The organism is Desulfitobacterium sp., from assembly GCF_034927245.1.
Lineage (GTDB): Bacteria > Bacillota > Desulfitobacteriia > Desulfitobacteriales > Desulfitobacteriaceae > Desulfitobacterium_A.
This window is the reverse complement of the sequence record NZ_JAYFQK010000025.1, coordinates 1-57,671: the sequence shown is the minus strand read 5'-3', so window position 1 is coordinate 57,671 and position 57,671 is coordinate 1. Positions and strand designations below refer to the sequence as shown.

The 57,671-nt window shown below is 45.5% G+C and carries 50 protein-coding genes; 43 read left to right on the top strand and 7 right to left on the bottom strand.

All coding sequences use genetic code 11. The annotated features are described in order from the left end of the window. The first annotated feature begins 166 nt into the window (after positions 1 to 166). The 3 genes from VB077_RS07600 to VB077_RS07590 all read left to right on the top strand — a co-directional run bounded on the left by VB077_RS07600 (position 167) and on the right by VB077_RS07590 (position 3,809). Positions 167 to 892, top strand: coding sequence for a FadR/GntR family transcriptional regulator (locus VB077_RS07600; protein WP_323414622.1), 726 nt, complete (start codon positions 167 to 169; stop codon positions 890 to 892). Positions 893 to 1,111: 219 nt separating this feature from the next. Then, a complete protein-coding gene (locus VB077_RS07595; protein ID WP_323414621.1) occupies positions 1,112 to 2,500 on the top strand; it encodes an FAD-binding oxidoreductase in 1,389 nt (462 codons plus the stop codon). A 1-nt stretch (position 2,501) separates the two neighbouring features. Further along, entirely contained in the window at positions 2,502 to 3,809 is a 1,308-nt protein-coding gene (locus tag VB077_RS07590; RefSeq protein ID WP_323414620.1) for a (Fe-S)-binding protein, read from the top strand. 133 nt (positions 3,810 to 3,942) lie between these two features. Here the strand turns inward: VB077_RS07590 and VB077_RS07585 are convergent, their stop codons facing one another. Continuing rightward, positions 3,943 to 5,022: an HD-GYP domain-containing protein gene (locus VB077_RS07585; RefSeq protein WP_323414619.1), complete on the bottom strand. Its 1,080-nt coding sequence runs from the start codon at positions 5,020 to 5,022 to the stop codon at positions 3,943 to 3,945. A gap of 239 nt (positions 5,023 to 5,261) precedes the next feature. Between VB077_RS07585 and clpP the strand changes: the two genes are divergently transcribed. Further along, entirely contained in the window at positions 5,262 to 5,876 is a 615-nt protein-coding gene (gene clpP, locus VB077_RS07580; RefSeq protein WP_323414618.1) for an ATP-dependent Clp endopeptidase proteolytic subunit ClpP, read from the top strand. A 198-nt stretch (positions 5,877 to 6,074) separates the two neighbouring features. Here clpP and VB077_RS07575 read toward each other — a convergent pair whose 3' ends face one another. After that, positions 6,075 to 6,494, bottom strand: coding sequence for a putative ABC transporter permease (locus tag VB077_RS07575; protein ID WP_323414617.1), 420 nt, complete (start codon positions 6,492 to 6,494; stop codon positions 6,075 to 6,077). 140 nt (positions 6,495 to 6,634) lie between these two features. On the opposite strand from VB077_RS07575, the gene galU reads away from it, so the two are divergent. Beyond that, positions 6,635 to 7,510, top strand: a complete 876-nt coding sequence (galU, locus tag VB077_RS07570) for a UTP--glucose-1-phosphate uridylyltransferase GalU (protein WP_323414616.1) — start codon at positions 6,635 to 6,637, stop codon at positions 7,508 to 7,510. Between the two features lie 138 nt (positions 7,511 to 7,648). Here the strand turns inward: galU and VB077_RS07565 are convergent, their stop codons facing one another. Beyond that, complete coding sequence (locus VB077_RS07565; RefSeq protein WP_323414615.1) at positions 7,649 to 7,906, bottom strand: hypothetical protein; 258 nt, start codon at positions 7,904 to 7,906, stop codon at positions 7,649 to 7,651. A 539-nt stretch (positions 7,907 to 8,445) separates the two neighbouring features. Between VB077_RS07565 and VB077_RS07560 the strand changes: the two genes are divergently transcribed. The 29 genes from VB077_RS07560 (at position 8,446) to dltD (VB077_RS07430) (ending at position 40,105) form a co-directional block, all read left to right on the top strand. Continuing rightward, a complete protein-coding gene (locus VB077_RS07560; protein WP_323414614.1) occupies positions 8,446 to 9,186 on the top strand; it encodes a hypothetical protein in 741 nt (246 codons plus the stop codon). Positions 9,187 to 9,831: 645 nt separating this feature from the next. Continuing rightward, positions 9,832 to 10,089 (top strand): DUF2281 domain-containing protein, encoded by a 258-nt coding sequence (locus tag VB077_RS07555; RefSeq protein WP_323414613.1) that lies wholly within the window; start codon positions 9,832 to 9,834, stop codon positions 10,087 to 10,089. After that, positions 10,058 to 10,321 (top strand): type II toxin-antitoxin system RelE/ParE family toxin, encoded by a 264-nt coding sequence (locus VB077_RS07550; protein WP_323414612.1) that lies wholly within the window; start codon positions 10,058 to 10,060, stop codon positions 10,319 to 10,321. The genes VB077_RS07555 and VB077_RS07550 overlap by 32 nt, the downstream gene beginning before the upstream one ends. Positions 10,322 to 10,516: 195 nt before the next feature. After that, positions 10,517 to 10,810, top strand: a complete 294-nt coding sequence (locus VB077_RS07545) for an autorepressor SdpR family transcription factor (protein ID WP_323414611.1) — start codon at positions 10,517 to 10,519, stop codon at positions 10,808 to 10,810. Between the two features lie 2 nt (positions 10,811 to 10,812). Next, the gene (locus VB077_RS07540) at positions 10,813 to 11,475 is read left to right on the top strand and encodes an SdpI family protein (RefSeq protein ID WP_323414610.1); all 663 of its coding nucleotides are present in this window, start codon (positions 10,813 to 10,815) and stop codon (positions 11,473 to 11,475) included. Between the two features lie 132 nt (positions 11,476 to 11,607). Further along, entirely contained in the window at positions 11,608 to 12,276 is a 669-nt protein-coding gene (locus tag VB077_RS07535) for a hypothetical protein (protein ID WP_323414609.1), read from the top strand. A 330-nt stretch (positions 12,277 to 12,606) separates the two neighbouring features. Then, entirely contained in the window at positions 12,607 to 14,526 is a 1,920-nt protein-coding gene (locus tag VB077_RS07530) for a cell wall-binding repeat-containing protein (protein WP_323414608.1), read from the top strand. Positions 14,527 to 14,651: 125 nt separating this feature from the next. After that, complete coding sequence (locus VB077_RS07525; RefSeq protein WP_323414607.1) at positions 14,652 to 16,502, top strand: nucleoside-diphosphate sugar epimerase/dehydratase; 1,851 nt, start codon at positions 14,652 to 14,654, stop codon at positions 16,500 to 16,502. Positions 16,503 to 16,517: 15 nt separating this feature from the next. Beyond that, complete coding sequence (locus tag VB077_RS07520) at positions 16,518 to 17,873, top strand: nucleotide sugar dehydrogenase (protein ID WP_323414606.1); 1,356 nt, start codon at positions 16,518 to 16,520, stop codon at positions 17,871 to 17,873. A gap of 112 nt (positions 17,874 to 17,985) precedes the next feature. Next, entirely contained in the window at positions 17,986 to 19,026 is a 1,041-nt protein-coding gene (locus VB077_RS07515) for a Gfo/Idh/MocA family oxidoreductase (protein WP_323414605.1), read from the top strand. A gap of 661 nt (positions 19,027 to 19,687) precedes the next feature. Then, positions 19,688 to 20,602 carry a DapH/DapD/GlmU-related protein gene (locus VB077_RS07510; RefSeq protein ID WP_416337044.1) on the top strand — a complete coding sequence of 305 codons (915 nt, stop codon included), beginning with the start codon at positions 19,688 to 19,690 and terminating at the stop codon, positions 20,600 to 20,602. Positions 20,603 to 21,191: 589 nt separating this feature from the next. After that, the gene (locus VB077_RS07505) at positions 21,192 to 21,314 is read left to right on the top strand and encodes a hypothetical protein (RefSeq protein ID WP_323414604.1); all 123 of its coding nucleotides are present in this window, start codon (positions 21,192 to 21,194) and stop codon (positions 21,312 to 21,314) included. 453 nt (positions 21,315 to 21,767) lie between these two features. Then, a complete protein-coding gene (locus VB077_RS07500; RefSeq protein WP_323414603.1) occupies positions 21,768 to 22,865 on the top strand; it encodes a DegT/DnrJ/EryC1/StrS family aminotransferase in 1,098 nt (365 codons plus the stop codon). 2 nt (positions 22,866 to 22,867) lie between these two features. Then, positions 22,868 to 24,301 (top strand): oligosaccharide flippase family protein, encoded by a 1,434-nt coding sequence (locus tag VB077_RS07495; RefSeq protein WP_323414602.1) that lies wholly within the window; start codon positions 22,868 to 22,870, stop codon positions 24,299 to 24,301. Positions 24,302 to 24,424: 123 nt separating this feature from the next. Further along, positions 24,425 to 25,708 (top strand): O-antigen ligase family protein, encoded by a 1,284-nt coding sequence (locus tag VB077_RS07490; protein WP_323414601.1) that lies wholly within the window; start codon positions 24,425 to 24,427, stop codon positions 25,706 to 25,708. Further along, entirely contained in the window at positions 25,705 to 27,060 is a 1,356-nt protein-coding gene (locus tag VB077_RS07485; protein ID WP_323414600.1) for a glycosyltransferase family 4 protein, read from the top strand. The genes VB077_RS07490 and VB077_RS07485 overlap by 4 nt, the downstream gene beginning before the upstream one ends. 166 nt (positions 27,061 to 27,226) lie before the next feature. Beyond that, positions 27,227 to 28,588 carry an O-antigen ligase family protein gene (locus VB077_RS07480; protein ID WP_323414599.1) on the top strand — a complete coding sequence of 454 codons (1,362 nt, stop codon included), beginning with the start codon at positions 27,227 to 27,229 and terminating at the stop codon, positions 28,586 to 28,588. Between the two features lie 3 nt (positions 28,589 to 28,591). Then, positions 28,592 to 29,653: a glycosyltransferase gene (locus tag VB077_RS07475; RefSeq protein WP_323414598.1), complete on the top strand. Its 1,062-nt coding sequence runs from the start codon at positions 28,592 to 28,594 to the stop codon at positions 29,651 to 29,653. 18 nt (positions 29,654 to 29,671) lie between these two features. Then, entirely contained in the window at positions 29,672 to 30,886 is a 1,215-nt protein-coding gene (locus VB077_RS07470) for a glycosyltransferase family 4 protein (RefSeq protein WP_323414597.1), read from the top strand. Between the two features lie 69 nt (positions 30,887 to 30,955). Next, the gene (locus VB077_RS07465; RefSeq protein ID WP_323414596.1) at positions 30,956 to 32,047 is read left to right on the top strand and encodes a glycosyltransferase; all 1,092 of its coding nucleotides are present in this window, start codon (positions 30,956 to 30,958) and stop codon (positions 32,045 to 32,047) included. Between the two features lie 121 nt (positions 32,048 to 32,168). Next, positions 32,169 to 32,411, top strand: coding sequence for a D-alanine--poly(phosphoribitol) ligase subunit DltC (dltC, locus tag VB077_RS07460; RefSeq protein ID WP_416337043.1), 243 nt, complete (start codon positions 32,169 to 32,171; stop codon positions 32,409 to 32,411). Then, on the top strand, positions 32,408 to 33,619 hold the full coding sequence (gene dltD, locus VB077_RS07455; RefSeq protein WP_323414595.1) for a D-alanyl-lipoteichoic acid biosynthesis protein DltD: 1,212 nt from the start codon (positions 32,408 to 32,410) through the stop codon (positions 33,617 to 33,619). Before dltC ends, dltD (VB077_RS07455) begins: the two co-directional genes overlap by 4 nt. Then, complete coding sequence (locus VB077_RS16590; RefSeq protein ID WP_416337042.1) at positions 33,516 to 33,749, top strand: teichoic acid D-Ala incorporation-associated protein DltX; 234 nt, start codon at positions 33,516 to 33,518, stop codon at positions 33,747 to 33,749. Before dltD (VB077_RS07455) ends, VB077_RS16590 begins: the two co-directional genes overlap by 104 nt. Positions 33,750 to 33,767: 18 nt before the next feature. Then, complete coding sequence (gene dltA, locus VB077_RS07450; protein WP_323414594.1) at positions 33,768 to 35,354, top strand: D-alanine--poly(phosphoribitol) ligase subunit DltA; 1,587 nt, start codon at positions 33,768 to 33,770, stop codon at positions 35,352 to 35,354. Continuing rightward, a complete protein-coding gene (gene dltB / locus VB077_RS07445) occupies positions 35,351 to 36,532 on the top strand; it encodes a D-alanyl-lipoteichoic acid biosynthesis protein DltB (protein WP_323414593.1) in 1,182 nt (393 codons plus the stop codon). Before dltA ends, dltB begins: the two co-directional genes overlap by 4 nt. Before the next feature lie 135 nt (positions 36,533 to 36,667). After that, positions 36,668 to 37,264, top strand: coding sequence for a sugar transferase (locus tag VB077_RS07440; protein WP_323414632.1), 597 nt, complete (start codon positions 36,668 to 36,670; stop codon positions 37,262 to 37,264). Then, positions 37,264 to 38,577 (top strand): flippase, encoded by a 1,314-nt coding sequence (locus VB077_RS07435; protein ID WP_323414592.1) that lies wholly within the window; start codon positions 37,264 to 37,266, stop codon positions 38,575 to 38,577. Before VB077_RS07440 ends, VB077_RS07435 begins: the two co-directional genes overlap by 1 nt. 121 nt (positions 38,578 to 38,698) lie before the next feature. Beyond that, positions 38,699 to 38,860, top strand: a complete 162-nt coding sequence (gene dltX, locus VB077_RS16585) for a teichoic acid D-Ala incorporation-associated protein DltX (protein WP_416337041.1) — start codon at positions 38,699 to 38,701, stop codon at positions 38,858 to 38,860. A gap of 15 nt (positions 38,861 to 38,875) precedes the next feature. Continuing rightward, on the top strand, positions 38,876 to 40,105 hold the full coding sequence (dltD, locus tag VB077_RS07430) for a D-alanyl-lipoteichoic acid biosynthesis protein DltD (RefSeq protein WP_323414591.1): 1,230 nt from the start codon (positions 38,876 to 38,878) through the stop codon (positions 40,103 to 40,105). 328 nt (positions 40,106 to 40,433) lie between these two features. Here the strand turns inward: dltD (VB077_RS07430) and VB077_RS07425 are convergent, their stop codons facing one another. Then, positions 40,434 to 42,524 carry a cell wall-binding repeat-containing protein gene (locus VB077_RS07425; protein ID WP_323414590.1) on the bottom strand — a complete coding sequence of 697 codons (2,091 nt, stop codon included), beginning with the start codon at positions 42,522 to 42,524 and terminating at the stop codon, positions 40,434 to 40,436. Positions 42,525 to 42,705: 181 nt separating this feature from the next. Between VB077_RS07425 and VB077_RS07420 the strand changes: the two genes are divergently transcribed. The 3 genes from VB077_RS07420 (at position 42,706) to VB077_RS07410 (ending at position 51,535) form a co-directional block, all read left to right on the top strand. Next, the gene (locus VB077_RS07420) at positions 42,706 to 45,300 is read left to right on the top strand and encodes a S8 family serine peptidase (RefSeq protein WP_323414589.1); all 2,595 of its coding nucleotides are present in this window, start codon (positions 42,706 to 42,708) and stop codon (positions 45,298 to 45,300) included. A gap of 113 nt (positions 45,301 to 45,413) precedes the next feature. Then, positions 45,414 to 47,012, top strand: coding sequence for an N-acetylmuramoyl-L-alanine amidase (locus VB077_RS07415; RefSeq protein WP_416337040.1), 1,599 nt, complete (start codon positions 45,414 to 45,416; stop codon positions 47,010 to 47,012). 410 nt (positions 47,013 to 47,422) lie between these two features. Further along, on the top strand, positions 47,423 to 51,535 hold the full coding sequence (locus VB077_RS07410; protein ID WP_323414588.1) for a cell wall-binding repeat-containing protein: 4,113 nt from the start codon (positions 47,423 to 47,425) through the stop codon (positions 51,533 to 51,535). A gap of 133 nt (positions 51,536 to 51,668) precedes the next feature. On the opposite strand, the gene VB077_RS07405 is transcribed toward VB077_RS07410, so the two are convergent. Both VB077_RS07405 and VB077_RS07400 read right to left on the bottom strand, forming a co-directional pair. Then, the gene (locus VB077_RS07405) at positions 51,669 to 52,001 is read right to left on the bottom strand and encodes a hypothetical protein (RefSeq protein ID WP_323414587.1); all 333 of its coding nucleotides are present in this window, start codon (positions 51,999 to 52,001) and stop codon (positions 51,669 to 51,671) included. Positions 52,002 to 52,209: 208 nt separating this feature from the next. Beyond that, positions 52,210 to 52,545: an IS66 family transposase gene (locus tag VB077_RS07400; RefSeq protein ID WP_323414586.1), complete on the bottom strand. Its 336-nt coding sequence runs from the start codon at positions 52,543 to 52,545 to the stop codon at positions 52,210 to 52,212. An 89-nt stretch (positions 52,546 to 52,634) separates the two neighbouring features. Here VB077_RS07400 and VB077_RS07395 point away from each other — a divergent pair, with 89 nt between their 5' ends. The 6 genes from VB077_RS07395 (at position 52,635) to VB077_RS07370 (ending at position 57,025) form a co-directional block, all read left to right on the top strand. After that, complete coding sequence (locus tag VB077_RS07395; RefSeq protein ID WP_323414585.1) at positions 52,635 to 54,533, top strand: tyrosine-type recombinase/integrase; 1,899 nt, start codon at positions 52,635 to 52,637, stop codon at positions 54,531 to 54,533. Continuing rightward, positions 54,530 to 55,417, top strand: coding sequence for a tyrosine-type recombinase/integrase (locus VB077_RS07390; RefSeq protein ID WP_323414584.1), 888 nt, complete (start codon positions 54,530 to 54,532; stop codon positions 55,415 to 55,417). Before VB077_RS07395 ends, VB077_RS07390 begins: the two co-directional genes overlap by 4 nt. Before the next feature lie 79 nt (positions 55,418 to 55,496). Continuing rightward, on the top strand, positions 55,497 to 55,631 hold the full coding sequence (locus tag VB077_RS07385; protein ID WP_323414583.1) for a hypothetical protein: 135 nt from the start codon (positions 55,497 to 55,499) through the stop codon (positions 55,629 to 55,631). Positions 55,632 to 56,110: 479 nt separating this feature from the next. After that, positions 56,111 to 56,257, top strand: a complete 147-nt coding sequence (locus VB077_RS16580; RefSeq protein ID WP_416337039.1) for a hypothetical protein — start codon at positions 56,111 to 56,113, stop codon at positions 56,255 to 56,257. Between the two features lie 250 nt (positions 56,258 to 56,507). Further along, entirely contained in the window at positions 56,508 to 56,735 is a 228-nt protein-coding gene (locus VB077_RS07375; RefSeq protein WP_323414582.1) for a HEPN domain-containing protein, read from the top strand. Then, complete coding sequence (locus tag VB077_RS07370) at positions 56,705 to 57,025, top strand: nucleotidyltransferase domain-containing protein (RefSeq protein ID WP_323414581.1); 321 nt, start codon at positions 56,705 to 56,707, stop codon at positions 57,023 to 57,025. Before VB077_RS07375 ends, VB077_RS07370 begins: the two co-directional genes overlap by 31 nt. 120 nt (positions 57,026 to 57,145) lie before the next feature. Here the strand turns inward: VB077_RS07370 and VB077_RS07365 are convergent, their stop codons facing one another. Continuing rightward, on the bottom strand, positions 57,146 to 57,523 hold the full coding sequence (locus VB077_RS07365; protein ID WP_323414580.1) for a hypothetical protein: 378 nt from the start codon (positions 57,521 to 57,523) through the stop codon (positions 57,146 to 57,148). Positions 57,524 to 57,671: the final 148 nt, after the last annotated feature.

Sequence of the window (57,671 nt, the reverse complement as noted above, 5' to 3'; positions counted from 1 at the left end):
AATGGTGGAGTTTTGACCCCATCCGGATAAATCACATATGCTAAAAGAAATAGCCGAAAACTCCTCAAGAGTCTCAGGCTATTTTTGTGATATAATTTCTATATTCTTCAAGTTCTCACTAAAACACATAACTGAGGAGATTATCAATAATTGTGAGGTAAATCCTATGGATATTAAGCCGATAAAAAACAAACGGACAACGGAAATTATCTTAGAACAAGTCAAAAATCTAATTATCGATGGCCAGTTGGTCCCCGGTGATCGATTTTTAACCGAAAGTGAACTTACAGAACGTTTTCAAGTTTCTCGAACTTCGGTCCGCGAAGCTTTAGCCGCTCTAAGCTTAACGGGGATTCTTGAGATTCGGCAAGGCGAAGGAATTTTCGTGAAATCAGCTTCTCCAAATTCTGTGATCGAACCCCTGAGCTTTATTTTGCTGTTGGAAAAAGATCAGCTGCAGAATATTCTTGAAGTACGAAAGGCCCTGGAAGTTGAAGCCGCAGGCCTGGCTGCCGAGCGCCGTGACGGAGAGGATTTGGACAATCTTAAAGCCATTGTTGAAAAGATGAAAACGGATTTGCCGGAAGCCAAAGACAGTGAACAACTCGATCTTGATTTTCACCTCGCTTTGGCACGTGCCAGTAAAAATCCGCTTCTTAACCGGCTGATGAATACAGTTCAAGAAACGATGGGTCAGACCCTTCAGGTTACTCGGGCCCTTTGGCTGGCTGCAACTGCAGGCACAACGCTTCGGCTTTTTGAGGAGCATCGGGATATTTATTATGCAATCCAATCTCAGGATTCGGAAAAAGCCCGTAACCTCATGTATCAGCATCTTCGTAAAGTTGAGCTTGAGCTCGAGAAGTATCGGGAAGACTCAAAAGAAAAATAGAAATTTAAACTCAGGGACTATGAAATAATGAAGCTCCCTGAGTTTTTATTTTAAGCTTTTATTTTAAACTCCCAATTTAGCCTTTAGTTAAAAAAGTTCTTTTTTTCTCAATGTCCAAAGTTTATTGAATATTTAATGTTAATAATATACTATAACAATAGAACTTATCATAATATGGTCAGACCAAAACTTTCTTTGTATTTAAGGAGGGTATTGAATATGTTAAAACCGGAAGCCTTACAGGAAATTATCAAAGTCCTAGGTCAAGATAATGTTCTTACCGAAAAGGTTGACTTAATGACTTATGCCTATGATGCTACAGCGGCTTTAAAACGGGTTCTTCCCGAAGTTGTTATCACACCGTCCACGACCGAACAGGTTGCTGAGATTGTGAAGATTGCCAATAAGTATTCCGTTCCAATCTATCCCCGCGGATCAGGCACCAATTTAAGCGGGGGAACGGTTCCGGTCGAAAGTGGAATTGTAATGTCCATGCTGAATATGAACCAAATTCTTGAAGTGGATGCTGAAAACTTAACAGCTTGGGTACAACCCGGAGTTATTATTCAAGACCTCAATGATGCGGCAATGGAACATGGGCTTTTTTATCCTCCCGATCCGGGAACCGTAACCACAGCAACGATGGGAGGCTCGGTTTCAGAGTCTTCAGGCGGATTGCGCGGCTTAAAATACGGTGTAACCAAGCAATATGTTATGGGCATGAAACTCGTTCGCGGCAATGGCGACATCATTAAATGGGGCGGCAAAACAGTTAAAAATGTTTCCGGCTATGATCTGACCGCTCTCTTTACCGGAGCGGAAGGAACGCTCGGAATTATTACGGAAATCCTTGTTAAACTTTCCCCTACGCCCGAAGCGAAAAAGAGTATTCTCGGGGTCTTCGATGATATAGACAAAGCCGGAAGCGCAATTTCGGCGATTATTCGTAATAAAGTTATCCCTGCCACACTGGAAATCATGGATAACATGACGATCAGAACCGTTGAAAACTATGCCCATGCCGGTCTGCCGGTTGATGCACAGGCCATCCTTCTGTGCGAAGTGGATGGATATAAAGAAGCGGTAGAACGTGAAGCAACTTTGGTTGAAAAAATTCTGGCCGAAGAAGGCGCAACCGAAGTGAAGCTGGCAAAAGATGATAAAGAGCGGGACCAAATCTGGTTGGCTCGCCGTAATGCTTTACCGGCACTGGCCCAGCTCAAACCGACCACCGTTCTTGAAGATGCGACTGTTCCTCGGAGCAAGATTCCGGCAATGATTAAGGCCATTCGTCAAATTGCCGAGAAATATGATCTGACGATAGGTACGTTCGGTCACGCCGGTGACGGTAATCTTCACCCGACGATCCTTACCGATGCACGCAATAGCGAAGAAATGGAGCGCGTCGAAAAAGCGGTTGCGGAGATCTTTGATGTCGCTATTTCCCTGGGAGGAACGCTCTCCGGAGAGCATGGAATCGGAATGGCGAAAGCGAAATTCCTGCCGCTGGAATTCGGTGAAGCCGGTGTCAACCTTTTAAGAGATATTAAGAAAGCCTTAGACCCTAACTTTATTTTAAACCCCGGTAAAATGGTGAGGAGGGACTAAAGTGAGCATTTACAGTTCTCTCGACTCCATCTATGATGAGATTTATAAATGTATGAAATGCGGAAACTGCCAAGAGGTCTGCCCGATCTATAAAGAAACGCGCAAGGAAGTCGGCGCAGCTCGCGGCAAAATTACCTTAGTCGAAACGCTTTTTACAGGTGAAATGGACCTCAGCAAGGGTATGGACGAGCGGCTCTCGCTCTGCACAACCTGCGGGGCTTGCACCCAACATTGCTCCTGCGGTGTACGTTTTGATAAAATTATTCTTGCTGCCCGTGCCGAAGCCGTTCGTAAACAAGGACTTCATCCGGGCAAAAAAATCGCCTTTAAAGCCCTCAAAGCGAATCGCCTCTTTGATACCGGCCTGAAATTTGGGAGTAAGGTTCAAGGAATAGCAATGAAACGGATTCATGGCAGCGATAAAGGGGCTCGCCTCCGTTATGATTTCGGTTTAGGTCTAGGGAACAAAGTTATCCCGAATATTGCGAAGAAACCGCTCAAGGATGAATTACCCGATGTGATCAAGGTTGAGAATCCTAAAATGCGTGTCGGTTATTTCATTGGCTGTGTAACGAATTATTTTTACACGGATATGGGTCGGGCCGTCGTTGATGTTCTCACGGAAAATGGCTGTGAGGTTGTAATTCCGAAGGAACAAGGCTGCTGCGGAACTCCCGCTTCGGTTAACGGAGATGTGGAATCAGCTAAAGTCATGGCTAAACGCAATCTCTTAGCCTTTGAGAAAACGGATGTTGATGCGATCATTACCAACTGTTCTTCCGGCGGGGAGTCCTGGAAACATGTATATTCCGAACTCTTTGATGATGACCCGAAGATGAAGGCCCTGGCAGAAAAATGGGCGGCAAAGACCTATGATATTTCCGAGTTCTTAATTCATATCGTTCCGTTCAAAAGAGAAGGATTAGGACGCCTTGAGCGCAAAGTCACCTATCATGATCCCTGTCACTTAAATCGCGGCCAAGGGATTACGACAGAACCGCGTGAGATCCTAAAAGCGATTCCCGGCATTGAATTGATTGAAATGAAAAAACCGGATCGCTGCTGCGGTATGGCCGGTTCGTTCATGCTGGTGCATCCGGATCTTTCGGCTAAAATCTCCGATCGCAAGATTGAGGATATCGCTCAGACACACACGGATACCGTCGCAACCGGCTGCCCGGCATGCCGCCTGCAGCTGACAAGCGGAGTTGAGAATGCCGGACTTCAAGAAGATGTTGTTCATACGATTCAACTTCTTGATCAATCTTATAAAGCGGGTAAAAGGAGAAGCTCTGAAGCCGCACGTTAGATTCCTTCTGGCGCTCCGGGACTGGTTCACTTCTATGCGCGGAACTACGCTTTCGGGTCTTTTGCAATAATCCATAATTATGCTCACCACGAAAAAGGGGCTGTTTTCCGACAGCCCCTGGTTTTTTATCTTCTTACCCGACGCGGTGATGCATCGTACAGATATAGCGCGAAGGATCTTCAGCGAGGTCAATAATCAGCTCTTTCTCAACAGGATTTCCGAAAGGATCGAAAAGAACCTGAATTTTAGGCTGGGTAAGGTTGGGATAAGTAAAACGAAGAACGATCCCGGCCTCACCGCTGTTCAAGGTTACAAAAGAATCCGGAGGATAAAGCTGAATCATGCAGAAAAGAGCTTTGAGGACCTCGGGTGAAAAATCGGTGCCGCAGCCTTTAAAGAGAATTTCCAGAGCATGATAGGGAGGAAGGGGAGCATGATAGGGACGGTCTGTTATTAAAGCATCAAAGACATCCGCGACCGCCATGATTTGCGCGGAAGTTGAAATATCAAGACCTGCTAAACCCTGAGGATAGCCGCTTCCATTCCAGCGTTCGTGATGTTGGAGTATAGCGGTGAGTACGCTTTCAGGCAAGAGAAGATCTGCCGATCGTGCTACCCCTTTGGCAGGATGGGTTCGGATGATTTCGAATTCTTCCGAGCTGAGAGCACCTGGTTTATTGAGGATTTCTTCGGGAATATCCAATTTGCCGATATCATGAATTAGGGCACTAAGCGTAAGCCGTCGAAGTTTTTCTCCTTTATAGTTCATGGATTTTCCGATAATATAAGAAAGAAGAGCGACATTGACGGAATGTTTATAGGTCACTTTATCCGAGGTTTGTAATTGCTCAAAGTCCAAAGAAAACGCGGGATGAAGGGATAGATGGTCTACTAATTGATCGATAAAACGGACGGCCTCACTTAATAGCTCTTGTTTTATCAGTGCTGTTTCAAAATAAACCCGCTGGAGCCAGGGTGCTGTTCGAGGAAAGTGAATAAGTAATGAAGCGTGCAGTTCCCCTGAGACGGAGCTGGGAAAATCACACTCACAATGCAAAGAATAGATGGTTTGACGATTTAAAAACGAAGCGAGTGATGAGGTAACTTTCTGACCCTTGCCTAAAAGAAGGGTACCTCGATGATCAAAAAAATCTTGAGAAGCAAATTCCTCCACTTTAAATCGGTGATAAATCGGTTTAAGTATATATTGCATGGTTGATGCACCCCTCTGCTCAAGGATTATAATAGCTTTCGCTAAAAAAACCGAAAACCCTTTTTTGGATTGTGAGGAAAAATAAGGATAACATAGATATTGAAGATATTCTTTCTTTTTTTACATGAAAATCATTTGACCTTAACTGACCTTTGTACTAAAATAGGATTATCGGGAAAGGATATTAGGAAAATGTAAAACGTATAATGAAATGAGAATAGGATTAAGGGGGATTCTTAATGGGTTATCTAGTACCAATGGTTGTTGAACAAACGAATCGTGGAGAGCGGTCATATGATATTTATTCCAGACTGCTGAAGGACAGAATCATATTTTTGGGAGGACCGATTGACGACGATGTAGCCAACCTCGTTGTCGCTCAGCTTTTATTCCTTGAAGCCGAGGATCCGGAGAAAGATATCTTCCTTTATCTTAATAGCCCCGGCGGATCAATCAGTGCCGGCATGGCCATCTATGATACGATGCAATATATTCGTCCGGATGTACATACAATCTGTATCGGCTTGGCGGCCAGCATGGGCGCTTTTCTCCTCGCGGCCGGAGCAAAGGGAAAACGAACGGCACTGCCAAATTCCGAAATTCTGATTCACCAACCGCTTATCGGCGGCGGCGGAATCTCCGGACAAGCGACAGAGGTTGAGATTCATGCCAAACATTTGCTCTTTGTGAGAGAGAGAATGAATCGGATTTTAGCCGAAAGAACCGGACAAACTATTGAAAAGGTTGCAGCGGATACAGACCGCGATCATTATATGACCGCGGAAGAGGCCAAGGACTACGGTCTTGTCGATGAAGTTCTTGAGAAGATTGTTCCCGCAGATAAGAAAGACTGATCCCTAAACTTCTTCATCCAATCGTAAGACTGCCACTTCTATTAGTGGGAGTGGGTCCCTCGTACTCTGCTTCGGTGGGGGTAGGGTCCCCACCGAAGTCTCTATGTCCAGCCTTAGCCAAACGAGTTCACTAGAAGGGCACAAAAATGCCCTCCTCGTGTAGATCACACATCTACCAGGGGAGGGCACTTTGTTTAATTATCTGAGATGGTCATGAATAATCTCAAAGCCGAGCCCCGTCAAAAACCATTCAGGGACCATTCTTAAGGTGATCCAACCATTGATGTTAAGGGGATCATGATAGGACCAGGGACAGAAACCCAGGATAAGTGTAAGAAGCCAGCCGCTTAGATATTCGATTCCCCAGATAAGGAACAGGTAAATGAAGCCCCGGAGCCACCACGGTTGGGGTCTGATGATATTGTGAATAGGTTCAAGGAAAATAGCCATCCCGTAGATCGGAAGCATGACCAAAAAGGTGAAACCATGCATGCTTAAATCTCCTTTAAGCAAGGAGGAAAGCCCGGTATAAATAACCTCGAGTGTTAGCCCAAGAAAGCCGTAGATGAGAAAACGCACCCAACGATAACGCGATAGAGAAAGAAGATTAACAGACATAGTATTTCTCCAGATATAGAATTTATTGGGAATAGTATGGTATAATTGGGTTCGCGAACCGTTTAAAGTTTGTAATAAAAATGCTGCTTTTATAATATCCATTCCTAATGAAAACATACGCTGAGTAAGGAGAGACAAAAATGAGGAGAATTCGGAAAGCCGTTATTCCGGCCGCCGGTTTAGGAACGCGATTTTTACCGGCAACAAAGGCCCAACCCAAAGAAATGCTGCCGATTGTAGACAAACCCACGATTCAGTTCATCGTTGAAGAAGCCGTTAATTCCGGAATTGAGGATATTGTCATTGTGACGGGCCGAAATAAACGGGCCATCGAAGATCATTTTGACCGATCTGTCGAATTGGAAACCTTTCTGAAAAATGGGGGGAAAATGGAACTCCTCGACATGGTACAAGATATTGCAAGACTCGTGGATATTTATTATGTCCGGCAGAAAGAAGCTTTAGGTCTCGGGCATGCTATCTATTGCGCTCGAAAATTTATCGGGGATGAGCCGTTTGCTGTCCTCCTCGGGGATGATGTCATTCATTCAGATGTTCCTTGCCTGCGCCAGATGATGAACCATTATGAACGTTATGGGGCAAGCATTGTCGGGGTTCAGGAAGTCCCGCTTGAGGAAACTTCAAAATATGGAATTGTAGATGGTACGGAAATTTCCAGCCGACTCTATAGTGCCTCTGACCTTGTTGAAAAGCCTCTTCCGGAAGAGGCACCCGCTTCCCGGTTGGCGATTATGGGGCGATATATTTTAAATCCTGAAATCTTTGATATTTTAGAGAAGGTTGAACCGGGCAAGGGAGGAGAAATCCAGCTCACGGACGGACTTCGCGAACTATTAAAGACTCAGGAAATCCTCGCTTATAATTTCGAAGGGCGCCGCTATGATGTCGGCGATAAGCTGGGGTTTGTCCAAGCGACGGTTGAGTTTGCGCTTCGCCGCGAGGATATTTCCGAGGATTTGATGGCTTATCTTAAGAAGTTAGTCGCTAAATTTTAGTATTGGGCATTCTGGCAGGTCGAAGGGGATCCTTTGGCCTGCTTTTTAAGTTTGTGTAAGTTTGTGAATGAAAGGGTCTGGGGGTGAGTTGCGAGTACAGCTGCTCCGGTCACGGCGCTCGCAGAGCAAACTAACGGCTCAAACTGCCGGATGAGAGTAGGCGGGGTTCGGCGCCGGAATCGCCATCCTTGGCTCAGTCGGCGCCCGGGCACGTCCCTGTGCCCGCCCCGCTGATGCAAGAGCAGTTTTCGCCGAGTTTGCTAACTGCTCGCTTAAAACCTCCACATCTGTACTCGCAACTCGCCTGGTTGCTTCATGGGTCCCTTGCAAGCTATTCTTGTATGACCAGGGAGGCAGCGTGGTACATTCTGTACCACCGGCTGCAAATGCATGCAAAAGAAGCGGGAAAGCCTGGACGTGGATTTTGATTTACGGGAGAGAACGACTTAAGCAAGCAGCTACTGAAGCTTAGGCAGCGGCGACTGCTTATAAGCAAAGGGCTGCGCACAGGACGTGCGTAGCCGCCGACAGAGTCAGGAGACGATTTCGGCGGTGTCCCTTGACCCGGAAAAAAGGAGCCGATGCCTTAGCTTCAGTCTCCGAAGCGCCTGGAGTGAACGGTGTAAACAAAATCCACACCCCGGAGACATACCCGAATGATCCCCAAAGACTTGCCCCAAAAGAACCCAAATAAACGCTTATCGAAAGCAAAACACAATGAAGGAGAAAAGTGAGCAAACCTTTCTCCTTCATTTTTTCAAGGATGCTGTTTGATTTTCGCGAAGATCAGCAATCTTAAGGCACCCCGTGGCAATTTGGACAGGCTTAAGGCAGAAAATGGTGCGAACGATTCAGCAAAACCGACACGTTTTAACCCCATAAATTGGTAATATAGGAAGGAAATATAGAACCAAATTTTAAAAAGGAGGGAGATCATGGAGTTCGACAAGAGAAAAGTACTCACTTTGGCAGGAACCCTAGTGTTAGCCGGTGCTGTCGTTGTCGGCGGGATTTATGGACCGAGCGCTTGGAAAGTCTTTATGAATAGGTCCGTTTCTGGCGCTCAAAATCCAGTCGTTGTACAGACACCTCCTGTGGAAGGAACCAATGCGACCCAAAACGGCGCTGATGGAAATACCCCGGGACAAGCTAATACGACCGGAGCCAACCCAGCGAGTACAGTAACGAACCCGCCGGGTATCAATGTCGCTCCACAGGGAGATCTATCAGGACCTAAAAAGTACAAAGAACCAGATACAAAAAGTCTGGCACTAGCCCCAGCCGTTAAAGATAACTTCGAGGAGGGTGCACTGAGTCAAGATGCATTGAATATTGCTTTCGGCTCGGCTTGGAACATCCATCAATACGTGGATGGGTATTTGTACGGACCCAATAGCGGTCCTCAGATGAATGAACAGGATATTAAAAAATACATCGTATTTCATAAATCAGTTTGGGATAATCAGATTAAGAAAGAGGACGGCGCTAAAAAGGCTTCTTCCTTCAGCAATTATCTCGACGTCATGTTCAATCGTGGAATAGATGCATTTGATGCGAAAGACAAGGTGCGCATTGAACAATTCCACCAAGAGATTCATGATCTTGACGCTCATATCATGCGTAACGATGCGAGTGCCAAAATATATGGGGCAACTCCCTTTGCCACTAAACGGTAACATATCCAAGCGCGTTTAAAATCTGCAGGAAGGGTATCCGGAATAAGAGATAATAATGATGGGGGAAAAAATCGTGCTTTAGTTTTCAAAACGTGAGGATTTGGAGCCGGAGTGAAGAAGGGCAGCCGTCAATATATAAATATAGATATGAATCCTTAAAATTGAACTGAATAGAGCGGTGATAACCTGTACCGGAAACAGGTTTTTGAAAAAGGCCCTTGTCAGGGGCCCTCCAGTAGGGAGAAGAACATAATTAATGATTCAATTAAAGAATTAAATAGAAATCATTTGGAAGGGAAAATTAACCCGAAAAATTAACCTCAAAGAAAGGAACGAACATAAAGTTCTAAGAGGTGAGGGGTAGAAAATGGACGGATAATAGCGTGAAGACAAAACCGCGGTTTTCCCTTGAAGATCTTAAGTGCGCGCAATAATTGAAAAACTGAATAAGGATGAATAGAAAAGCTCATCGCGTTTGAGCAAAAATAATGAGACCTGCCCGGAGGGACAGGTCTCATTTATTTTTGCTATAGTTGGCTTATTCATTGCAGTAACTCTTCCTGCACTTGACTTACTTTGGCAGACATGGTAGTTTTCTCTTAGCTGAAGTATTAGCGGACATTTGATTTTAGGAGGTTGAGCCTCATGGTTGTACGGAAAGAAGATATTTATAACTTAGTTGAGCGTCTTCCAGAAGATGATCAAAAAACTGTTTTTGATTTCATACAGTATCTATTAAATCGTTCCACAGAAAAACCAAATGGTTGGGAGGGAATCGATCAGGTAGATCCGGACGATGAACCTTTAACTGAAGAAGAACTTCGCCAGCTTAATAGTGATGCTGGTTATGTTACCGGGGAGGACGCCAAGCATGAGTTCGGATTACAAGTTGATTTACCGTAAGGATGCAATCAAATACCTATCCAAAAAAGAAGCGTCCGTTCAAAAACGTATTGCGAAAGGATTAGCAGGACTAATAACAATTCCCCCGAGTGGCGACATTAGGCAAATGAAGGGACAGCAAGGCTTATATCGTCTTCGGGTTGGTACATACCGCGTACTTTTTGAAGTTAATCATACCGAAAAGATTGTCTACATTCTGGCAATAGACTCTCGTGGCGGAATTTACAAATAACTAAAGCCGATTATTCTTCAGAGCAAGGAAAATCGGCTTTCGCTTTTTGAAACTGTCTTAATGAATATTTATTTGAAGAGAATTGACTCTTTGCTTAACCGGACATATAATAATTATATAGTTAGAATAATGTCTAAATATCTAAATATATGAATATCTAAAGACTAAGGAATAAAGAATAAGAGGTGAAATGAAATGCCGCTTTATAATGAAACGTTTAAGGCGCTCTCCGATAAGACAAGACGGCAAATCCTTCGTGATTTGCGCAGCGGAGAAATGAGCGCCGGGGAGATTGCAGACCATTTTGATATGACAAAGCCCAGCATTTCTCATCATCTGAGTATTTTAAAGCAGGCTGACTTAATCAGCGACCGGCGCCAGGGACAAAATATCATGTATTCCCTAAACACTTCAGTCTTTGAAGATGTGATGGGCTGGTTTATGGAGTTCTTAGGTAAAGCTCCGAATGACATTACTAAGGGGGAATGATTATGTCAAATCTTGAAAATCATCAAGGCGGTTGGGCAAAAATATTATCAGCCTTTCTGATCATCGCTGATTTTTTAATTGCTTTCTGGGCATATCCTCAACTAGGAGATCGGGTGCCCTCACATTGGAATTTGGCCGGTGAGGTTAACGGCTATTCCTCACGTTTTGGCGGAGCCTTTATGTTACCGCTGATTCTTCTCGGCATTTATCTTTTGTTTTGGATTATCCCGAAGATTGATCCGAAAAAAGCAAACTATCCGGCCATGTCTCGAATCTATTGGATCAGCACGCTGGCGATTATCTTCTTTTTAAGTTTGATGCATGTCGGGGTATTGGGTGTAGGCTTGGGTTATTTTACAACTCTTCCGCGTTGGTATTTTTCGGGAATAGGAATTTTATTTATTATCTTGGGCAATTATTTTGGAAAAATTAAATTCAATTATTTCTTTGGCATCAGGACATCTTGGACTTTAGCGAGTGAAGAAGTCTGGTATCGTACGCACCGATTTGCCGGACCGATTTGGATGGTAGGTGGAATTCTCATCGGTGTTTTAGGATTTATGCCATCACAATGGGTGGGACCGCTTTTTGCTGTCGCTATGGTTATACTTGTAGGTGCGCCTACGCTTTATTCCTATGTTCAGTTCAAAAAGCTAAATTTTTAGCACTGCCATGAATATTGCCATGAATGTTTGATATTTTTTATTAGCTTGTGTCTAAAATCTCTTTTGCCGGGCAAGATTATTGATAGGGAACTTATCCTTATTGATTAATGGGTAAAGGAGATTTTGTATTTTATGCGTAAGATTAATTGGCTTGTGGGTTCTGTCGCCTTGTGCCTTGGTTTGGTCATTGGAATTGTCGGCCATGCTGTTGCGACGACCCCTGCAACGGGGAGTTCAATATTAACCAAACTCGGAGTGGATAATGAATCACAGGCAACGGCAATCAATTCGGAAAATGTGCTGAATTCTGTTAAACAAAGTCCCAATGCTGATCAGAAGGACAGCTTGCTTACTCCCCCCGAAGGGGTTTTGGCAGGAGCAAACGAAACGGATAGCACGGTAGAAAAAGAGCGGACAGAGAAAATAATCAGTGATTATAAACAAAATATCGGCTACTTTTTTGGGGCTTGGCAATCCACAGATATGACTAATTTTCGGAACCAGCTCGCTAAAGCCTACATTGGAGAGATTTATGAAAAGCATGCCCGCAATGCGGAGAGCTTCATTATCCAAGGAATCGGTTTAGCAGTCAGTGATATTCGCTTCGATGAAATTAAGGTGGAATCGGCAACCGCCAACTCAGCAACACTTGAAGCAACCTATCGTTATGCCGCTCAGGACTATGATTTAGGAGAACAGATGCCCCAGGGGGAAAAGACGGAACACCTTGTTCATGTACGTGTCAATTTGATCCTATCCAATGGTCACTGGTTGATCTCCGGGGAAACGCTGCTAAGTTAAAGATTGCAAGCTTCCTATGTCCAGGGACTTAGCCACTTATCTCATCCTCACCGCTAAAGTTGTTCTGTGAAGTTTGTGGTTCGGCAAAAGTGACCTGCGCCGCTCAGCTTTTCTTTGCAGTAGGCGACTTAGGCGAAAACCCCACCCGGGTTTAGTCACTTGTTAGTCATCGGATAAAATAGGTCTTTCGCTATGAAATAGGCGAAAGGCCTATTTTCATCTTTTAGCAGGAAACTGAAATAAAGATGTTGAAATAGGGGGGATAAAGGAAACTTGCTTCAGGTGGAGTTTTGACTACAGATAGAGTATCCCAACAAAGGAGGGCTATTGGTGAATAAGAGAAAAAAGTGGATGAGTGTTTTATTAAGTACATTTATCCTTGTACAAGTTTTGGGAGAACCGAGCCTCCTCTTCGCAGCTACGGATTTGACGAATAGCCCGACAACAAATGGGGCAGTTCCGAATTCCGCCCCTACTCCGGATTTTAAACCTCAAGTCAATCCCTCCCAGGCGGAAATCAATGCTTTGCTGGAAAAGGTGGCCAAGGAAGAAAAGATTCCAAGCCCCATTTTGAAAGCAATTGCCTTCCAGGAAAGTTCGTGGCATCAATTTGACAGCAATGGCCAACCCCTTCTCAGCCCAACAGGGGCAATGGGGATTATGCAGATTTCCCCTAAATACGAAACACCGGAAAACATCGTTAAATTAAAGACAGATATTGAATATAATATCCGTCGGGGAGCTCAGCTCTTGAATGAGAAGTGGGCTTTTGTTCCCAAGATCGGGGATGGCGATCGTAATAAATTGGAGAACTGGTATTTTGCGATTTGGGCTTATAATATCTGGTCCGGCAAGAATAATCCCAATGAAGCTAAAACGAGTTCTATAATAGAGGATAATACCCCCAAAGCCGATGGAAGCAAAGTAATATCTCGAGGCGGAAGCGCCGTAATTCCTACACCCGCACCCATTCCCGCACCCACACCCGTTCCCTATCAAGAGCGGATCTTGAGCACGATCGCAAATCCGCCATCCTGGTTAGCGCATTATATTAAGGCCGTAGAGATTACGCCGGTTCCGGCAAGTTCACTGCCAGAGCAGGGAGTTCCCCAAAAAACGCTGCAATGGACAACTCCTCTGCCGTACCACTTAGGGGATTTAAATATGAATAGCGATAAAGATACCGGAAAGATTCTCCCGGCTGTCATTCCTGAGTGGAGTCGTCTCCAAGGTAAAGACCGAATCGACACGGCTCTTCAACAGGCGCAAAAGGGATGGCCTCAAGGTTCAACATCCGTCATTCTGGCACGGGCGGATGACTTCCCCGATGCTTTAGCAGGTGTTCCCTTAGCCGGGCGTTTGCAAGCTCCGATCTTATTAACTTCATCTAAAGAGCTTGATTCCGAGGTTCTTACAACCTTGAAAAGCTTAAAACCTCAAACGATTTATCTCCTCGGCGGCGAAGGCGCATTGGGAGGCAAAATCACTTCAACGCTTGAAAAGAACGGCTGGAATAAAGATAGCCTTATTCGCATCAGCGGTGACAGCCGATATAGCACGGCAGCAAGTTTAGCCATGGCCACAGTAGCATCGTCTCTTTCCGCGGTTACGGTAGAGGGGAAGATCAGCTTAGAGAATATTCCTCAAGGAGCGGCTTTACAAAATGTACCGGCCGTAGCTATTGCCACAGGTGAGAATTTTCCCGATGCCTTAGCGATTGCCTCCATAGCCGGTGCGAAAAGGATGCCGATCCTTCTGACTTCAACAAATGGACTTCCCGCAGACACCCTTAAAACACTCCGGCGTCTTAACCCAGCCAAGGTCTACCTGATCGGGGGGAATGGCAGTATTTCTCCGCAGGTTGAGCAAGAAATCAAGCAGGGCTTAAATATGTCCGCCTCGCAAATTCGCAGACTCGCAGGAGCGTCACGTTATGATACGATGGCTGCTGTTGCGCAAGAATTTCAAGATGATATTGATAATCTAAGCTTTGCTACCGGTGAGAATTTTCCGGATGCGCTTGCCGGTGCGGCTTTAGCAGCCCATCAAGGTTCGACAATCGTGCTTGTCCCGAAGAATTCGCTTGAACCATATCCGAATCTCAAAAATTGGATCCGCGGACGTCTGAAAATATTAACCAATCCGACCGCCCCCAATGCCCCCCAGTCGCTTAAGCTTTATTTAATGGGCGGTACCGGAGCGATATCAGAAGACCTTGAAAAAGAACTAAAATCCTTCCTTGGTCAGTAATTTGACTGAGGAAGGCATTTGCATGTCCTGTTGTAAAACGGTAAAAACTATAGTAAACTGTAAAACGGTGATTTATTAAGAGAGCTTTTAAAACTTCCATAAATTAAAGAAGGGATCATAAATTCATGCTATGGCGTAAACGAACTTTATTTTTGATGGCAATTGATGCTTTACTTGTGAATCTTGCTCTGTTTTTAAGCTTTTATATGCGTTTCGAAGACGGTATTCCCCACGAATATGTGATGACCTATTATTATTCAGTATGGGCCGCCACCCTTATCTACTTGGCGGTTTTCTATGCTTTCGGACTTTATAAAAGGCTTTGGCAGTATGCCAGTATCGGTGAACTTTTATTGATCGTCTTTGCAGCAACGATTGGAACGGCGGCTACCGTTACGGTTGTATATTTCATAGCTCCCATGCGGCTGCCTCATTCCGTTGCCGCGCTGCTTTGGTTTACCACCCTTTTTCTTGTCGGCGCTTCGCGTTTTGCCTGGCGGATTTTACAAGAGAATGTTTTAACACCGCATGTTCCGGGCTCGCAAAAACAGGTATTGATTGTCGGTGCGGGAGATGCCGGTGCCGTTGCGGTTCGCGAACTAAAGAACCGCAATTATCATGAAGGACGTCCTGTCGGTTTTATTGATGATGACCCTAAAAAGCAGCATCTTCAACTGATGGGGATTCCGGTGTTGGGAACGCATAAGGATATTCCCCGCGTGGTCAATAATCATAATATCGATGAAGTGATCATTGCGATGCCTTCGGCATCCGGTGAGGCCATTCGTGAAATTGTTCAGATCACTGAAAAAAGCGGCGTCGATTTGAAAATCCTGCCGGGCGTGTACGACCTCTTAAGCGGCACTGTGGACACGAAGGAGATTCGTGAAGTCCAGGTTGAAGACTTATTAGGCCGTGAGCAGGTATCGGTGGATCTTCAAGAAGTTGCCGGCTATTTAGCGGGAGAAACCGTTTTCGTGACCGGAGGCGGGGGTTCCATCGGTTCGGAAATTTGCCGTCAAATTACACGCTTTAATCCAGGAAAAATTGTAATTCTGGGTCATGGCGAAAATACCGTTTTCGATATTGAACAAGAACTGCGCTCCGAACATCCGGGAATTGAAATTGCAACGGAAATTGTCGATATCAAAGATCGAGAAAAAATCCAGCTGGTTTTCGAGCGTTATCATCCCGGCGTTGTTTTCCATGCCGCAGCCCATAAGCATGTGCCGTTGATGGAGAAAAATCCGGAAGAGGCCTTGAAAAACAATATTGTAGGTTCATATAACTTAGCGGAAACAGCGGATCGCGTAGGAGTTAAAACCTTTGTTCTCATCTCCACGGATAAAGCGGTGAACCCGACCAGCGTGATGGGGGCCACGAAACGTGTCACCGAAATGATTATCCAAAGCATGGGCAGACGCTCCAAAACGAAATTTGTCGCTGTCCGTTTCGGTAATGTTCTGGGAAGCCGCGGCAGTGTAATTCCTACATTTAAAAAGCAAATCAAAAAGGGCGGACCGGTTACGGTTACCCATCCGGATATGGTCCGATTCTTTATGACGATTCCGGAAGCTTCGCAGCTGGTTATCCAGGCCGGAGCAATGGCTCAAGGCGGGGAAATTTTTATTCTGGATATGGGTAAGCCGGTTAAAATTCTCGATTTGGCCCGTGACCTCATTCGTTTGTCCGGGTTTGAACCTGATGTTGATATAAAAATTAAATTCACAGGGATGCGTCCGGGTGAGAAGCTCTATGAAGAGTTGCTTACGGCGGAGGAAGGGACCTCGGCAACAAAGCATAAGCGTATTTTCGTGGCTAAGCCATCCCCGGTTGAAACCGAGAAGCTTGAAGAAATCATCCACATTATCCGTGAGCGGGGTTCATACCTGTCGAAGGATGAGGTTGTTGAGCTTCTGCAAACCGTCATCCCTACATTTAGAAAGCAAAATGCCAAAACGGTGGCGAACCAATAAGGAGGAAATTGTGTCATGTTAGAACTTAAAGAAGTGATCACAGATGATGATGTGCTCGCTAAGACCCTGAAGGAGAAAATTATTAACCATACCGCGACTGTCGGGGTCATTGGACTGGGATATGTCGGTTTGCCTTTAGCCGTTGAAAAAGGAAAAGTGGGCTTTAAGGTTATCGGTTTTGAGTTGAATGAAGAGCGTGCAGGCCGAGTCAATGCAGGAGATAACTATATCGGAGATGTAAAGGATATTGAACTTCAGGAGCTTGTGCAAAAGGGAGCCCTTACGGCGACTACCGAGTTTGATCGTCTCGCTGAATGTGATGTTATCGTCATTTGTGTTCCTACACCCCTGACGATTACCCGTGACCCGGACATTTCCTATATGAAGAATGCCGCTTTGGATATCGCTAAGCGGCTGCGTCCCGGACAACTTGTGACGCTCGAAAGCACAACCTATCCGGGGACGACCGAAGAAGTGATTTTGCCGATTCTTGAAAAGAATGGGCTCAAAGTTGGAAAAGACTTTTTCCTTGCCTTTTCTCCGGAACGTGTTGACCCAGGTAATAAGCGTTTCACAACAAAAAATACCTCAAAGGTTTGCGGCGGCGTAACTCCGATATGCCTGGAGATCGCTTACACCTTCTATTCGCAAACGATTATCAATGTTGTGCCTGTTTCTTCACCCGCAGCTGCCGAGCTGACGAAGGTGTTTGAAAACACCTATCGGGCCGTCAACATTGCTTTGGTTAATGAGCTGATGCTCCTTTGCGATAGAATGGGACTGGATATTTGGGAAGTGGTTGAAGCTGCCGGTACGAAGCCGTTCGGAATTCAAACATTCTGGCCGGGCCCCGGCGTAGGCGGCCACTGCATTCCGATTGATCCGTTCTATCTCACCTGGAAGGCTCGTGAATACGATTTCCATACCCGTTTTATTGAACTTGCCGGGGAAATCAATATCGAAGCGTCCTACCATGTCATCAGCAAAGTTGTTCGGGCTTTAAATAATGGGAACAAGAGCCTGAAAGATGCCAAAATTCTCGTTTTGGGAGTGGCTTATAAAAACGATATCGATGATGTTCGTGAATCACCGGCCCTTAAAGTCATGGAGCTTCTCCGCAGAGAAGGTGCCAATATCGTTTATCATGACCCATTCATCCCTGTTATTGAACCTCATGGCGGCAGCACTGTTCATATGGATAGCATCGAATTGACCGATCAAGCTGTGGAAGAGGCAGATTGTGTGCTTATTTTGACAGCCCACAGTGCTTTGGATTATGAGCATATCGTTGAAAAGGCTCAAATCGTCGTTGACACCCGAAACGCAACAAAAGATGTTAAAAATAACCGGGAAAAGATTGTCAAAATCTGATGTTTTTCGGTTAAAATATCAACAGAATAAATAAAAGGGGAATCGTCAGATTCCCCTTTGAACAATCATTTTAGAATAAATGTACTTATTTTTAACAAGGGAGAAGAGAATTATGGAAAAGAAAATTCGTTTTGCCATTATTGGTTGTGGCCGGATTGCCCCAAAACATGCGGAGTCAATCGTTGCGATTCCGGAAGCGGAGCTCGTCGCAGTCTGTGATATTGTCCCTGAAAAAGCTCAGGCATTTGCCGATAAATATGGTGCTAAACCGTATACCTCCTTTGAAGAGATGTTAGCTGCCGAGGATATCGAAGTTGTAACCGTCGCCACTCCTTCAGATTTACATGCCCCGATTGGCATTGCAGCCGCTAAATTAGGCAAACATGTCATGGTGGAAAAGCCGATGGCCATGACTCTAAAAAGTGCGGATGAATTGATCAAAACCTGCAAGGAAAACCATGTAAAACTCGCGGTGATCCACCAAAACCGCTTTAACAAATCGGTAAAACTTATGCGTAAAGCGTTGGAGGACGGCCGTTTCGGAAAACTGACCCACGGACAAGCGACAGTGCGCTGGAACCGTGATAATAACTATTATGCTCAAGCCCCTTGGCGGGGAACGAAGCTTCAAGACGGCGGTGTCCTGATGAACCAATCGATTCATAATATCGATTTGCTCCAATGGACGTTTGGACCTGTTGAATCCGTTTTCGGATATACCACAACGGCATTGCGCCCAATTGAGATGGAAGATGTCGGTGGAGCTGTCATTAAGTTTAAGAACGGTGCCATTGGCTTGATTGAAGCCGCTTCAACAATTTATCCGAAAAATATTGAAGAAACGCTCAATGTCTTTGGGGCGACAGGCTCAGTCATTATCGGTGGAATTGCCGTTAACCGCATTGAGACTTGGGAGTTCCCGAACAGCGAAGAAGAGAAGAAACAAATTTTAGATAGTCAAGAAAATGATCCGCCGACCGTTTATGGTTTTGGACATCGCGAGATCATTACCGATATGATTCATGCTATTCGTGATGATCGAACTCCGGCGATCCCCGGCGAAGAAGGCCGTAAAGCATTAGAGATCATTCTTGCGATTTATAAATGCCAGGAAACGAAGCAGCCTGTGGTTTTTCCGCTTGTTGAGGATTAAGACTGTACTTTAGTTTGATCTGGGGAGAGTTGCGAATACAGCTGCTCCGGATTAAAGGCGCTCGCAGAGCAAACTTGCGGCTCAAACGGGTAGATGAAAGCAGGCGGGGTTCGGCGCCGGAATCGCCATCCATGGCTCTGTCGGCGCCCGGGGACATCCCTGTCCCCGCCCCGCTTTATGCAAGCCCGTTTTCGCCGAGTTTGCTAACTGCTCGCTTAAAACCTCCACATCTGTATTCGCAACTCACCTGGCCGCTTCATGGGTCTTTTGCAAGTATTTCTTATACGACCTGAAAGGCAACGTGGTACATAAGTACCACCGGTTGCAGATGCATGCATGAAAGAAGCAATGAAAGCCTGGATGTGGATTTTGATTTACGGGAGAGAACGACTAAAGCAAGCAGTTACCGAAGCTTAGGCAGCGGCGACTGCTTATAAGCAAAGGGCTGCGCATAGGATGTGCGCAGCCGCCGACAGAGTCAGGAGACGATTTCGGCGGGAACCCGCGACCCAAAATAAGGAGCCGGTGCCTTAGCTTCGGTCTGCGAAGCGCCTGGAGTGAACGGAGTAAACAAAATCCACCCCCAGACGCAATCCCCAAACAACTCATAAGGCATACTTAACGAAACGTAATTATCAACTCGCGAGAAACGAGGTATTTAATGATGACTAATGTAAATAGACTTTTTATTTCCCCAGAAGCAATAATTCCGGCGGGCACGATTACCGGCCCCTTTTGCGTTATTGGCGAAGACGTCACGTTGGGCGAGAATATTGTCCTGGGAGCAGGCTGCGTAATTTCGAGCGGAGTAACGATCGGTGCCGGAACGGTTCTCGGCCACTATGTGACTATTGATCATGGAGCTGTCATTGGTGAAGGCTGCCAGATCGGAAATCATGTAAGCGTAGGGACTTGGGCAAAAGTCGGCGCTAATACGAAAGTCGGAGATCACACGACGATTTATCCGCAAGTGGATCTTGGGGAAGAGGGCTTTATTGGAAGCAACTCCTCGATTGGACGGGCTCCTAAAGCCGCGGCAACGAGCACCGTCAAGGCTCATGCGGATTTACCACCTCTCCGTATGGGAAAAGGTTATACAGCCGGATGCTCGGTCGTGCTTTATTCCGGGACAAGTTATGGTGACAAGGTCTTTATCGGGGATGGTGCACTTGTTCGGGAAAGGTGCACGATTGGCCAAAATGTTGTCATCGGCAGCGGGGCGGCCGTCGAGAATGACACCCGGATCGGTGATTTTACGAAGATTCAAACGGGTTCATATATTACAGCCTATATGGAAATTGAAGATCACGTCTTCATTGCTCCGATGGTTACGACCACGAATGATAATTTCATGGGTCGCACAGAGAAACGCTTTAAGTACATTAAAGGAGCCCATATCGGCAAAGGCGCTCGCGTCGGCGGTGCATCAATACTCCTACCGGGGGTTGAGCTGGCACCTGAAACCTTTGTTGCCGCCGGAGCCTTGGTTACTAAGGATACAGAAGAAAAGCGGGTAATGATCGGCTTCCCGGCTCGCGATATTCGCCAAGTGCCGGATGAGGAGCTGCTTCCGTAAAATCTTGCAGGTAGGGGTCTGGGGAGAGTTGCGAATACAGCTGCTCCGGATATAAGGCGCTCGCAGAGCAAACTAGCAGCTCAAACGGGTGGATGAAAGCAGGCGGGGTTCGGCGCCAAATCGGCTCGCAGAGTGCTATGCCGTCCATGGCGCACTCTGCACTAGGCACGTCCTGTGCCGTCGCTGCCTCAGTGGCGCCCGGGGACAACCTGTCGCCGTTGAGATGTCCTTTTGGGTAAGCGGCTCGGGGTGAAAATGTCCACTGGACACTTTCGTCATGTCCCCGCCCCGCTTTATGCAAGCCCGCTTTCGCCGAGTTTGCTAACTGCTCGCTTAAAACCTCCGCATCTGTATTCGCAACTCACCTGGCCGCTTCATGGGTCTCTTGCAAGTATCTCATGCGTGACCTGGGAGGCGGCGTGGTACATTCTGTACCACCGGCCGCGAATGCATACAAAAGAGGAAGAACGACCTGGATGTGGATTCTGATTTACGGGAGAGAACGGCTAAAGCAAGCATCTATCGAAGTTTTGACAGGGGCGACGCTTGCAAGTATCTCATGCAGTGACACAAGAGGCAGCGTGGTACATTGTACCACCGGCTGCAATGCATGCAAAAAAAGAAGGAAAGCCTGGACGTGGATTTTGATTTACGGGAGAGAACGACTAAAGCGGGCAGCTACCGAAGCTTAGGCAGCGGCGACTGCTTATAAGCAAAGGGCTGCGCACAGGACGTGCGCAGCCGCCGACAGAGTCAGGAGACGATTTCGGCGGGCGATGACACAGGACGTGTCAAGTGTCGCATGTGCCAGGACGGCGAAAACATGCGACAACCCGCGACCCCAGAAAAGGAGCCGGTGCCTTAGCCTCGGTCTGTGAAGCGCCTGGAGTGAACGGTGTAAACAAAATCCACCACCCCAGACGCATTCTCCGGCAGACATAAAATAAAGACATGCACACACCACATGACTCCGCTTAATCGGACTTTGAAGAATCAGACTTTTAAGAACCTGACTCAACAGAAGCAAACTCAGCGGAAGCAATCGGCAGAAGCTAACCCAGCAAACCCGATTTTGTAGAAGCGACAACTTAGGCTATAATAAATTCAGTTGCTTCAGCGACTCATCATTACCGTCAACGGCATATGCCGAAAGGAGTTAAAGTTAATGGGTATACCGCTTTTAGATCTTAAAGCTCAATACTTAACGATCAAGGATGATATCGACCAGGCAATTATGCGTGTCCTAGATTCCAGCAAATTTATTCTCGGCCCGGAAATGAAGACATTTGAAAAAGAGATGGCCGCTTATTGCGGTGTTAAAGAAGCCGTAGCCGTGGGCAACGGAACAGATGCTTTGTTGCTCTCATTAAGAGGATTGGGTGTCGGCCCCGGAGACGAAGTCATCACCACTCCGTTTACCTTCTTTGCTTCAGCCGAAACCGTTGCCGCTCTGGGAGCAACCCCGGTGTTTGTCGATATTGATCCCGTGACGTTAAATATGGACTTAAACCAACTGGAAGCGAAGGTCACACTACGCACCAAGGCCATTATTCCGGTACATATTTTTGGACAAATGGTCGATGTTGAGCGTGTGATGGAGATCGCTGCCCGCCATGATCTGAAAGTTATCGAAGACTCCGCCCAAGCGATTGGATCGAGCTACCGGGGACGGAAAGCCGGATCGATCGGTGATGCCGGAACGTTCAGCTTTTTCCCCACGAAGAATTTAGGAGCTTACGGTGATGCGGGAATGGTCGTCACAGATGATGAACATCTGGCTGCGCACTTGCGGATGCTGCGTTTTCATGGCTGCCAAACGAAGTATTATCATGATGAAATCGGATATAACAGCCGGATGGATGAAATGCAAGCTGCAATTCTGCGCGTCAAGTTCCAACATATCGACGACTGGAATGCAGCCCGTCGGAAAAAAGCCAAAATTTATAATGAGCTTTTAGCGGATCTGCCGCTGACCTTGCCGGGTATTGATCCCGCAGGTACGCCGGTTTACCACCTTTATGTCTTACGGACGGATAAACGCGACAAACTCATGGCAGCGCTTAAGGAAAACGGAATTGCCAGCGCGATTTATTATCCCGTTCCTTTGCATTTGCAACGCGCCTTCCGCAACCTTGGCTATAAAGAAGGCGATTTTCCCGTTGCTGAAAAAGCGTGTAAACAAGCGCTAGCCTTGCCGTGCTATCCGGAATTAACGCTGGAGCAGCAACAACAAATTGCCCAAGTGGTTAAGGAAGCTTTATAAATATGCTGACCAGTGTTTTGTGGGTAACCATTGCCCGAATTATTTTAGGCCTGACGCCACTCATTACTCTGCCTGCCTTAACAAGCTCCTTTACACCGGAGTGGTATGGAGTCTGGTCACAGATCACCATCACGATTAGTTTTGTTGCTCCGCTTGTGGGTTTGGGATTTGATACTGCGGTTATACGTTATTTCGCGACAGGATTTGATAATAAGGAAAATATCCGTGACTTTTATTCCTTGGCCGCTTTTATCGGCATATTCAGTCTTGTGCTTATTCTTTTGGCTACTATTGCTTCAAATACGTTTAGCCGGATCATGTTTTCAAGCTCTGAACTTAAGCTATATGCCATTTTAACCTTCATTTATGTTATGGCACAGGGATTGTACAACTATGTCATCTCTTACTTTCGAGTAACCCAAAGCATGCGCACATATGCGATGTTTGATATGGCTGATGGTTTGCTAAATGCCTTGATTATGGTCATTGTTCCCTTGAAATTCCATTCTGTAGCGGGAATGGTGACAGCCCTTATTTCGAACCAGTGCTTATTTGTGCTGATATTTCTAATTTTCATTTATCGGAATATCGGATTTCAGGGACTGTCTTTGGCCAATATCGCTAAGTATCTAAAATACGGTCTTCCCTTGGTTCCTAACAGCCTTTTTCTGTGGCTGGTCAATTCCAGCGGTCGCTATTTTCTCACGCATTTTCGAGGCTTAGCTGATGTTGGAGTGTATGCTGCAGGCTACACTATCGCGAATACTATGACCCTCTTTTTTATGCCTATTAGCATCGTACTTTTCCCGGTTATCTCTAAACTCTGGGGAGAGGGTAAGAAGGAAAAGGTTGCTGCTCAGATTACTGCTGCCAATCGTTGGTATCTTATCTTAGCTGTGCCGGGCGCGTTTGGACTATCTTATCTTGCAAAACCGATTGTCGACCTTTTATCGACTAAAGACTTTGCCGGGGGAGCAGATATCATTTTTGTTCTCACCTTAGCAAACTTGTTATACGGGGTTTATCAAATAAACCTGTATGGTGCGCTCTTGATTGAGAAAAATTTAAAGTTGACCGGCTTTTTTGCGATGGCCGGTGTTCTCAATCTTGTGCTTAATTTCGCCATGGTTCCGGCATTTGGATTGCAGGGAGCAGCATGGGCGATGCTTTGTTCCTTCCTTTTCTTAGCGGCGGCGGTAGTGCGTTGGGCTAAAAGTATAATTAATTTCCATTTTGACTGGAGGGGGACAGGGAAAGTCCTCTTATCGGCTTGTGCGATGGTCGGGGCGTTGTTTCTATCGGAAAAATTCGTTCATCTTCAAGGTATTTCTTATTTAATAGTGGAGATCCTTCTGGGCGTCATTGTCTATGGGTTTTGCCTGCTGGCAACGCGGACGGTCACGAAGGAGGAACTTCTAAGTTTTAGAAGATCATAAATTAAAACACAAACAATTGCTAAAGCTATAGAAAGAGTAAAGACAAAGCTCATGATAAAAGAAAATAAACAAAGACAAAAATAAAGATAAAGAATGAAGTTCAGAAAGAAAAGAGGGATCGAGATGGAGAGTACCGCCTGGCTGATCGTAACGGTGATAACGATTTTGGCACTGTTTGTTTTTGGCTTCAAAGCCCCACAAGGGGTGTTTGCAATTTATTTGAACGGAATGTTCATTGCAACACTGCTGCTAACCCACACGGGAATTAACTTATTTGCGGGTACTTCGATCTTAATGATTTCAGGGATTACCCTTCTTTACTATCTACTGCGGGAAGTCGGAATCAGGGAATTTTGGGATCGCTTAAAAGGCTGGCTGCCCTTGCTTGTGGTGCTGATCGCGATAGATATGGTCATCGCCTTTTTGTATGGTACGCGATCTTCCTATGGAGCAATGAAAATTATACGTTTTGTCAGTATAAATGCATTTTTCTTCTTTGGGCTTATACTGTTTGCGCGTCCGGAAGAAAAGCTTTATTCTTTCCTCAAATACACTGCCTTTTTTGGCTTAGTGTATGCTCTGGCCTCCCTTGTCGGAATGCTTATGGGAGATCCCATGGCGATGTATGGGTGGAATAACCGGATTTGGTTCTCACGGTCGCTTGGGTTAACGCTGATCCTGTTTTACTTTTTCTGGGGAACGGGTGAGCAGCGGAAATATGTAAGGCTCAGCATTTTAGGGATATTTATCCTTGCTTTGATGTTTTTAAATGCCAGCCGTGGTCCGGTTATCGCACTGTTTGTTGCATTGCTGATCTTTGAGATCTTTGATGTTTCCGGTGTAAACTGGAAAAAGCGCGGTCTGCACATGCTGATTCTCACAGCCGTGTTCTATGTTATTTTCTGGAGCAACTCACCGCTGACCAAACCTCTGGCGAATGCCGCCGAACTTAATGATCAGATGATCAGTATTACGGAGAAGTTCAATTCCGATGCCGGAGGGACAGGCAACGAACGTCTGATTATCTGGAAGGATACATTAGGTATGATTCAGGAGCACCCCGTTCTTGGGATTGGGACAGGCTCCTTCCATACGATCGTTCCTTATAAACCGAATGAGCCGTATCTGTATCCTCATAATATCGTTTTAGAAGTGATGGTGGAACAAGGCATTCCCGGTGTTCTTTTGTGGCTGGGATTTGGTCTTATCACGATAACCCTAAGTATCCGCGGTATTTTGCAGAAAAGCCGAGGGCAGCGCATCTATCTGATCAGCTTGGCGATTTTAGCTTTTGGTCTGGCCAATGCAATGCTGAGCGGCAATATCCCGGATAATCCGAATATTTTTGTTGCCGCAGGTTTGGCCTGGTCAGCGCATCTGCTTGAAAGGAGAGAGACCTTCTCTTGAAAAAGGTTCTCGTTCTAGCCTACTATTATCCGCCCTATGGCGGAGGCGGGGTACAGAGGACAACCAAATATGTTAAGTACCTTCGTCAATACGGCTGGGAGCCTGTTGTGATTACGATTAACGAGGATAAAATACCGCTTTGGGATGAGTCCTTAAAGAAGGATGTCCCGGAGGGACTCGAAATTATCCGAACCGATATCCGCGGGTTGACCTTGATTGAGAATCTGCTTAAACTCCGCAAGGCGCATGCGAAAAAAGAAGTGATTGAACATCAGAATCCGCAGCCCCAGAGTCAAAAGCAGGATGGGGCGATTAAGAGCGGACTCTATCGCTTTCTCAAAAATACCTTCTTGCTGTTTTATACCTTTCTGCTGTATCCGGATGATAAAATAGGGTGGTATTCTTTTGCCAATCGTGCGGCAAGAGAGCGTTTAGCCGTAGGGGATATTGACTTGATTTATACGACTTCTGCTCCGTTTACCGCTCATCTTATCGGTTTGAAGCTTAAGCGAACAACCGGCAAGCCCTGGGTTATGGATTTAAGGGATCCTTGGGCCGGAAATAAGTATCTGCTCTTCAACCGCCTGCGTCAGCCGCTTGACCGTTTATTCGAAGGGCGGTGTGTTCGGCAAGCGGATCAAGTCATCACCGTTTCTGAACCGATAAAAGAGGATTTACTCAAAGCTTACCCGCAGGAAGCAGCGGATAAATTTTTAGTCATTCCCAATGGATATGATGCCGAGGATCTGGAGGTTCCTCCGCTTAAGCGGGAGGAGGAAGCAAAAAATCGGTTGGTATTCAGCTTCACCGGCAGCTTTTATAACGAAATTTCTCCGCGTTATTTTTTAGAAGCGATGGCTGAGCTTCTTGACGAAAAAGTGTTGCGCCGGGAAGATATTCTGGTTGAATTAACGGGGCAGTTTGGGGCGGAAAGCTTACAGCTTATTACCGCTTTTCAGCTGGCTTATCCGGAAGCTATCTCTGTATCCGGGTATGTTCCCCATCTTGAGGCAACCCAGAAAATGCGGGCTGCGGATGTGTTGCTGCTCTTTTTGAATAAAGGAGCGTCAAAAGGTGTATTAACCGGTAAACTTTTTGAGTATCTCGGTTCCGGGCAGCCGGTTCTGGCCATGGTTCCGGACGGGTTGGCAGCAGACCTTGTGAGAGAGGCTCGGGCAGGCATAGTGGCGGACCCTGAGAATATCGAAGAAATTAAAGATTCGCTGCTCAAGCTTTATCAGAAATGGAAATCAGGGCAGCTGATTTCCACCACTAGACCGGAGGTAGCGCGGCAATATAGCCGCCAAGCCCTGGCAGGAAGACTCGCAGCTGTTTATAATACTCTTATTTAAGTGCGATTCATACGGTTAATACGGTTTTTATGATACTAACGGAAAGTATAAGTTTTGGGCAGATAAACTCGAAGTGCAACTAAGCATTTCTTTATCATTTGTAATTAGAGGTATGATAGAACGTAACTAGAGGTAGGGTAGAATGTAGGAAAGGGAGGCATGCCCCATGGGAGTAGATAGTTTAAAAATGGCCGTATTGGTTTTAACTATAATCGGGATCATTGGGGTTTGGCGTTATCCTCGCTATTTTCTGCCGGCCCTGATCTTTTCTCTGCCGATGGATATTTCCCAAACGTGGTTTCCGCATCTTTCCTGGCTGGATAAACTGGGTTCCTATATTGGGGTCATCACCTTTGCACGGATTTTTTCCTTAGCGTTTATCGCTTATTATTTGGTCTGTTTGGTGCGTAACCGGCTAAGGCGTAATCAATGGGGAGGATTGTATCAGGGCTCGATCTTTGGGCAGGATGAACTAATTTGGAGAACTTCACTTTTTATAGCGTTAGTCGGTTACCTTGGCTATGGTCTTCTCTCAGCAATTTGGTCGGTTAATCCTCTTCAGTCCGTCGTCCAAAGTGTTCGCCTTGTCGTCCTTTTGTTTTTAGGTTTCGCAGCTTATACACAAATGGTCAAGGATCATTCACAATGGTTGGTTTTGCAATCTTTCAGCATCGCTTCAACGCTGCATGGGTTGGTCGGCATATTTGAAATGATCACAAACCGGTTCCTTTGGAACGGAGATATTTATCAGGCCGCGGGACGCATCAATGGAACCTTTGTTGATGCCAATATCTATGCACGTTTTCTGGTGATCGGGATTCTGGCAACCCTGATTTGGATGATTGCGCGCAGGGATCGATGGGGCAATCTCTTTGGGGCGTTAGCCTTGATGATCCAATTGATAGCCTTGGTGGGTACAGGATCACGGACGGGTTGGGTTTGTGCTCTCTTTGCCCTGCTTTTCCTAACGCTACTCGTACCCCGAAAACAGATTCTTATCGTACTGGTGGGAGGGGCAGCTGCGGCAATAGTGGCAGTTGCGATTCATCCGGAGTTTTTAGTCCGTTTGGCGGATTTGCGCAAGGGCTTAGCTGTTGCATCCTTGGAACGGCAATATTTGATTCAAGCGGGTTGGGATATGTTTATCCATCATCCGGGGTTGGGTGTCGGTCTTGGCGGGTTCGAGACGATGATGTTTACCTATTATCCCGATTTAATTCACAATAATATTAGTCTTTCACATACCGCACTCCTTACAACTGCGGCGGAATTGGGTATAATAGGAGTATTGGGGGTAGGTGCTGTCTTTGTGATCATCTACCGAGAATTAATTTTAAGCTGGAGTAAACGAAAACTCTTGGCCGGAATCTCCGGAATTCCTCAAAATTGGCTGCTCACCGTTTTTACGGTATTGTCAATTACGGTAATTTTTATAAGTGCTCAAGGTGAAGGAAGATTTTTTGAAGATCCGGCACTTTGGATTTTTGCCGGCTTATTAATGGCCTTAAGAAGAGTCGAGGAGGTGTAAACAGTGCGAGTGTGTTTCCTGGGAGATGCAGGCAGTATCCATTTGGAGCGATGGATTCAATATTTTCAAGAAGCAGGGCACCAGGTCGAAGTGATATCGTTTAGACCTTGTCCTAATCCTGAGGTAAAAGTTCACCTGCTTGCGGAGGGACGCAACGGACGACTCGACTATATCTTATCCTTGCCTAAGATTCGACGTTTGCTGGATAAGATTCAGCCGGATATTCTGCATGCGCATTATGCAACGAGTTTTGGCTTATTGGCTGTCGTAAGCGGATTTCATCCTTTAGTGGTTTCTGCTTGGGGTTCCGACGTTCTTGTCGCACCTGAAAAATCCTTGTGGCTGCGGGCGGTTGTAAAGCATGTGCTGAAGAACGCCGAGGCTTTAACCTCGGATTCGGAATATATGTCCGGCCGGATGCGGCAGCTCTTAAATGGCCAAGAGAAAATTCTCAAAACCGTGACCATGGGGGTTTCCAAGGCGTGGTTTGAAGAGCTTCCCCAGGTGAAAAAAAGACCCCAGCAGATTTTAAGTCTGCGGGGCCACCAAGAAATTTATAATATTGATGTTATCCTGAAGGCTATGAAACATGTGGCAGCGGAGGTTCCTGAAGCGAGGCTGATTATTGCCGGCGAGGGTTCAACAACGAAAGCCTTGAAATCGCTCTGTCATTCCCTTCATTTAGAGGAATGCGTGCAATTTGTGGGTCAGCTTCCCCATGCTCAAGTTCAGACCTATCTGAATGAATCCGCAATTTCCGTAAGCGTTCCCTCTTCGGATGCCACTGCTGTTTCATTATTAGAAACGATGGCCTGCGGTTCTTTTCCGGTCGTGACGGATCTCCCCGCGAACCGAGAGTGGGTTGATGATGGTGTTAATGGTTTAATTGTTCCTGCCAAAGATCCTGAAGCTTTGGCTCAGGCTTTAATTCGCAGTTTACAGGATAAAGACCTGCGTGAAGCTGCGATTCAGGTGAACCGGGACAAGATTCGAGCCAAGGCGATTTGGGAAAGCAATATGGCCGAAATGGAAGAGCTTTATCAAAATCTTCTCGGAAGAAAGTAGCAAGAAGGAGAAGAACCAGTGCGTATTTTAATGCTAACTCAGTATTTTCCCCCTGAGAAAGGCGCGGCCCAAGTCCGTCTCTTTGAGGTGGCCAAGGCACTCCGGGCTCAAGGGCATAACATAGAAGTTGTTACCGCTTTTCCGAATTACCCGAATGGGATCATTGCCCCGGAATATCGCGGGAAGTTCTTCATGAAGGATTCGCTGGAAGGAATCCCGATATACCGAACATGGATTTATCCGGTTCAGCGCGGTAAGTTCTGGAAAAGGCTGCTCAATTATTTTTCTTTTGTTTTCTCAGCATTTTTTGGGGTTTTAAAAGCAGGAAAAGCAGACTATATTTTTGTTGAATCGCCGCCGCTGTTTATTGGCTATACGATGTTTTTTGCCAAATGGGTGAAAGGCGCGAAGATCATTTTAAATGTGTCAGATCTCTGGCCGGAATCAGCCGTTTCCTTAGGTTTGGTGACCAACAAAAGATTGATCGCTTTGGCCGAGGGGTTAGAACAGCGCATGTATAAGACCTCCTGGAAGATTTCGACACAGACCACCGGTATCATCGATTCCTTAAAGGTACGGGGGATTCCGGCTGAAAAAGTTGTTTTTCTGCCTAATGGCGTTGATCCCGACCTCTTCGCACCGATTGCTCCGGATGAATTGCTTCTGGAGGACCTGCAGCTGCGCGAGAAATATGTGATCCTCTACGCCGGCACAATGGGTTATGCGCATGGTTTAGAAGTAGCTTTACAGGCCGCTCGGCTTTTAGAAAAAGATTACCCCGAAATTGTTTTTCTCCTCGTCGGGGATGGGTCTGAAAAACCGAGACTGATGGATTTGGCGCGTGAAATGAATCTTACCAATGTGCGCTGGGTGGACTTCCAGCCGATAACGGAGATGCAGCGTTATTACAGCGTTGCCCGGATCAGCCTTTCAACATTACGACGGTATAAGCTTGCGGAAGGGGTACGTCCCTCGAAGGTTTTCCCGGGACTGGCGAGCGCGAAACCTCTGATTTATGTCGGTGAAGGGGAAGGCGCTAAGGTTGTCGAAGAAAGCGGAGGCGGAGTCGTTCTTCCGCCGGAAGAACCCCGGCTTCTTGCGGAAGCGATTCTTAAACTCAAGCAGGACCCGGAGCTTTGTCAGAAGCTTGGCGAGCAAGGCCGGGACTTTGTGATCAAGCATTATTCTTGGAAATCGATCGTCAGCCATTGGCTGCAGGATTTAGGACTATAGAAAATTGCAATGGAGTCTTTACTCCATCTGAAACCTCAGCGGATATCATAGGAAAGGGGGAAACTGAATATGCCAAAGATTTGTTTGCTTGCTAATGCGGCAAGCCCGCATACGGAAAAATGGGCGTCTGCACTCGGCCGGCGCGGTTGGTCGGTTGATCTTATCAGTTTCCTGCCGGCTGAGATACCCGGGGTTAGGATTCATCTCGTGCCCGCTGTTTTCGGACAAAAAATTGATTATATTCTCCGTGTACGTTGGGTCAAAGAGAAAATCCGGGAGCTCAATCCCGATATTTTACATGCTCATTATGCGACAAGTTTTGGCTTTTTGGGCGCGATTTCCTCGGTGCATCCCTTTATCATCTCCGCTTGGGGAAGTGATATCTTTTCCTTTCCGAAGCATTCTCCTTTCCATCGGCTATTGTTGGAGCGGGTTTTGAGCACGGCAGATTATCTTTGCTCGACAAGCCATGTTATGGCCAAGGAAATGTACAGCCATATAGATATGAAAAAGAAGATTAATGTCATTCCTTTCGGCGTGGATGTCACCCAGTTTGTACCTCCGGAACAGGCTGATACCAAAGGCCGAAAGAAAGTTGTTTTTGGTGTGGCAAAATATCTTCAACCGGTATATGGCTTAGATCTATTGCTCAAGGCTTTCGCTCAATTAAATCATCTTGAGCCGGAGCGCGCACTTCTGAGAATTGCGGGAGACGGACCGGAGCGGACAAGGCTGCAAGCGCTGGCCGCACGCTTGGAAATCACCGGCCAGGTGGAATGGTTGGGCACGCTGCCCAATTCAGAGATTGCCCGCTTTTATCAGGACTTAGATGTCGTTGTGGTGCCTTCGCGTCAGGAAAGCTTCGGCGTTACTGCGGTTGAGGGTTCAGCCTGTGCCCGGCCGATCATTGCCAGCCGAGTGGGCGGACTGCCGGAAGTTGTTCTCGACGGAGAGACAGGGATCATGGTGGAGCCCGAGAATATTGGCAAGCTCATGGAAGCCATGAAACGGATGCTTGAACATCCCGAAGAGCGGGAGCGCATGGGCCGGGCAGGCCGTGAGTTTGTGCTGCGCAACTACGATTGGGAAGAGAATGTGACGGAAATGGAAGAGGTTTATCGCGAGGTGCTTCGTGAGAGCGGGGGGCGCGCAGTAAATTAACTAACGATTTGAGGATGTGAATGAGTGAATGGCTCGATGGGTTTTACTTCATTTGGAGCCGAGTTGATTTACTCCCAGTGAACAAGTCAGCAAAAGCTTGCAAAACAAAGGAAGAAGGATAATGATGATACGTAAAGTAATTTTAGACCAACTTGCTGAAATAACCGGGGTTGATGCGATCATCAAAAACCCCGATCAGGAGCTTTTCAAAAGCGGTTTATTAGATTCCTTTGGGATCATTCAATTATTTGTGGCTATCCAGGAAGAGTTAAACATAGAAATTGCCCCAACTGAGGTAACTCGTGAGGAGTGGGAGACTCCCAATAAAATTATAAGCTACCTAGAGAAGAGAGTGGGTCAATGATAAGACGGAGCCTAGGGCCGCTTGCGCTGGCTTTTTTGCTTTTCTTTTTGGCTGTTTTCTCCATAGGCCCAAGCCGTTATCTTTTAGAGAAGATCTATTTTAAACCGGGAGTAGTTCAAACAGTGGGTGCTGCCCAGGCGACAACGACTTTTCAAGGTCTGATTCTACAAGAAAAAGCCTTAGATCTTCCGGATATATTACCGGTATACGGGTCCTCGGAGTTTTCGGCAAAGTCTGAATTCCATCCTTCATCAGTGTTTGATGGCAAACCAAGTGGATTTGTTCCTTTTCTTGTAGGGCAGGGTGGAAGTCAAAGCCTGGTGCATAGCATTAATTTAGGGGCCCTGGGAGACGATCTAAAAGGTAAAAAAGTGGCCATTATTATTTCTTCTCAATGGTTTACGCCCGCGGGAATAGATAAAAACTCACTTGCCCAAAACTTTTCACCCCTTCAGACGTACCATATTCTTGCCAATGATAGCCTTTCACCTGAATTGAAACAGAAACTGGTTACACGTTTACTCCAATTTCCGGAGGTTTTCGAGCGCTATCCGATCTTGTACAAAAATTTACAGTATTATGGCACAAATGATTGGACTAAATTACCGCAAAAAGAGATTTACCAAGTAATGGGATGGTTTGGCATGAAGGGTCTTGAGGTAAGAGATACCATTAAAACGACACAATTAGTTTCTGTATATAAAGAAGATGACGTTAAACAAAATGCCGGGAGCGGTGAGCAAAGATCCTTAGATTGGGTGGAGTTAAGGGAAAAGGCGAACCAAAAAGGAGCAGGGCTGTCCACGAACAACACGATTGGAATTATGGATTCTTATTATACAACGTATGTAGGGCCTAATTTAGAGAAGTACAAAGGGGCTAAGGCAGATGAACGGCTCTACCCTTCACCTGAATATGATGATTTAGAACTGCTGATGGAGATACTAAAGGAAAAAGGAGCTAAGGCACTTTTCGTAATGGTTCCCGTCAATGGTCCTTGGTATGATTATACCGGCTTTCCCCTTCAAGAACGCCAAGATTGCTACCGGCGAGTTGCCAAAATGGTTCAAGAGAATGGATTTGAGCTTGCCGATTTTTCCGGACATGAGTACGATAAATATTTCTTGCAGGATATCATGCACCTGGGATGGAAAGGATGGGTGTACGTCGATGAGGCATTGGATAAGTTTTATCACCAAGGGGACTAAGGAGTGGAATCCTACCGTACGTTGGGTAGGACGTGCTTTTTACTACTACCTTGTTTTAATAACCTTATTCTTTATTTATTTAGTGCTCAACCAGCACAATCCGGCACCCTTCATCTATAATAACTTTTAAAAATAAGTGGTGACAATTATGTTAAGAGAAATTATTGATCAGTGGGCGGTTGAATGCCCAGAGCGTATAGCCCATCAATATCGGGAGCAGGCCTTAACTTATGCGCAGTTAAAAAGATATTCGGATACTCTGGCGGTTTGGATACTCACAAACCTAGAGCAAGAAAGGGAAGCGGATTCCCCCATCGTTGTCTATGGACATAAAGAAAGTGAAATGCTGATTTCCTTCATAGCCTGTATCAAAGCGGGACATCCTTATGTACCGGTGGACACCTCTGTGCCCCTTGAAAGAGTCCGTCAAATCATTGCTGCATCGGGAACGAAGCTTATTCTTTCCGTACAGGATGTTCCGGAGGAAATAAGGGAACAGGGACTCCGGATTAAAAAGATTTCAAGGCAGGATTTAGACGCTGATGAGCAAAACCCAATTCCTCCACTGGATTGTCAGGTGAAGGAAGAGGAAGTCTACTATATTATCTATACCTCCGGAAGTACGGGAACCCCGAAGGGAGTTCAAATTACACTTGGTGCCCTGGAGAGCTATCTAAAGTGGGTCAAGACCTCCTATAAACCCATTCTCAAGCAAGAAGTTTTTCTGAATCAAGCTCCGTTTTCCTTCGATTTATCGGTCATGGATTTATACATGTCGTTAAGTACAGGGGGTACCTTGTGGAGCATCGATAAAGCACAAATTGCTAATTTAAGAGAAGCCTTTGCGTCATTTGCACGTTCGGGAACAACATTTTGGGTTTCAACTCCTTCGTTTGCCGAGATTTGTCTCATGGATAAAAGCTTTAACGCAGCACTATTGCCTAAGCTTAAGCACTTTCTCTTTTGTGGGGAGGTTTTGCTTCACGATACAGCGACGAAACTTCTTGAGCGATTTCCGGAATCAAAGGTGGAGAATCTCTACGGACCGACGGAAGCTACTGTGGCGGTAACGACAATGACCATTACTCCGGAGATTTTAGCGGAGTATAATCCGTTGCCGGTAGGTAAGGCCAAATCGGATGCCCAGGTTCTTATCTGTGATTCGGATATTCTTACGCAAGCGATTGAGCAAGCTCCCCAGGGTATTTTAACGGCTGCACCTCAAAGATTAGCTCCGGGTGAACGGGGAGAGATTGTTATCGCCGGGCCGAATGTGAGTATCGGCTATCAGAATAATCCGAAGCAAACCCAAAAAGCCTTCTTCTCATGGAAGGATAAAGCGGGCAAGCTTTGGCGTGCTTACCGAACCGGGGATGCCGGGGTATTTAAGGGAGACTATCTCTTTTTCTTCGGACGACTGGATTTCCAGGTAAAACTTCACGGTTATCGTATTGAACTGGGAGATATCGAGGAGAATCTCCGAAAAGTTCCGGGAGTCGAAAATGCCGTAGTTCTTCCGGTTGAGAAAAAGGGTAAAGTCGATCACCTTCAGGCCTTTGTTTTGCCGACTGAAACCGTGGTCGATGAATTTAAGTCAATGCAGACGATAAAAGAAGCCCTTCGTCAAAACCTTCCGGATTATATGATCCCGCGACGGTTTACTTTTGTGTCGGTAATGCCGATGACCCCGAATGGTAAAGTGGATCGGCGAGCTCTGCAGGGAGGGATTCGATGACTCCTTACGGGAATTTTACCTTCTTCTTTCTCTTGGCCTTGACCTTAATCCCTGCAATCGTGTTTGGATTTCTCGGGGTTTCCGGACGAATCCGGGCAGGCTGGCTTCTTCTGACAACGCTGTTTATGCTCTGGGTTATTTACAGACCGATCTCTGTCCTCGTTCAAGTGGGATGTTTTTTCCTTGGGGAATATATCCTGATTCGGGCCTTCTTGGCTTTTAAGCAAAGTGGCAAGGGCAAAGATGCGAAAATACTTCAGCGCGTTTATATCCTGACCGTTCTCGCCAGTATCTTTCCACTCGCTTTAGTCAAACTAAGCCCTATTTTTCAGGCAACAGGATTATGGCTGACTCCGCTTGGATTTTTAGGAATTTCCTATCTAACCTTCCGGACGACAGGGACGGTCATAGAGATTCGGGACGGACTTATTAAGCGGATCAATACTTTGGACTTTTTTCTTTATGTTCTCTTCTTCCCGACATTAGCCTCCGGCCCTATCGACCGATATCGCCGGTTCCTTGGGGACTTAGAGAATCCGGCTTCAGGGGAGGAATATTCCCGTTTCCTCAGTGAAGGCATTCATCTGATTTTCAGAGGTTTGCTCTATAAATTCATCTTTGCCTATCTCATCAATAAGTACGCCTTAGTGCCCTTGGGCGGAGAGTCGGGGTTCATGGCGACATTTAAGTATATGTATGCCTATAGCTTTTACTTGTTCTTTGACTTTGCGGGGTATAGCGCTTTTGCGATCGGTACAGGTTATCTATTAGGAATTAAGGTTCCGCCTAACTTTAATAAACCTTTCCTCGCCAAGAATATTAAAGATTTTTGGAATCGTTGGCATATGTCTTTGTCCTTTTGGTTCCGCGATTATATCTACATGCGTTTTGTCCTCGATTCGGCGAAGAAAAAGCGCTTTAAGAATCGTTATACCTCCGCTTATCTCGGTTATCTTCTTTTGTTTGGGATTATGGGAATCTGGCATGGAACCCAGCTTCAATATATTACCTATGGTCTTTATCATGCAGCCATGATGATCGGCTATGACTGGTTAGAACGTAAGAACAAGAAGAAACATTTCTGGGGTGAGGGACGAGCTTGGGATGTTTTAGCGATTGGAATTACGGCCCATTTTGTGTTTTTCGGTTTCCTTATCTTTTCAGGGCGAATTATCTAGACCAATGTGGCATTATATATATTCTGATACGTATAAAGAAAACAGGGATGTGTTGATATGAGCCGGAGCACGGCGGCAGAAAAAGTGGCTAAGGAATCTCTTCATAATAAACCCATCGACTATCCGCGGTGGCAGCTGGCAGCGAAGCGGGGCTTGGATCTGCTGGCAGCGATTATCCTGCTGGTGTTAATCTCCCCGTTATGGCTCTTAATCGCCCTCTGGATTCGGATCGATTCGCCGGGGCCTGTCGTTTTCAAACAAATTCGGGTGGGCCTGCATGGTGAGCCATATACCATATATAAGTTTCGGACGATGTTTTCGAATGCCGATGAATTGATGAAGGCAAAATTAGCTGAAGTTAAGGATTTGGAGAGCTTTGTTTTTCAGGACAAGGATGACCCGCGGATTACGCCAAGCGGCCGCTTTTTGCGGAAGTTCAGTCTGGATGAGCTGCCACAGCTTTTAAACATTTTGCTGGGGAATATGAGCCTTGTCGGCCCTCGACCGGAAGTACCGGAACTGGTTAAGCTTTATACCCCGGAGCAGCGGAAGCGCTTGGAAGTAATGCCGGGAGTGACGGGACTGGCACAGGTGAACGGCCGCAGCGAATTGACAGTCGGGGAAACGATGGCCTATGATCTGGAATATGTACGACGCTGGAGCTTTTGGCTGGATCTGAGGATTCTGGTTAAGACCTTTTTCGTTGTTTTGACAGGCAAGGGAGCTTACTGATGCGATTTATTAAGTCAACAGCCATTACGGTAATCAGCAATGGACTCATTTTTCTTATCTCTATGTTATCCGCAGTGGTTCTTTCACGTTTGCTGGGACCCTCCGGACGGGGCGTCGTCGATGTTGCCAACAATTTTTTAAGCTTTGCGATCCTCATCTTTGGGTGGGGCTTATCCTTGGCGAATGTCTATATCGTCGGGCGGGAGCGGGAAAAGATATCCGAAGTTCTGGGGAATAACCTTCTTTTGACGATACCGACGCTTTTACTGATGATTCCGTTTTATTTTTTAAACGAGCATTTCCAGTTTCAGTTCCTCAGAGGGATCAGTTCGGCACAATTTATCCTTGTTCTCTTAAGCATCCCAGCGATGAATTTTAAACAGGGAATGCTGAATATTGTCCTTGGTTTGCAGGATATGGCGGAATACAATCGCATCAATGTCTTAGATCGCCTAACGGGGCTTTTCCTGCTGGCGTTTTTTCTGTGGGTAAAGCCCAATCCTACGGCGGCTATTTTGTCCACGCTGATTGCGGCTCTGAGCATTGGTTTTTGGGCGGTCTATCGGATTAGAAGCCGTTATGCGGCTAAGTTCAAAGTTGATTTTAGGGTCATTAAAGATCTTCTGAGTTATGGAGTACAGTCGATTATCGGCAATACCATACAGAAGCTGAATTATCGTTTGGATATCTTTATCGTCAATTACTATCTGCCCCTGACTGCCGTCGGCGTATATGGAGTAGCGGTCACCCTGGCGGAAACCCTCTGGGGACTTTCCGGAAGCATAGCGACGGTTATTCTTCCCCGGGCGGCAGCCTCGGGGGAAAGCCGGGAGATGCACGAATTTACGAACCGGGTTACGCGGATCAGTCTGACCATCATTACGACCATTTCCCTGTGCCTTGCTCTCGTGAGCAAACCCCTCATTTACCTGATGTTTGGAGCGGATTTTTTAGCGGCGGTTTCAGCCCTCCTATGGCTCCTTCCGGGGGTGGCGATCTTCTCGGTGTCCAATATTCTGGCAAATTACTTAGCCGGGGCGGGGCAGCTGATCAAAAATACATATTCGGCGATCGTTTCCAGTGTCGTCACGATTACCCTGGATCTCCTTCTGATTCCGATGTTGGGGATTAACGGAGCCTCGATTGCGACGAGTATTTCCTACACTTGCTTCACACTCATGACCCTCTTTTTCTACACTCGCTTTACGCAAAGTCGTTGGCAAGACGTACTTCTCTTGAAAAAAGGGGATATTGAGCTGATCCGGGGAGTCATCGGGAAAGGATTACAAGGGCTTAATAATAAACGCCGCTGAAAAAGAAAACAATAGACTAATGACGAAAAAGACAGGAAAATCGCAGATAATAGCGAACATTTTAGATGATGCAATCCGGGAAGAATGAATTAGGTATCGTGATTTTCCGCAGGTCGTAAATTTGGGGTGGAGAGGATGGTCGAAGTTGAGAAAGCAATGGAATCCAACCTTGGTTTGGTGGGTACGTATATTTTACTACTACTTTATTTTGATGGCCTTATTCTTTCTCTATTTTATTCAGAAAGAACATACGCCTGCACCGTATATCTATAATGCTTTTTAGGCGGAGGCTGTTCTAATGCGTTTTAAGCTTTTTTGCAAAACTCCTTTTTTGGCTTTTTTGATAGCGGTGGCTCTTTTTTTAGGAACAATCTATAGCTTACCTTCTATCAGTGAATTCTGTTTCAATACTTTCGTCGCCAAGCCCGGAACTGTTGCGGCGATGGGGATTAACCCGCATCCTTATACCTTTCAAGGCTTATTGCTGCAAAAAAAGGCGCTCGAGGATCCACGGATTTTGCCGCTCTACGGATCATCGGAAATGTCCATGATCTATGATTATCATCCGTCTAAAGTTTTAACGCCGGAAACGGGAGTTACCCCTTTACTCGTAGGCAAGGGAGGGACTCAGACGATCATTCAGATGTTAAATATAGCGGCCTTGGGTAATGATATAAGCGGCAAGAAGTTCGCCATTTTCGTCACTCCTCAATGGTATGGAGTAAGCGGCATCAATGAGGACACCTTTGCCGGGAATTTTTCCGCACTTCATGTTTATACGATTTTAAAAGATCGGACGCTTTCACCAAGCCTCAAAAATAACATCGCCGGGCGCCTCCTCCAGTTCACCAAGGCATATCAGGATTACCCTTATTTAAAGAAAATGCTCGTTTTACAGGGACAATCCGATTGGAATTCACGGATCACGCGGCTTTTTTATGCTGTTCCTGCCCAAATGGAATATGCAGCTGTTGTTCTGCAGGATTTACGGCATACCATTTATCGGATTAGTCTGCTTCCCGCGGATACGATTGCAAGTTATGCAAATGTCCCTTCGACTTCAGCCACAGAACCCCAGTGGGATCAAATGAGGCTCAAAGCTATCGAACTGGCGAAATTAAAATCGAACAATAACCCATTTGAAATGGATAACGATTATTTCACAACCAATATCCTCCCGAACCTTCAGAAGCGCAAGGAAGCCGATAAAGATACGCAATATACTTCTTCACAGGAGTATGGGGACTTACAGCTTTTGATGGAGGTTTTAAAGGAAGAGGGTGCCCAGCCCTTGTTCGTGATTCTGCCAATGAATGGCCGGTGGGTGGACTTCACCGGGATTCGTGCCGAGAAACGCCAAGCCTGTTATCAGAAGCTCGCTCAGATGATACAGGCGGAAGGCTTTGCCCTAGCTGATTTCTCATCTCATGAGTATGATGATTATTATCTTCGGGATCCTTGGCATCCGTCGTGGGAAGGCTGGGTCGATATCGATAAGGCGCTTTATCAGTATTACTTTTCTTCGTAAATAAGAAAGCTGTTTATTGGGTCGTGTAGCTTCTCGCATAGCTGTTCGCTCAGGCGCTTCGGGGCTAGCACACTTGCTTCCATGGGAGCTACGCCAAACCTCTGGGCAATACCTGATGTGAACCACTGGCTCCGCAACCCCATGGAAGCGTCGTGTGCTTAAACGCCCCTTCGCGAATCGTTCACTTCTATGCGAGAAGCTACGCTAATGGGTTATTTTAGCATGCTATTGGGTCATTTTAAGCATAAAAAAACGAAGGTTGTTCATTATGAACGGCCTTCGTCTTTTATCTTAACCTAAATTATCTTAAATATTGTTTTACCCTGTTTTACCTTACATGTTGCTGCCAGAGCGGGAAGATTTCTTTTGCCGTGTCATTATTGACCCAGAAGAGGGACCAGGCGGCTGCTCCGCCAAGGTTATAATTATTGACCAATTCGAGCTTCGCATTCAAGCTCGCGATATCGTCATAATAAACCTTGTGCGGGATTTTGTTTTCATCGGTATAGGAAAAAGTGGGGATTCCGATCGGGTCATCGGCTGATGTTTCGCGGCTGGGAGTTGCGCCGTATTTGGACATTAGGTTGCGGGCGGCACCGAGACTGACTGATGTTCGATTATACGTAGAATTATCGCTCGAACTCCAATCACGGCCATAGTAAGGCATGCCGAGCAGGACCTTGTTCATATTCACACCTTGGCTCTGGGTAAAGTTTAAGACCTTTTTCACCCAACTGAGCGGAGCGATCGGACCTGGGGCAGCCATGCTGTAGTCATAGGTCATGATATTCAGATAATCGACGGTTTCTGAAAGTGCTTTGTAATCGTATTCTTGGTTCCAGTCGGTGGCCGAGGTACGTGCGTTAACCGCTTGGACGACGAGTTTATTTTGGGGATGAAGGGAAGCATAGAGTTCCTTCATGAACTGCGTGAGGTTTGCTCCGGAATCATCGCTGATAAATTCGAAGTCAATGATGACGCCATCGGCACCGGTGGTTTGAAGCATCGCGTTAATGTTTTGAATGAGGTTTTGACGAGCTGAGGGATTCGCCAGGATATAATCTAAAGTGGCTTGGCCTTTATTATTGAAGTCGGCTGTAATGCTGGGTAAGACCTTTAGCCCTCGGGCATGAGCCGCGTTGACGGTAAGGGAAGCATAAAATTCATTGGCCTTTGCCCAGGGGCCGCTGAATGATCCGTCGGCAGTGGTTTGTCCGTCGGGAATGAGATTCATGCGATACCAGTTCGGAGCGAGCCAGTCAACGGTATCAGTGGCATTTCCGGGGATGCTGTTGATTTCTGCCACATAATTATCGTAAAGATTTTTGGCGGGATCAGTACCGGTGCCATAGGCTTGAAGGTACTGCAAAGAAATTCGGGATTGCTGTGAGCCCGTGCGGATAAGGTTTTCGATACCATAAGGAATCACACCTACTCCTCCTAAAAGCGTAAAGGATGATCCGTCAGTACGACGAACCCCGAGATAACCGGTTGTTCCGGAACTGAGATCTTTCGCGCTTTTCGGGACAAGGACAATCGGATTGCCTTGTTTGGCTGCCAGAACTGCGCCGGCCAAAGCATCGGGGAAATCTTCCCCTGTGGCCACATAGATATTGGAACGGTCATAATTCAGGGTATTCAGGACATCAAGGTTTGTTGCATAGCGGTCTAATCCGGACATGCGGGTTACGCTGATTCCCTGAGCCTTTAAAGCGTTTTCTACGGAAGGCTCAATGACCCCTTCGCCGCCAATGAGAGCCACATTTGTGACACCCAGAGCCTTTAAGGTGTTAAGGGTCACTTCCGGTACCGTTTTTTGTTCGGTTAAAAGGAGCGGGATGCCTTTATTGGCGGCATAAGAAGAAATGCTTAACGCATCGGCAAAGGAATTTCCCGAGGCGAGATAGGCTTGAGAAGCTTGGGGTACAGCTTTCTGGGCGATAGCGGCTGCCGTTTGATAGCGATCATCGCCGCTTAAGCGCTCCACCGTAAGATTTTGGGCTTTAAGAGATGCTTCTACTCCGGAAGAAACTGCACCTGTTCCTCCGAGGATATAGACCTTTCCTGCTCCGAGGCGTTTGATCTCATCAAGAACACCCGCCGAAAGAGAAGCGGAATCGGTTAAGAGAAGCGGACCTTGAACTTGTGAACTATGGGCAAGGATGGCACCGGCCAAGGCATCCGGATAATCATCACCGCGGGCGAGAACAACAGCCGGCGCTTGAGCCCAACCTGTTTTGGAAATTTCGAGCGCTGTTTCAAAGCGCGTACCGCCGGCAATGCGTGCCGTTTGTGAAGTGACGGATTCGGCTTGGACATTGGGGACGACGGGATTTGAGAAAAAAAGAGTAAAAGCGGCAAGCGAAGTCGCTAAGGCCACAGCCACTTTCTTTTGAAAATTCGGTTTTAATTTTAACACGGCAGTATCATCAGCTCCTTAATTTTTTTATACCTAAACTTTAATATTCGCGATAAAGAAACGATTTCCTGTGTTGAAAAGGAAAAAACGGGTTTAGCGGCGAATTCAAGAACAATATCAAAAACTTATATATTCAGATAGTAGAGAAAAATAGGCAGGATAGGGTAAGGAGCAAGGTATTGTGTTAAAAACAAAAACTCAATTTAGACTAAAACAAGCCATAAGTATTATCTTAGCAACGGCACTTTTTCTCGGGTCCGGTTGGGCCTCGGCTCCCATACCCTCTTTTGCACAGGATAAGGCAGCGGTGACAGCGGTCAATAATATGCCGGTTGAGTTAAACTCTTCCGATATAAGCTCTCAAGGAAGGCTTGTCGTAAAGTTAAGTCCGGGCATTTCACCGGAGGCAGTCGCCCAAAGCGTTCAAGCTGAGCTCGTCCGGAAAGGCCCATTACAATTTATCACGCTTGCCTTGGAGTTCGGTCGTATGGATGAAGTCATGAATAAATTGAAGGATTTTCCCGGCGTGTTGAGTGTCAGTCCCGCTCAGAAGATGAAAATTTCAGCGTCAGCCGCAGCAGCAGCCCCGGCAGCAGACACAACAATTCAAGATCCCTACTATGCAAGACAATGGGGATTAACGCAAATCGAGGTTCCCCAGGCTTGGGCTCTGGGAGCAACGGGAAAGGGCATTACCGTTGCTGTTGTGGATACGGGCGTAGATAGTGAACACGTGGATCTTCGGGGCAATATCGTATCGGGTTATAATGCGATTACCGGGCGAAGCGGATTAAGTGCGACTCTGGATAATAACGGACATGGTACACATGTTGCCGGGATTATTGCCGCACAGCTGAACGGAACGGGGATCGTCGGCGTGGCACCCCAAGCGAAAATCATGCCGATCAAAGCCGTGGACAGTACCGGGGAAGGAACAGATGATGTCATTGCTGACGGAATTGTTTGGGCAGCGAATCACGGAGCACAGATCATTAACCTGAGTTTAGGTGCGGATAGCGAGGAAGCCATTCTTAAAGAAGCGGTTCGCTACGCGCTCGATCAAGGCTGCTTAATCGTCGCTGCCGGCGGGAATAAAGACGAGGAAAACCGGTTGACAACCCTGACTTATCCGGCCGCAGATCCCGAGGTTTTAGCGGTAACCGCAACCGACGAACAAGACCGGTTGGCTTCTTTCTCTCTGACGGGCCCCGGTGCGTGTTTGGCCGCGCCCGGGACAAATATTGTCAGTGACTATTGGCAAAAGGGCGCAGCAGGTTATGCCGTCTCTGATGGAACTTCAATGGCATCACCCTTTGTCGCGGGTACGGCAGCATTGGTTTGGAGTCAACATCCGGACTTTTCAGCGAGCAAGGTCCGTCAGATTCTTGAGGATTCATCATTGGATTTGGGAACGACCGGCCGGGATGACACGTATGGTTATGGCCGTGTTAATGCGTATTGGGCTGTACGGTTTGCGGCTGAACCGGAATCTTTTTCCGCATCAGCCAATGTGACTTGGGCAGGAGGGATTCTTAAGAACAGCTCATCTCAGACTTCCGTTCAATTAGAGATTCCTCCGCGGGCCTTGGGTTCAGATCCATCGAAAACTCCCCTTTTTAAGTTGAGCACACCGACAGTGACGGCCAATTTACCTGCCGGAGTCAAACCCATCGGTGAGCCTATAAGCATTGAGAGGGAGGATACAGCTCCCGTTAAGAAGCTCCTACAGCTTTCGATGACCCCTGTAAGCTACGCTGCCGACTCGAACCGACTCCAATATATCTATCGCTGGACAGGTTCACGCTGGCTCAAAGTCGGAGGTGGAATGACTTCGGGGACAGTCACCGTGGGAATCACGGAGCAGGGCATTTATCAAATGGGTTCAGCGGCAATGCCTGAGGAGAGCCGTCTAGCCGGCGAGGACCGACTGGACACAGCGGTTCAGATCTCTCAAGCGGGATTCCCGGATGGTGCGGATACCGTACTCTTGGCGAAGGCCGAAGATTTCCCGGACGCTTTGGCGGGTGTGCCCCTGGCCTATAAATTGCACGCCCCCATTCTTTTGACGAATTCGGCAAGTTTATCCGCGAACGTGTTAACAGAAATCCAGCGTCTGCAGCCTAAGCAGGTTATTCTTCTCGGGGGAACCGGGGCTATTTCCGGCAGCATCGAGCAGGAATTGCAAAATATCTACAGCGTCAGGCGTTTAGGCGGGGCCAATCGCTATGATACGGCCCGGCAAATTGCGCTTGCTATGGGCATGACCGGGGAAGCCGTTCTCGTCAATGGAAGCAATTTTCCGGATGCGCTTGCCATGTCTTCCATTGCGGCACAATATGGCGTGCCAATCTTACTCACGGCTGCTAATGTCCTTCCCGCTGAGACAAATGAAGTTTTAGGGCAATCCGCAATGACCGCAACAGTTGTCATCGGCGGAGAAGGTGTTGTTTCTTCTGACACGATGCGGAATCTCCCTAATCCGACCCGATTATCCGGCCAAGATCGCTACGCAACTGCTGCCGAAGTGCTGAAAGTTTTTCCGCCGCGAGGAGGGGCTGCTTTTCTGGCAACAGGCGAGAATTTCCCCGATGCTTTGACAGGGGGCGTTTTAGCGTCATTGAATAGCAGCAATCTCATTTTGGTGTCTTCGGCAGGAATGAGAGCGGAGGAACAGACAGTATTGCAGGGTTGGAGCGGCAAAAAGGTATTTGCCTTCGGGGGCAGCAGTATAGTTTCGGATTCGATCATGACTCAAGTTCAAACAATGCTGCAGTAATTACCACAATTATGTAATGAAACTATATAATCACAGAAGGATAATCCAGAAACGTATCGAAACTTGTAAAATGCCAAGTTATTTTCATTAAAATTAATAAGGGGGGGATATCTTTGTGGCAACGAATCGTTAGGGGCAGTGCTCTTCTTTTTTTGGCACTGGCATTTTTGCTGGGTGCTCAAAACCCGGTGAGCGCATCACCTTTAACAGCAGATACAACACGAATTTATGGAGCAGACCGCATAGCTACTGCCGTCAAGATCTCCCAAGCCGGTTGGGAAGAAGCTTCAACAGTCCTTTTGGCGCGTGCCGATGATTTTCCGGATTCCTTGGTTTCCGTTCCGCTGTCGAAACGCTTAGACGCACCGATCCTGCTAACCTATCCGCAAGAAATGGATCAGAATGTGCTTCAGGAAATTAAGCGCTTAGGCGCAAATCACGTGATTCTGCTTGGCGGGGAGGGAGTGATGGGTTCAACCATTACATCATCACTCAATCAGGCGGGGCTTCAGTGGGAACGAATCGGCGGTGAAGACCGCTATGAAACGGCTGCTTTAGTGGCCGAACGGCTGGGCGGAAACGGGCAGGTTATTTTAGCGAACGGGGAAACTTTTCCTGATGCTTTAGCCGTCGGTCCGTATGCGGGGGTAACCGAAACCCCGATTCTTCTCACCCAAGCGACTGAATTACCGCAATCGACGCAAACTGAACTTAAGAAGTTAGCTGCTGCGAAAACGCTTGTTATCGGCGGGAAAGGTGCAGTTGCTGAAAATGTGGTTCAGGGATTAGCCGGGGTGCAGCGCCTATCCGGTCTAGATCGCTATGAGACTGCCGCAAGTATTTATTGGTATACTCAAGAAAATATTACCAAGGCCCCTGCAAACGGAATTCCGAAAGCGTATTTAGTGACAGGAGAAGATTTTCCGGATGCCTTAGTGTCCGGAGCGCTCGCCGCGAAACAAAACACACCGCTTTTTATGGCCCAGAAAAACGATTTGCCCGGCGTAACATACTCAGCGATGATCAATGCGACAGAGGCGGATCGTCTTTGGGTGATCTTGGTGGGAGGCACCGGTGTTCTGTCAGCCCAAGTTCAGGAGATGGTTGCGGGGACAATTCTTCCGTCTTCGCTTTTAGCGGGAACCACCATCGTTGTTGATCCGGGTCATGGGGGACCCGATCCCGGGGCGATTGGGCCAAATGGGACATGTGAAAAAGATAATACGTTGTCTGTCGGCCTGTACTTAGCTGATCTGCTTCGGTCCTCCGGGGCGAATGTGATACTGACGCGTTCCACGGACGTATCCCCGGCCGGTGCAAATTATACCGAAGCGGAGGATTTAAAGGCCCGTGTTGCTATTGCCAATCAGAATCAGGCTGATCTATTTATCAGTATTCATAACGATTCATTCAGCAACCCTGATGCCGGCGGAACCACGACATATTATTCCTTAAGCAGTTCGGCTGCTAATGAATCAAAGACCTTTGGCCTTGATATTCAACAAGCGCTTGTTAAAGAGCTCGGACTGTATGATCGAAATGTTAAGACTGCTAATTTCTACGTGATTAAAAATACTGCCATGCCGGCCGTCTTGGCCGAGCTTGGATTTATCTCGAATCCGACAGAAGAGTCGCTTCTCAGTTCTTCAGCCTTCCGGAAAAAAGCCGCTGAGGGCATCTACCAAGGGATTCTAGCCTATAAAGGTTATTAAGAATTTATTAAGGGGCTAGCAATCTTGGAATATATTCGGTAAAATAAGAATAAACTTCGTAAATCTTCTCAAAAAAAAAGAAAATATTTTACGAGGTTTGCAGGAATATTGCTTCCGGTACAGAATATCTATTACGAATGTAGAACCTATTATGGGTTTCTCATTAAATGCGTTCTAAAGGGTAGGCCACCCGTGAGGCTGAATATGTCTCTCAGGGGGGACGCCTCCGTAAAGGGGTGGGATGCCTTTAGATATTGCGCAATGTCTAAAGATTTGCGGCTTACATTAAGGGGGTGAAAGCCAACTAGGTATCGTGCAACGCGGTATGGAATCAGGTACATAAAAGCACAACCTATTATTAAAAAGTGCACAAAACCTGAATCCAAAGACAAAATGGTAATCACCAATAAATGAGAGGAGAAATTTACTACATGAGAAAGACGAAAAAGGCTGTAGCATCCCTAGCTATCGCCGGGATGGTACTCTCTATGGCTCCAATGAGTGTATTCGGAGCTACCACTGATTCAAATCGACTCGCAGGCGCAGGCCGCGTGGAAACTGCTATCGCAGTTGCTAATCAAGGATGGGCAAACGGCGCTGACAGCGTTATCGTTGTTCCTGCTGATGACGCTAACATCGTTGACGCTTTGGCTGCTGCTCCTTTGGCAGGTCAATTGAAGGCTCCAATCCTTGTTACTTACAGGGATGCCCTTGATGCTAATGTTGCAAAAGAGATCAAAAACTTAGGTGCTAAAAACGTTTATGCTGTAGGTGCTCTGAGTGCTGACACTGTTGCTTCCTTAAAAGCAATCTCCGGCGTAACTGTAACAGCTCTCCAAGGTGCTGACCGTACAGAAACCGCTGCCAAGGTTGCAGCTCAATTAACCAACGTTAAAGGTTCCTTTGTTGTAGCTTACAACGGTACGGCTGATGCTCTGTCTGCTGCTTCCTTCGCTGCAGCAAATGGTTATTCCATCGTCGTTTCTAATCCGGATGGAACAATCCCTGCAAGCGAAAAAGTAACTGCTCCAGTCTACACCGTTGGCGGTCAAGCTAAATATGACGGCGCTACCAAACTTGCCGGTGCTGACCGTTATGCTACAAATGATGCAGTTAACAATGGACTGACATTCAAATATGATAAAGTGTATGTTGCTAACGGCGAATCCCTCGTCGATGCACTTGCCGGTGCACCATTAGCAGCTCAAACCAATTCCCCAATCGTACTTGCTGATGCAACAAAAGCCGCTACAGGCGTTAATGACAACCTGACCGATAGCAGTAAAGTTATCGCTCTTGGTGGTGTCGGCGCTGTCAGCGATGCAGTTCTTGGCCAAGTTAACAAAGGAAACGTAAATACGGGTGTTGTATCTGTTTCCAGCGTAAAGGCTGCTAGTGCAAACAGCATCAAAGTAGCATTCACTGCTGCTCCTGCTGATACAAGCAAAGTGACTTTCAAAGTCACAAGAGGAACAACCAATGCTCCTATAACCACAACTTGGAATGCGAATAAAACAGAGGCTGTCTTAGCTAGTTCTTCTAACTTCGCTGAAGGTGTTTACAGTGTAGTCGTAAAGAATGGCGATACGGATTTGGGAACAACTTCAGTTGACTTTACCGCACAGAGAGTCGCTAAAATTGAGTTTGATTCCAATAAGTTAGCAGTAGTCACAGGCGGAAAGACGGGTTATGTCTCCTATCGTGCATTAGACCAGTACGGCAATGATATCACCGATAAATATCTCGCAAGCGATAGCTACATTAACTGGACATGCGGGATTGGCAATGTAAAATCAGATAATAAAGGGATATTGACTATAACTCCGTTTGGCTTTAATCCTGATCCAAACCAGGATAAATCAACGACAGTGTTGACACAGTATCAAACGACCGTTATCACTGCTGTAACAAAGAGCCAAAATATTCCTTGTTCAGCAACTGCAACACTTAATATTTCTACTCAAATAGGGACAATCAGTGACATTGCCCTGAATAAACTGGTAACTGCTGACGGTGATGCTGCAGCTCCGCAAGTTGGTGACAGTGAAAAATATTATATCGACTACACCGCCAAAGATATGGCAGGCAACGAAACTAAGTCCTTAACATTAATGGAAAATGGGCTTATTACTATCGACAATAAAGATAAAGAATATAAGCTCGTAACTTCCAATTCTCAATTAGTTACGGCTAAACTTGTTGAAGATCCGAAAGATGATACGAAGTGCGCAATTGAAGTTAGCATCTTAGATCCTGATAACTATACAATGATTGTGGATCAGCCAATTACAATTACTGCTACAAGTTATACAGGAAAAACTGATTCCTTAACATTTAGTCTGAAGAGAGCTCAGAAAGTTAACACCTTTACTCTAATGGCGCCGACACAGACTATCTCTTCTGGTGAAACAGGTGTTGAAATTCCATTTGTAGCGTATGACCAAGATGGAAAACAGCTTACTAAATATACAGATATCACTAAAGATAAAGTTGTAGCATTATCACCTGAAAAGAAAGACGGCGCCACAACTGGTTTGTATTTTGAGGAAAATGCTGACAGTACCGCTTCATTAAAATATGACGCTCCGGTTCTTCCTGTGGGCGCTACTACAGCTCAACAGGAAACCTTAAATGCAACAGTTAACAACACAGGTAATTTCAGTTCTGTAACCATCAATGTAGACGTTGCTAAGAAAGGCGACACACTGAAACTTGATGAATCTGTTCTTATCTCAAGAATGCAGCTAGGTTCAACTCAGGCTCTTGACTTTGGTTATAACGATGGCGGATTCAAGGTTGAAGACCAATATGGCAGGGCCATTGATATGACAAGTAAAAATGTAATTGATGGTGTTACTTACTATGTAAAAGCAAGTGTACCAACAAATGATTATTTAGAGGTTGATTCTACTCAGAACTATGCGTTTGCTGGGCATGAAGTTGTATTAAAAGCTAAAAATAAAGCTGGATCGGCAACAGTAAAATTTGAGTTAATGAAGAGTACTGATGCAACAATTGGTAATGATGATGATTTGTCTTTAGACACAAAAACCCTATCAATGACAGTATTAGCTGATGACAAAATTACCGATTATGTTATAAGTGAAGCACCAAACCCAATCTATGCAACTTCTGATGCAACTCCAACTCCTCAGCAGAAAGATCAGTTTGTTAAATTGATTCTAAATGGTAAAACTTCGTCTGGCAGCAAGGTAGTCCTTGATCCAAGCAAAGTTACTATTGGAACATCATCCAACAGCGATTTCTATACTTTCATGGGTGATGATAATACTCAAACAAAAGTTGCAGCTAATAAATTAGACGCATCCAAGACTGGTTCATCAGCTACAATATCTGCAACAGCTTACAATAGTAATGATATGAGATATCATACCGCAACAACGACTGTAACATCTAAGACAGATGAAGCAGTTGCACAAACCATGGGCTTCTACGCTCAAACGGTTGATAGAGCTGATTCGGTGACTGCAACAGGCATCACTTATGATGGGACTACAGTAACTGTTAACTTAAATGGAACACAAGGTAAATATACCGCTCAAGGTGCAAATGCTGCTTCTTTAGGAATTCCTGCGAATAATGTCCTTAATGCTATTGCGGGCAGAGACTTAACGAGATACACAAATAAAACTGCAGCCGCAGTTCCTAATCAACATGACGCCTTAACAGCGGGCGAAGACAACAGAGGTTATATTTACCTCTATGCTAAAGACCAATATGGTACAAAGGATATGAATTTGTCTCAAGTGAAACTTGCTGATTGCAGTGTAAATGCAAGTAAAACACCGGTAGCGCAGGTTGTAGATAATACCTTAGTATTCAACTATATACCGACTGCTTCTGATTATGTTGTTGTTTCAGGTATTGCTACAAATGGCCAAATGCAAACCATCAAGATTAAATTTGAAGGTACTGTACCTGCATCTACTTTTACTACCGATGTGGCAAACGACAAAACAGCGCTGACAGTAAATTATGATGGAACGGCTTCTACGATTACGCTTCCTACAACAGGAGCGAGTGGTTCAACTATTACTTGGACTGAGAAAACGGATGCTTCAAACGTATCTAGTCTTACAGGCAGTACTGCTACAATCACAAGAAGCAACGCCGACGATACGGATGATCAAGTAACGTATACAGCTACCATTGCTAAGGGCGGTGTATCTGATACTAAAGATGTTACGGTTACAGTAAAAGAAGCTAAGGCTCCTACAGTAACTAGTGCGAACTTCACCGACGCAACACATTTGACACTAGTATTTAGTGAGGCAGTAAATGCAACGGCTGCTAACTTTGCAAATGGTGCCACTAGCGCACCTGGAACATTTACGGTAGATAGTGTTGCTGGTAGTGGAACAAATACTATTACCCTTACGGTTACTGGTACTCCTGCTATTGCAACTGGTGTTACGGGAACAGTTGATGTTAGCAATGTAACCGATTTGGCTGGTAATGCTATTACAGCCGTTACTGGTCAGGTTATTTCTTCAGGATTCTAGTAGAATGCTTGAGGGGAGGTTTTCCACTCGGTCAACCTCCCAACGGGGTCAGACCCTCTCAGGATTTGACAAAAGAGGAAAAGAGATCCGATTTGTTTAGCTTGAACATTTCGGGTCTCTTTTTCTGTTTTTCTCAATGTAACTTACCTGCAATGTAAATGTAATTGTCAACGTAAATTCCGCAGGGATTTACCATATACAAAAAGCAAATAGACACCAAGGGCATGAGTTTCCGGCCTAACCAATCCCAAATCCTGGTGTCCGTTAGTTCATCGTACTTGTTGGTTCCTTCTTCGATTAGACAATCAAAAATAAGTTCGGCATATTCTCTGTCTTCCCGGACCATCTTCCGATAGCACTTTTCTATTTCATAGGGAAAATCCAGCCCATAACTTATGTCGTCGATTTCTCCCTCTAAAAACGATTTCGTCATATCCACCATAGCGTTAATATTTGTCAGACCCATTATTCTTTTTTTCCTTCCTCAACTTCTTTATTGGGTTTCTTCGCATAACAGGATTCTAACAACGTATCCGCCCGGGGTATATAGCTTTCCAATAATTCTAGTTTATTATAAAAATCCAGATTGGTCGGATTCCTAAGTGAAACGTAATTGTCAAATCCTAAGCACATGAATAAAGAAAAGCCCAACCCCAAGGTTGGACCCAAATTTCCTAATTTTTAGTTTTGTAACAGTTAGCCGGAAGCTCTTTCGACCAAGGAACAAACTTTTTAATCCGTTCCGGGTATTGGCTGAAATCGGTATTTGGCATCTCTTTCAATAAATAAACCAGATATTCATAAATTTTCAGGTTATTGACCAGAGCAGTCTGTACGATGCTGTAGACTATAGAACTGTCAATTGTACCCCGGTCTGTTTTCATGGTGACCCAGTTCTTCCTTCCCAGAGTGAAGGGACGGATACTTCTCTCGACTAGTAATCCTAAGCTTAGGATTACTAGTCTTATCCCCAGGATTAGGAAATCCCTAGGTTTGGGCGGGGGCCGCATAGAATCTTAGAATATGTAATAAATCATATGGATTTTGTTAATAGTCGACAAATACTGAAACTATCTGAATCTTACAAGGGGGTAGTTTCATGAGTCGTAACTATGAAGAAGCTGTAAGCAGGGTAATGGAGTACCTTGCTAGCAACAATTACACGTCAAGCATCGTATATAAACATAAGCGATGTTATCGGTTACTTAATGAATATTTGGAATCAATGAAATTGCCGTATTCACCGGAACAGGCTTTGGAATGGTTGGATTCTATTACCCCAGGGTTGTGTCATTCAACTTCCGAATATTACCAGCTAGCTCTGTCCAGGATAAACGAGACCCTTAACTATCATGAAATCAGCAATACCAAAAGTGCATATGAAGCCGTTCAATATTACCAGCATCTGAACCCGTATTATAAAGAACTATTGGATGAATTTTTAGCAGTGCTCTCCAAAAGTCATGGTTTAGGTTCCCTTCACGAGCACCGAGTTTCAGCTTCCAGATTTTTGGACTATTTGTCTAAGTGTGGTTTAAAGAATATCTCTGAGCTTAACCATTCTTCAATTAGAGATTTTTATCTAAATGATCTTCATAAGACCCAGAAGATAAAGGACCGCTACAACGGTCTGATTAGACACTTTCTTAGTCATCTTGCTAACAAAGGTATGGTAAGGGTATCTATTCCATTAACTTTGGATAAATTCGTTATTCAACGACTGGTCCTAGTTCATGAATTGCCCCCAAGTGACAGGGGTATTTTCTATATAACAGCGGGTTCAGATTTTATGGGTGCTCAGGAATTCTACTCAAAAACACTTATACTCAGAAACGTATATATAAAGCGTCATCGCTATTCTAAAACAATGAAAGAAACATTCCGTAAAGCTTGGAAGGAATTGTTTGTCTTCTTGGAAGCCAACGGGCTTAATTATTGCCAGGAAACCGCACTGTCCTGGGCAAACCATATGCAGCACTACACAGTCCAGTGGAGGATGTTTCGGCGTGCAGTTAAAATATTTGAGCAGTTTCGGAATACTGGTGACATCCAACCAGAGATCGTATATACCTACCGGGGGGATAAAGTTGAAAATCTTCCTCTATGGTGCCGGGGTGAATTCAGAAGCTTCATTCTACATAAGTCCCGGGAAGGAGTTGCTGCATCAACAATCCAGATGTATCAAGCTTCCTGCTTACGTTTTTTAGGATTTCTTGACCGGGTTAGGATTACAGCTTGGGATAGGATAACGCCGGAAATCATTAAGGACTTTCACGTTTCTGATCCACATACAACACCAGAAGCAAGAAATGCCTATGCCGCGAAGTGCAGGGGCTTCCTGGAATACTTGGCCGAAAAGGGTTATATCCCATCGACACTGGTACTGGCATTATCAAATGAGTCTGCAGCTCGTGTGGATATCATAAGAACGCTTGATGCCAACGATATTTCTGCTATTTATGAATTTAAAAACCATGCGCACACCGATATACAACTACGGAATGCCACAATGATAATGATTGGCTTGCGGATGGGGATCCGTGCTTCTGACATAACAAAACTGAAGCTGTCGGATATCTCGTGGAAGCAGAGAACCATTTCCGTCCAACAGGCTAAGACGGATAAGTTTCTAAAACTTCCCATGCCAACCGAAGTCGGCAATAGTTTATACCGATATATCATGGATGGACGTCCGGAGACTTCCTCAGATTACCTATTTATTATGCATAGGGTTCCATACGGCAAGTTGGAAAAAGGAGTTTGTGCCAGAGTGCTGAAAAAGGTTCTGAGTAAGGACCCGCATGGCTTTCATGTTACCCGAAAGACCTTTGCATCAAGGATGCTTATTAACAACACAAATCCCACGATGATCGCAGAAACTTTGGGTCGTAGCGACAATTCCACAGTCATGACCTACCTTTCAACTGACGGAAAATCAATGCGACAGTGTGCCATTTCGCTGGAAGGAATCGAAGTGAAAGGGGGTATGCTGTCATGAACCAGATCCTATATCACTATGAAAGCGCATTTGCTCCTTATATTGAAGGACTTATCCGACAGAAAAAAGCTGACGGCTTTATCTACGATTATGAAGCTTACATCCTGAAAACTTTTGATCTTTTCTGTTTGGATAATGGCTATGTTAATCCACTGATAACCCGTGATATTGCCATGAAATGGGCCATCCAAAGAGAAAGTGAAGGAATCAATTACCGTAATCAGCGGGTGTCGTTTCTACGGCAACTTTCCTTATACATGAATTCAATGGGTATAAACAGCTACATTCCGCGCTTCACACCATCGGAAGCTGTTACCGTTCCCCATATTTTAAATCAGGAAGAATTACAGGCATTATTTAAGGAAGTGGATACTTATCTTCCGAACGATTCCAAGTGGCAGCGTTTTGCTATGGAATATCAGTTACTCTTTCGACTATATTACTGTTGTGGGATGAGGCTGTCCGAAGGGTGTAACCTTGAAAAGAAGGATGTTGATCTAGAAAACGGCGTTCTTACCATAAGACGCTCAAAAGGAAGAAAAGATCGCCTGGTGCATATGGCAGATGACCTTACGGCTTTATGCAGGAAATATTTGCAGAAGATTACTAGTCTATTGCCTGATACCATCTGGTTTTTCCCAGGACGTACCCCGGAAAAGCATATCGATAAAACAAGTATTGATAAAAAGTTTAAGCAGTTATGGGCAATGACGCGTTATGCTAGTAAATGTGATAAAGAGCCGACTGTCCATGCCTTGCGACATACTTTTGTAGTAAACCGGATGAATAAGTGGATGGCTGAAGGAATTTCACTGGATGTAATGATGCCGTACTTAAGCAGATATCTTGGTCATTCCGGGATTGAGGGCACCCAGTATTATTAGCATCAGGTAAGTGATGAATTCCGGGTAATACGGCAAAAAGATCTGGTTTCAGATAGGGTCATACCGGAGGTGATTTCATATGAAGAAAAGAACCATCCCCGAAGGGACCCTCTTCTTTATTATGTATTTTTATCTTACAACAAGCATCAACGAAGCTGAGGAAAAAATTGCTATTTTGTTAACTGGCTTTATTTACAGCCATATTATGGTATAATATGGCTGTAAATAATTTAATACTAGAGCCGGACGGACTTGTTAAAGAGATAATCAATATGGGTGTCGAGATTGCACCTTCTTAGGTATCAGGCATTTCCAGCAATTTATCGAAAGGCAAAGTCAGCAAAAGCCTAGTCATGGCCAACGGGGTCAGACCCACTCAGGTCACCCTGAGCTGTTCCAGAGGTCTGAGATTTTATATGCTGGAAAATAACTATAAGAACAAGGTTGAGCATATCGGAGCAAAAGATTTCTATGATGTGGAGAACATCCTAGTTATTTAGTGCGAATGTATAGCGAACATGGAACCCCAGGGGCTTTCGCACCGCGAAATTATAAGAATTATGTTGATATATGCGGGTAGTCGTAGGTTTTTAGTGCAGTTTTGATGGAAAACCCTAATTATTGTGATAAAGACCTTTAAAGAGAGCATGTAATTGTTGCTTTTTGCGGTCGCTCTCTACGAGAGAGGACGAATTGAAATTCCACGGTGCCGGAGACGGTGTCATCGAAGTAGAGTCGCTCTCTACGAGAGAGGACGAATTGAAATTCCTCGAACTCGGTCTTGATGTCGGTCAAGAACCGTCGCTCTCTACGAGAGAGGACGAATTGAAATCGAATTAGTATCATAATGACCACCCGCGAATAAAGTCGCTCTCTACGAGAGAGGACGAATTGAAATCAAAAAGCTGTGGAACTTGATATAATATTTATATTAAGAGTAGGATGGTGAAACGATGCTGGCGGAAGATATTATTAACTATTGGAGAGATTCAGCGGATAAAGACTATTTTACCATGATGAATTTGTTCAAAAGTAAGTTATAGAGAAACTTCTCAAAGCATTATACGTTAAAAATGTTGGCACAGAAAACGTGCCACGAACACATAATTTACTTTTATTAGCAAATAAAGCAGGGCTATCCTTAGACAATAGGATAGAAGATTTGCTTGACCTTATAACAACTTATAATATAAGTACCAGATATCCTGACTACCAACAAACTTTCTATAAGAAATGCACAGGGACATACACCACAGAAAGAATAACAGAGATTAGGGAGTTGAGATTATGGCTGATTTCGATACTGGAGAGCAATTGAATGAAACTATTTTAAAGTATGCGGACAGCCTCAAACAACATTTAGATTTGCATAGCGTGTATCTTTTTGGTTCTTATGCAAAAGGCAAGAGCCACCAAGATAGTGACATTGACATTGCTATAGTTGCTGAAGGCTTTTCAGGTGATATTATTGAGGATACGCATATGTTAATGAAGTTTAGAAGAAATATTGATAAGAGAATAGAACCTCACCCTTTTTCTATACACGAATTTACAGTGGATAATCCGTTTGTAAGGGAAATCATAAATACCGGAATAAAAATCATTTAGGGGGTTGCAACGGAAAGCAAAAGAGCAAGTAGCTCAACCCTAACCGGGGAGCTATTTGCTCTTCTAATAGTGCCGACCATTTCTGCCAGTTGTACAGCCGGGGTGTTATTCCACCCTTTTTTAGGGCATTATGAAACAATCGGGAAGGGCTTTCTGTAACGAAGATAAATCTTGACTACTAATTTTGGTAGAGCCTAGATCCAGAAGCTTTAAATTGGTTAATCCTTTTAAAGATTCAAGGTCATTTATTGATCCGTTATAGTCCAAATTTCCCAAATTTGGTATTTCCTTTAAAGGTGATAGATCTTGAATCTGATCAGAATTGATTTCAAGAAAGACAAGACCGGTTAAGTTTTCTATTCCGGATAAATCTTGACAACCCTTATCAATAAAAAGATTGGGAATATTTTTAACATCACTTTTATAGATATTGGCGGTTGGCTTATAGATAAGTGTTCGAATTGCTTTTTCTAAAACCGGATCTTTAAATTCTATCATCGTGTTATCATTTATATAGCCATTCCTTTCGCTTCGCTCAAGGCACAAAACAGCATGAAATATGTTGCCTTCGAGCTAATTTCTTACTATTCTACAGCCATAGGGATAACAGTTAACTACAAATCACGAGGAGGTGAGTGGGCTGCTC

What these genes read in the sequence shown, in the direction of transcription:
- VB077_RS16590 (WP_416337042.1), top strand. Translation starts at nt 33,516, where the DNA reads ATGAGTACGATAAATATTTCTTGCAGGATATCATGCACCTGGGATGGA.
- VB077_RS07390 (WP_323414584.1), top strand. Translation starts at nt 54,530, where the DNA reads ATGAACCAGATCCTATATCACTATGAAAGCGCATTTGCTCCTTATATT.
- VB077_RS07550 (WP_323414612.1), top strand. Translation starts at nt 10,058, where the DNA reads ATGAGTTCGGATTACAAGTTGATTTACCGTAAGGATGCAATCAAATAC.
- VB077_RS07500 (WP_323414603.1), top strand. Translation starts at nt 21,768, where the DNA reads ATGGGTATACCGCTTTTAGATCTTAAAGCTCAATACTTAACGATCAAG.
- VB077_RS07520 (WP_323414606.1), top strand. Translation starts at nt 16,518, where the DNA reads ATGTTAGAACTTAAAGAAGTGATCACAGATGATGATGTGCTCGCTAAG.
- VB077_RS07515 (WP_323414605.1), top strand. Translation starts at nt 17,986, where the DNA reads ATGGAAAAGAAAATTCGTTTTGCCATTATTGGTTGTGGCCGGATTGCC.
- VB077_RS07405 (WP_323414587.1), bottom strand. Translation starts at nt 52,001, where the DNA reads ATGGGTCTGACAAATATTAACGCTATGGTGGATATGACGAAATCGTTT.
- dltA (WP_323414594.1), top strand. Translation starts at nt 33,768, where the DNA reads ATGTTAAGAGAAATTATTGATCAGTGGGCGGTTGAATGCCCAGAGCGT.
- VB077_RS07595 (WP_323414621.1), top strand. Translation starts at nt 1,112, where the DNA reads ATGTTAAAACCGGAAGCCTTACAGGAAATTATCAAAGTCCTAGGTCAA.
- dltC (WP_416337043.1), top strand. Translation starts at nt 32,169, where the DNA reads ATGATGATACGTAAAGTAATTTTAGACCAACTTGCTGAAATAACCGGG.
- VB077_RS07575 (WP_323414617.1), bottom strand. Translation starts at nt 6,494, where the DNA reads ATGTCTGTTAATCTTCTTTCTCTATCGCGTTATCGTTGGGTGCGTTTT.
- VB077_RS07555 (WP_323414613.1), top strand. Translation starts at nt 9,832, where the DNA reads ATGGTTGTACGGAAAGAAGATATTTATAACTTAGTTGAGCGTCTTCCA.
- VB077_RS07600 (WP_323414622.1), top strand. Translation starts at nt 167, where the DNA reads ATGGATATTAAGCCGATAAAAAACAAACGGACAACGGAAATTATCTTA.
- dltB (WP_323414593.1), top strand. Translation starts at nt 35,351, where the DNA reads ATGACTCCTTACGGGAATTTTACCTTCTTCTTTCTCTTGGCCTTGACC.
- VB077_RS07370 (WP_323414581.1), top strand. Translation starts at nt 56,705, where the DNA reads ATGGCTGATTTCGATACTGGAGAGCAATTGAATGAAACTATTTTAAAG.
- VB077_RS07525 (WP_323414607.1), top strand. Translation starts at nt 14,652, where the DNA reads ATGCTATGGCGTAAACGAACTTTATTTTTGATGGCAATTGATGCTTTA.
- VB077_RS07395 (WP_323414585.1), top strand. Translation starts at nt 52,635, where the DNA reads ATGAGTCGTAACTATGAAGAAGCTGTAAGCAGGGTAATGGAGTACCTT.
- VB077_RS07480 (WP_323414599.1), top strand. Translation starts at nt 27,227, where the DNA reads ATGGGAGTAGATAGTTTAAAAATGGCCGTATTGGTTTTAACTATAATC.
- VB077_RS07465 (WP_323414596.1), top strand. Translation starts at nt 30,956, where the DNA reads ATGCCAAAGATTTGTTTGCTTGCTAATGCGGCAAGCCCGCATACGGAA.
- VB077_RS07400 (WP_323414586.1), bottom strand. Translation starts at nt 52,545, where the DNA reads ATGCGGCCCCCGCCCAAACCTAGGGATTTCCTAATCCTGGGGATAAGA.
- VB077_RS07535 (WP_323414609.1), top strand. Translation starts at nt 11,608, where the DNA reads ATGCGTAAGATTAATTGGCTTGTGGGTTCTGTCGCCTTGTGCCTTGGT.
- galU (WP_323414616.1), top strand. Translation starts at nt 6,635, where the DNA reads ATGAGGAGAATTCGGAAAGCCGTTATTCCGGCCGCCGGTTTAGGAACG.
- VB077_RS07510 (WP_416337044.1), top strand. Translation starts at nt 19,688, where the DNA reads ATGATGACTAATGTAAATAGACTTTTTATTTCCCCAGAAGCAATAATT.
- VB077_RS07585 (WP_323414619.1), bottom strand. Translation starts at nt 5,022, where the DNA reads ATGCAATATATACTTAAACCGATTTATCACCGATTTAAAGTGGAGGAA.
- VB077_RS07560 (WP_323414614.1), top strand. Translation starts at nt 8,446, where the DNA reads ATGGAGTTCGACAAGAGAAAAGTACTCACTTTGGCAGGAACCCTAGTG.
- VB077_RS07385 (WP_323414583.1), top strand. Translation starts at nt 55,497, where the DNA reads ATGAAGAAAAGAACCATCCCCGAAGGGACCCTCTTCTTTATTATGTAT.
- dltD (WP_323414595.1), top strand. Translation starts at nt 32,408, where the DNA reads ATGATAAGACGGAGCCTAGGGCCGCTTGCGCTGGCTTTTTTGCTTTTC.
- VB077_RS07410 (WP_323414588.1), top strand. Translation starts at nt 47,423, where the DNA reads ATGAGAGGAGAAATTTACTACATGAGAAAGACGAAAAAGGCTGTAGCA.
- dltD (WP_323414591.1), top strand. Translation starts at nt 38,876, where the DNA reads ATGCGTTTTAAGCTTTTTTGCAAAACTCCTTTTTTGGCTTTTTTGATA.
- VB077_RS07545 (WP_323414611.1), top strand. Translation starts at nt 10,517, where the DNA reads ATGCCGCTTTATAATGAAACGTTTAAGGCGCTCTCCGATAAGACAAGA.
- clpP (WP_323414618.1), top strand. Translation starts at nt 5,262, where the DNA reads ATGGGTTATCTAGTACCAATGGTTGTTGAACAAACGAATCGTGGAGAG.
- VB077_RS07495 (WP_323414602.1), top strand. Translation starts at nt 22,868, where the DNA reads ATGCTGACCAGTGTTTTGTGGGTAACCATTGCCCGAATTATTTTAGGC.
- VB077_RS07435 (WP_323414592.1), top strand. Translation starts at nt 37,264, where the DNA reads ATGCGATTTATTAAGTCAACAGCCATTACGGTAATCAGCAATGGACTC.
- VB077_RS07490 (WP_323414601.1), top strand. Translation starts at nt 24,425, where the DNA reads ATGGAGAGTACCGCCTGGCTGATCGTAACGGTGATAACGATTTTGGCA.
- VB077_RS07365 (WP_323414580.1), bottom strand. Translation starts at nt 57,523, where the DNA reads ATGATAGAATTTAAAGATCCGGTTTTAGAAAAAGCAATTCGAACACTT.
- VB077_RS07540 (WP_323414610.1), top strand. Translation starts at nt 10,813, where the DNA reads ATGTCAAATCTTGAAAATCATCAAGGCGGTTGGGCAAAAATATTATCA.